General features: G+C 61.5%; 52 protein-coding genes (1 of these 52 running past the window's edge). 24 read left to right on the forward strand and 28 right to left on the reverse strand.

Annotated features, from left to right (window positions below):
• Positions 1–79: 79 nt before the first annotated feature.
• From CO670_RS19890 to CO670_RS19900, 3 genes are all read right to left on the reverse strand, one after another.
• Entirely contained in the window at positions 80–1,015 is a 936-nt protein-coding gene (locus tag CO670_RS19890; RefSeq protein ID WP_097591836.1) for a flagellin, read from the reverse strand.
• A 154-nt stretch (positions 1,016–1,169) separates the two neighbouring features.
• Positions 1,170–3,080 (reverse strand): propionyl-CoA synthetase, encoded by a 1,911-nt coding sequence (locus CO670_RS19895; protein ID WP_097591837.1) that lies wholly within the window; start codon positions 3,078–3,080, stop codon positions 1,170–1,172.
• Positions 3,081–3,276: 196 nt separating this feature from the next.
• On the reverse strand, positions 3,277–3,936 hold the full coding sequence (locus CO670_RS19900) for a YggS family pyridoxal phosphate-dependent enzyme (RefSeq protein WP_097591838.1): 660 nt from the start codon (positions 3,934–3,936) through the stop codon (positions 3,277–3,279).
• 201 nt (positions 3,937–4,137) lie between these two features.
• Between CO670_RS19900 and leuS the strand changes: the two genes are divergently transcribed.
• From leuS to holA, 3 genes are read left to right on the forward strand one after another with little or no spacing between them, the layout of a single operon-like run.
• Positions 4,138–6,768 carry a leucine--tRNA ligase gene (gene leuS, locus CO670_RS19905; RefSeq protein WP_097591839.1) on the forward strand — a complete coding sequence of 877 codons (2,631 nt, stop codon included), beginning with the start codon at positions 4,138–4,140 and terminating at the stop codon, positions 6,766–6,768.
• The gene (gene lptE, locus CO670_RS19910) at positions 6,758–7,279 is read left to right on the forward strand and encodes an LPS assembly lipoprotein LptE (protein WP_097591840.1); all 522 of its coding nucleotides are present in this window, start codon (positions 6,758–6,760) and stop codon (positions 7,277–7,279) included. The genes leuS and lptE overlap by 11 nt, the downstream gene beginning before the upstream one ends.
• Before the next feature lie 10 nt (positions 7,280–7,289).
• Positions 7,290–8,330, forward strand: coding sequence for a DNA polymerase III subunit delta (gene holA, locus CO670_RS19915; RefSeq protein WP_097591841.1), 1,041 nt, complete (start codon positions 7,290–7,292; stop codon positions 8,328–8,330).
• Here the strand turns inward: holA and CO670_RS19920 are convergent, their stop codons facing one another.
• The 9 genes from CO670_RS19920 to CO670_RS19960 form a co-directional block, all read right to left on the reverse strand.
• On the reverse strand, positions 8,331–9,212 hold the full coding sequence (locus CO670_RS19920) for a ParB/RepB/Spo0J family partition protein (protein WP_088689045.1): 882 nt from the start codon (positions 9,210–9,212) through the stop codon (positions 8,331–8,333).
• 24 nt (positions 9,213–9,236) lie between these two features.
• A complete protein-coding gene (locus CO670_RS19925; protein ID WP_088689044.1) occupies positions 9,237–10,031 on the reverse strand; it encodes a ParA family protein in 795 nt (264 codons plus the stop codon).
• Positions 10,032–10,050: 19 nt separating this feature from the next.
• Entirely contained in the window at positions 10,051–10,668 is a 618-nt protein-coding gene (rsmG, locus tag CO670_RS19930) for a 16S rRNA (guanine(527)-N(7))-methyltransferase RsmG (RefSeq protein ID WP_097591842.1), read from the reverse strand.
• Positions 10,669–10,692: 24 nt separating this feature from the next.
• Entirely contained in the window at positions 10,693–12,570 is a 1,878-nt protein-coding gene (gene mnmG / locus CO670_RS19935; protein ID WP_097591843.1) for a tRNA uridine-5-carboxymethylaminomethyl(34) synthesis enzyme MnmG, read from the reverse strand.
• 72 nt (positions 12,571–12,642) lie between these two features.
• Entirely contained in the window at positions 12,643–13,962 is a 1,320-nt protein-coding gene (gene mnmE, locus CO670_RS19940; protein WP_097591844.1) for a tRNA uridine-5-carboxymethylaminomethyl(34) synthesis GTPase MnmE, read from the reverse strand.
• Between the two features lie 101 nt (positions 13,963–14,063).
• Positions 14,064–15,329: a transcription termination factor Rho gene (gene rho / locus CO670_RS19945; RefSeq protein WP_097591845.1), complete on the reverse strand. Its 1,266-nt coding sequence runs from the start codon at positions 15,327–15,329 to the stop codon at positions 14,064–14,066.
• A gap of 199 nt (positions 15,330–15,528) precedes the next feature.
• Positions 15,529–16,065: a protoporphyrinogen oxidase HemJ gene (gene hemJ / locus CO670_RS19950; protein ID WP_097591846.1), complete on the reverse strand. Its 537-nt coding sequence runs from the start codon at positions 16,063–16,065 to the stop codon at positions 15,529–15,531.
• A gap of 2 nt (positions 16,066–16,067) precedes the next feature.
• Positions 16,068–17,099, reverse strand: coding sequence for a uroporphyrinogen decarboxylase (gene hemE, locus CO670_RS19955; RefSeq protein WP_097591847.1), 1,032 nt, complete (start codon positions 17,097–17,099; stop codon positions 16,068–16,070).
• Between the two features lie 73 nt (positions 17,100–17,172).
• Positions 17,173–17,532, reverse strand: coding sequence for a hypothetical protein (locus tag CO670_RS19960; RefSeq protein WP_245425908.1), 360 nt, complete (start codon positions 17,530–17,532; stop codon positions 17,173–17,175).
• Between CO670_RS19960 and CO670_RS19965 the strand changes: the two genes are divergently transcribed.
• The 5 genes from CO670_RS19965 to dnaQ are packed head-to-tail and all read left to right on the forward strand — an operon-like array spanning position 17,500 to position 21,133.
• Positions 17,500–18,321 (forward strand): pyruvate, water dikinase regulatory protein, encoded by an 822-nt coding sequence (locus tag CO670_RS19965; protein WP_097591848.1) that lies wholly within the window; start codon positions 17,500–17,502, stop codon positions 18,319–18,321. The genes CO670_RS19960 and CO670_RS19965 overlap by 33 nt on opposite strands.
• 33 nt (positions 18,322–18,354) lie before the next feature.
• Positions 18,355–18,954 (forward strand): Maf-like protein, encoded by a 600-nt coding sequence (locus tag CO670_RS19970; protein ID WP_097591849.1) that lies wholly within the window; start codon positions 18,355–18,357, stop codon positions 18,952–18,954.
• A complete protein-coding gene (locus CO670_RS19975) occupies positions 18,947–19,804 on the forward strand; it encodes a shikimate dehydrogenase (RefSeq protein WP_097591850.1) in 858 nt (285 codons plus the stop codon). The genes CO670_RS19970 and CO670_RS19975 overlap by 8 nt, the downstream gene beginning before the upstream one ends.
• Positions 19,804–20,415: a dephospho-CoA kinase gene (gene coaE / locus CO670_RS19980; RefSeq protein WP_097591851.1), complete on the forward strand. Its 612-nt coding sequence runs from the start codon at positions 19,804–19,806 to the stop codon at positions 20,413–20,415. The genes CO670_RS19975 and coaE overlap by 1 nt, the downstream gene beginning before the upstream one ends.
• On the forward strand, positions 20,408–21,133 hold the full coding sequence (gene dnaQ, locus CO670_RS19985) for a DNA polymerase III subunit epsilon (RefSeq protein ID WP_097591852.1): 726 nt from the start codon (positions 20,408–20,410) through the stop codon (positions 21,131–21,133). Before coaE ends, dnaQ begins: the two co-directional genes overlap by 8 nt.
• Before the next feature lie 192 nt (positions 21,134–21,325).
• Here dnaQ and secB read toward each other — a convergent pair whose 3' ends face one another.
• Together secB and CO670_RS19995 are read right to left on the reverse strand one after the other, a co-directional pair.
• Entirely contained in the window at positions 21,326–21,805 is a 480-nt protein-coding gene (gene secB, locus CO670_RS19990; protein WP_008528719.1) for a protein-export chaperone SecB, read from the reverse strand.
• A gap of 99 nt (positions 21,806–21,904) precedes the next feature.
• Positions 21,905–22,405 (reverse strand): FxsA family protein, encoded by a 501-nt coding sequence (locus tag CO670_RS19995; protein WP_097591904.1) that lies wholly within the window; start codon positions 22,403–22,405, stop codon positions 21,905–21,907.
• A 131-nt stretch (positions 22,406–22,536) separates the two neighbouring features.
• Between CO670_RS19995 and CO670_RS20000 the strand changes: the two genes are divergently transcribed.
• The 5 genes from CO670_RS20000 (at position 22,537) to gyrB (ending at position 27,867) form a co-directional block, all read left to right on the forward strand.
• Entirely contained in the window at positions 22,537–23,241 is a 705-nt protein-coding gene (locus CO670_RS20000; RefSeq protein WP_097591853.1) for a Tim44/TimA family putative adaptor protein, read from the forward strand.
• On the forward strand, positions 23,234–24,352 hold the full coding sequence (locus CO670_RS20005) for a murein transglycosylase A (RefSeq protein ID WP_097591854.1): 1,119 nt from the start codon (positions 23,234–23,236) through the stop codon (positions 24,350–24,352). Before CO670_RS20000 ends, CO670_RS20005 begins: the two co-directional genes overlap by 8 nt.
• Positions 24,352–24,921: a Smr/MutS family protein gene (locus tag CO670_RS20010; protein WP_097591855.1), complete on the forward strand. Its 570-nt coding sequence runs from the start codon at positions 24,352–24,354 to the stop codon at positions 24,919–24,921. Before CO670_RS20005 ends, CO670_RS20010 begins: the two co-directional genes overlap by 1 nt.
• A complete protein-coding gene (locus CO670_RS20015; protein ID WP_097591856.1) occupies positions 24,918–25,295 on the forward strand; it encodes a helix-turn-helix domain-containing protein in 378 nt (125 codons plus the stop codon). Before CO670_RS20010 ends, CO670_RS20015 begins: the two co-directional genes overlap by 4 nt.
• A gap of 136 nt (positions 25,296–25,431) precedes the next feature.
• The gene (gyrB, locus tag CO670_RS20020) at positions 25,432–27,867 is read left to right on the forward strand and encodes a DNA topoisomerase (ATP-hydrolyzing) subunit B (RefSeq protein ID WP_097591857.1); all 2,436 of its coding nucleotides are present in this window, start codon (positions 25,432–25,434) and stop codon (positions 27,865–27,867) included.
• A gap of 68 nt (positions 27,868–27,935) precedes the next feature.
• Here the strand turns inward: gyrB and CO670_RS20025 are convergent, their stop codons facing one another.
• Both CO670_RS20025 and CO670_RS20030 read right to left on the reverse strand, forming a co-directional pair.
• Positions 27,936–28,535, reverse strand: a complete 600-nt coding sequence (locus tag CO670_RS20025; RefSeq protein WP_097591858.1) for a nitroreductase family protein — start codon at positions 28,533–28,535, stop codon at positions 27,936–27,938.
• 147 nt (positions 28,536–28,682) lie between these two features.
• Positions 28,683–28,967, reverse strand: coding sequence for a DUF2218 domain-containing protein (locus CO670_RS20030; RefSeq protein WP_097591905.1), 285 nt, complete (start codon positions 28,965–28,967; stop codon positions 28,683–28,685).
• 171 nt (positions 28,968–29,138) lie between these two features.
• Between CO670_RS20030 and CO670_RS20035 the strand changes: the two genes are divergently transcribed.
• From CO670_RS20035 to CO670_RS20080, 10 genes are all read left to right on the forward strand, one after another.
• Entirely contained in the window at positions 29,139–30,092 is a 954-nt protein-coding gene (locus tag CO670_RS20035) for a glutathione S-transferase family protein (RefSeq protein ID WP_097591859.1), read from the forward strand.
• Between the two features lie 95 nt (positions 30,093–30,187).
• Positions 30,188–31,030, forward strand: a complete 843-nt coding sequence (locus tag CO670_RS20040) for a fumarylacetoacetate hydrolase family protein (protein ID WP_097591860.1) — start codon at positions 30,188–30,190, stop codon at positions 31,028–31,030.
• A 202-nt stretch (positions 31,031–31,232) separates the two neighbouring features.
• Positions 31,233–32,513, forward strand: a complete 1,281-nt coding sequence (phaZ, locus tag CO670_RS20045; RefSeq protein ID WP_097591861.1) for a polyhydroxyalkanoate depolymerase — start codon at positions 31,233–31,235, stop codon at positions 32,511–32,513.
• 143 nt (positions 32,514–32,656) lie between these two features.
• Positions 32,657–33,094 (forward strand): DUF2852 domain-containing protein, encoded by a 438-nt coding sequence (locus CO670_RS20050; RefSeq protein ID WP_097591906.1) that lies wholly within the window; start codon positions 32,657–32,659, stop codon positions 33,092–33,094.
• 107 nt (positions 33,095–33,201) lie between these two features.
• Complete coding sequence (locus tag CO670_RS20055; RefSeq protein WP_097591862.1) at positions 33,202–33,960, forward strand: SprT family zinc-dependent metalloprotease; 759 nt, start codon at positions 33,202–33,204, stop codon at positions 33,958–33,960.
• A gap of 75 nt (positions 33,961–34,035) precedes the next feature.
• The gene (locus CO670_RS20060; protein ID WP_097591863.1) at positions 34,036–34,704 is read left to right on the forward strand and encodes a phosphoribosylanthranilate isomerase; all 669 of its coding nucleotides are present in this window, start codon (positions 34,036–34,038) and stop codon (positions 34,702–34,704) included.
• A gap of 2 nt (positions 34,705–34,706) precedes the next feature.
• The gene (gene trpB / locus CO670_RS20065; protein WP_097591864.1) at positions 34,707–35,927 is read left to right on the forward strand and encodes a tryptophan synthase subunit beta; all 1,221 of its coding nucleotides are present in this window, start codon (positions 34,707–34,709) and stop codon (positions 35,925–35,927) included.
• Positions 35,928–35,930: 3 nt separating this feature from the next.
• Positions 35,931–36,770: a tryptophan synthase subunit alpha gene (gene trpA / locus CO670_RS20070; RefSeq protein ID WP_097591865.1), complete on the forward strand. Its 840-nt coding sequence runs from the start codon at positions 35,931–35,933 to the stop codon at positions 36,768–36,770.
• A 39-nt stretch (positions 36,771–36,809) separates the two neighbouring features.
• Positions 36,810–37,715 (forward strand): acetyl-CoA carboxylase, carboxyltransferase subunit beta, encoded by a 906-nt coding sequence (accD, locus tag CO670_RS20075; protein ID WP_097591866.1) that lies wholly within the window; start codon positions 36,810–36,812, stop codon positions 37,713–37,715.
• Positions 37,716–37,742: 27 nt separating this feature from the next.
• Positions 37,743–39,095: a folylpolyglutamate synthase/dihydrofolate synthase family protein gene (locus CO670_RS20080; protein ID WP_176538985.1), complete on the forward strand. Its 1,353-nt coding sequence runs from the start codon at positions 37,743–37,745 to the stop codon at positions 39,093–39,095.
• A gap of 74 nt (positions 39,096–39,169) precedes the next feature.
• On the opposite strand, the gene trxA is transcribed toward CO670_RS20080, so the two are convergent.
• From trxA to CO670_RS20140, 12 genes are all read right to left on the reverse strand, one after another.
• Entirely contained in the window at positions 39,170–39,490 is a 321-nt protein-coding gene (trxA, locus tag CO670_RS20085) for a thioredoxin (RefSeq protein ID WP_004672616.1), read from the reverse strand.
• A gap of 75 nt (positions 39,491–39,565) precedes the next feature.
• Positions 39,566–43,120: a double-strand break repair helicase AddA gene (addA, locus tag CO670_RS20090; RefSeq protein WP_097591868.1), complete on the reverse strand. Its 3,555-nt coding sequence runs from the start codon at positions 43,118–43,120 to the stop codon at positions 39,566–39,568.
• Positions 43,113–46,307, reverse strand: coding sequence for a double-strand break repair protein AddB (gene addB / locus CO670_RS20095; protein ID WP_097591869.1), 3,195 nt, complete (start codon positions 46,305–46,307; stop codon positions 43,113–43,115). Before addB ends, addA begins: the two co-directional genes overlap by 8 nt.
• 4 nt (positions 46,308–46,311) lie before the next feature.
• Positions 46,312–47,043: a nucleotidyltransferase family protein gene (locus CO670_RS20100; RefSeq protein ID WP_097591870.1), complete on the reverse strand. Its 732-nt coding sequence runs from the start codon at positions 47,041–47,043 to the stop codon at positions 46,312–46,314.
• 13 nt (positions 47,044–47,056) lie between these two features.
• On the reverse strand, positions 47,057–48,568 hold the full coding sequence (tsaE, locus tag CO670_RS20105; RefSeq protein WP_097591871.1) for a tRNA (adenosine(37)-N6)-threonylcarbamoyltransferase complex ATPase subunit type 1 TsaE: 1,512 nt from the start codon (positions 48,566–48,568) through the stop codon (positions 47,057–47,059).
• Positions 48,565–51,150 carry a PAS domain-containing sensor histidine kinase gene (locus CO670_RS20110; protein WP_097591872.1) on the reverse strand — a complete coding sequence of 862 codons (2,586 nt, stop codon included), beginning with the start codon at positions 51,148–51,150 and terminating at the stop codon, positions 48,565–48,567. The genes tsaE and CO670_RS20110 overlap by 4 nt, the downstream gene beginning before the upstream one ends.
• A gap of 203 nt (positions 51,151–51,353) precedes the next feature.
• Positions 51,354–52,754, reverse strand: a complete 1,401-nt coding sequence (gene ahcY / locus CO670_RS20115; RefSeq protein ID WP_097591873.1) for an adenosylhomocysteinase — start codon at positions 52,752–52,754, stop codon at positions 51,354–51,356.
• 144 nt (positions 52,755–52,898) lie between these two features.
• Entirely contained in the window at positions 52,899–53,174 is a 276-nt protein-coding gene (locus CO670_RS20120) for an HPr family phosphocarrier protein (protein WP_097591874.1), read from the reverse strand.
• A gap of 9 nt (positions 53,175–53,183) precedes the next feature.
• Positions 53,184–53,585: a PTS sugar transporter subunit IIA gene (locus CO670_RS20125; protein WP_088675366.1), complete on the reverse strand. Its 402-nt coding sequence runs from the start codon at positions 53,583–53,585 to the stop codon at positions 53,184–53,186.
• 150 nt (positions 53,586–53,735) lie between these two features.
• Positions 53,736–54,185 (reverse strand): serine/threonine protein kinase, encoded by a 450-nt coding sequence (locus tag CO670_RS20130; protein WP_097591875.1) that lies wholly within the window; start codon positions 54,183–54,185, stop codon positions 53,736–53,738.
• Positions 54,182–55,972 (reverse strand): sensor histidine kinase, encoded by a 1,791-nt coding sequence (locus tag CO670_RS20135; protein WP_097591876.1) that lies wholly within the window; start codon positions 55,970–55,972, stop codon positions 54,182–54,184. Before CO670_RS20135 ends, CO670_RS20130 begins: the two co-directional genes overlap by 4 nt.
• Positions 55,973–56,051: 79 nt before the next feature.
• On the reverse strand, positions 56,052–56,789 hold the full coding sequence (locus CO670_RS20140; protein WP_189636746.1) for a response regulator transcription factor: 738 nt from the start codon (positions 56,787–56,789) through the stop codon (positions 56,052–56,054).
• 339 nt (positions 56,790–57,128) lie between these two features.
• Between CO670_RS20140 and CO670_RS20145 the strand changes: the two genes are divergently transcribed.
• Positions 57,129–57,671, forward strand: the beginning of a protein-coding gene (locus CO670_RS20145) for a phosphoenolpyruvate carboxykinase (RefSeq protein WP_097591877.1). Its footprint extends 1,068 nt past the window's final position; the window shows 543 of its 1,611 coding nt (coding positions 1–543); its start codon is at positions 57,129–57,131; its stop codon lies beyond the right edge, outside the window.

Below are 57,671 nucleotides of genomic sequence, written 5' to 3' on the forward strand. Positions count from 1 at the left end.
CAGCCAATAAACCGTCCAACTTTACGGGGTCAGTTCAACCTCCCGGCGGGGTTTTTTATTGGGGATCGCCCGTCCCGGATCAGCTGCGGAACAGGGTGAGGATGTTCTGTGCCGAGCTATTGGCGATCGAAAGCGACTGGATGCCAAGCTGCTGCTGCGTCTGCAATGCAGAGAGCTTGCTCGATTCCTCTTCCATATCGGCATCGACCAGGCGGCCGATGCCCGAGTCGATGGAATCGTGAAGACCGCTGACGAAAGTCTCCTGCAGCTGGATACGGGTCGAGATCGAACCCAGAGCCGAGCCGGCCGCGGTCATGGCGCCGAGCACCAGTTCGATGCCGGTCAGAGCCGAATCCAGCTGACCCTGGGTGAAATTGGTGATGTCGAGCGCATAGATCGACGGCATGACGATGACCGTGCCGCCATAGGTCCCGTTGAAGGCGGTTCCGATGATGCCGCTGGTGGTCTCGATCGCACCGGTGGAGGTCATGCCGAAGAGCACGTTTCCGAGAGTGCCCGAGTTCAGCACGTAATCCGTCATCTTCACCGAAACCGCATTGCTGCCGTCGCGGACGAAGGAGGAGACGACGCTCTTCGTGCCGGAAGCACCGGCGACCCAGTTTTCACCGGAGAAGGAAGCCGACTGAGCGATGCTCAGGAGCTGCTCCTGCAGCTGGTCGAGTTCCTGCTGGATCTTGGTCTTGTCGACGCCTTTTTCTGTGGCGGCGACGATCTTCGCCTTGATTTCGCTGACGACATCGAGCGCGCTGTCCATGGCCGCATAGGCGGTATCGACCTTGGCCGCGCCAAGACCGAGGGCATCGGAGACGGCCGAAAGCGCCTTGTTGTCCGAACGCATGGTCGTTGCGATCGACCAGTAGGCGGCATTGTCGGCCGCCTTCTCCACACGATAACCCGAGGAAACGCGACCCTGGGTGTCCTTGAGGCTATCGTTTACACCACGCAAAGTCTGCAGCGCTGCCATGGCAGCGTTGTTCGTGAGGATGCTTGTCATGATCCGTTCCACAATCGTTGAGAAAGGGCATTCCGGACTAAGCCGGTAACGGCGACCGCGTCATGCAAAGCCTGCTGTGCAAGCCTTTGCCGTTAACAAATCCTTGCGCAACATGGTTAACAATTTCTCAATTAGACTTTCGGAATGCTTAATTTCACATCGGCAGGGAGCCGAAACCGCGCTTGCGCAACGCCTCGGCGATCTCCTCCAAAATCGCCGGATCATCAATGGTCGCAGGCATTTTCCACGGTATGCCGTCGGCGATTTTCTGCATCGTGCCACGCAGAATTTTTCCGGAGCGCGTCTTCGGCAATCGGTTAACGGTGATGGCCGTTTTGAAGGCCGCAACAGGCCCGATCGATTCGCGAATCATCGCCACCACCTCTGATTCGATCACCGCGGTTTCACGGGAAACATCTCGTTTCAGCACCAGGAAACCGCAGGGCGCCTGCCCCTTCAGCACGTCGTTCACGCCGATGACGGCGCATTCGGCGACATCGGGATGGCGCGCGCAGACCTCCTCCATCGCTCCGGTCGAGAGCCGATGGCCGGCGCAATTGATGATGTCGTCGGTGCGCGACATGATGAAGACATAGCCGTCCTCATCGACATAGCCGGCATCGGCCGTCTTGTAGGAACCCGGAAACTCGTCGAGATAGGCCGACCGAAAACGGTCGTCGGCCTTCCACAGGGTCGGCAGGCAGCCCGGTGGCAAGGGAAGCTTTATGACGATGTTGCCGAGCGTTCCCGCCTCGACCGGATGGCCGGCATCGTCGAGCACCGCGATGTCGTAGCCGGGCATCGGCAGCGTCGGCGAGCCGTGTTTGACGGGGAGGGCGCCGAGACCGAGCGGGTTCGCGGCGATCGGCCAGCCGGTCTCCGTCTGCCACCAGTGATCGATCACGGGCACGCCGAGCATGCGCTCCGCCCATTTCAGCGTCTCCGGATCCGCCCTCTCGCCGGCGAGAAACAGCGCCCGGAAATCCGGCATGGAATATTTCCGCAGCAGTTCGCCCGCGCCATCCTCCCGCCGGATGGCCCGGAATGCGGTCGGCGCTGTAAAGAGAACGCGCACCTTGTATTCCGAGACGATCCGCCAGAATGCGCCGGCATCCGGAGTCCCCACAGGCTTTCCCTCGAAGATCAGCGCCGTCACGCCCGCAATCAGCGGGGCATAGACGATATAGGAATGCCCGACGACCCAGCCGATATCGGAAGCCGTCCAGAAGACTTCGCCCGGCCTCAAGCCGTAGATATTCCGCATCGACCAGCTGAGTGCGACCATATGGCCGCCATTGTCGCGCACGACGCCCTTCGGCTGCCCCGTCGTACCCGACGTGTAGAGAATGTAGAGCGGGTCGGTCGCCTTGACGGAAACGCAGGCAATCTCGGCGCCGCGGTGGCGCGCCACCGCTGCCTCGAAATCCTGATCGCGGCCGCTGACGAGATCTGCCCGAAGCTCGGGCCGCTGCAGCACCAGGCAGTGCCCGGGCTTCGCTTGCGCGATCTCGATTGCCTGATCGACCAGGGGCTTGTAGGCAACGATGCGGCCGGGCTCGAGCCCGCAGCTCGCGGTGATCACCAGCTTGGCTCCGCTGTCGTCGATGCGCGCCGCAAGCTCGCTGGCGGCGAAGCCGCCGAAAACGACGGAATGGACAGCGCCGATGCGGGCGCAGGCGAGCATGGAAAACACCGCCTGCGGCACCATCGGCATATAGAGGATCACACGGTCGCCCTTGCCGATGCCGAACTCGAGCAGCGTCGCTGCGATCGCCTTCACCTCGGCAAGCGCCTCGTCATAGGTGAAACGGCGTTTCTCGCCGGTCATCGCGCTGTCGAAGAGGATCGCCGTCTCGCTGCCGCGTCCGGCGGCCACGTGCCGGTCCAGACAATTATGGCAGGTATTGGTTTCGGCCCCCGAAAACCAGCGGCCATAGACGCCGTCATCCGGCGAAAATATGCGCTCCGGCGGCTTGAACCAGTCGATATCGGCGGCGGCTTCCCGCCAGAAGGCTTCGGGATCGCGTTTCCAGGCCGCATAGACCTGATGATAGCCGTTCTGCATCTGCTCCTCCCCAGGATATGCAAAGCCTCGATATCAATCTAGAGCATGATGCCGAAAAGTGTGAGCGGTTTTCGGACGACATCATGCTCTAACTCTTTAATTTAGAACGGGATTCAGATTTTAGGCCGACTCGGCCTAAAATCATCCCGTTCTAGGCAGCGGCGAGGGGAACGGGAAGCCCGACCAAAGCAGAGTATCAGCGCGCGCCGAAAATCGCCGATCCGACACGCACGCTGGTGGCGCCGAAGGCGATCGCCGTCTCGTAGTCGCCGGACATGCCCATGGAGAGTTTTTCAAAGCCGCATTTCAGGGCGAGCTTCGCCAGAAGCGCAAAATGCGGCCCCGGATTTTCCTCGGCCGGCGGAATGCACATCAACCCCTCGATGGACAGGCCGAGTTCATCGCGGCAGAGCGTGACGAAGGCCGGCGTCTCCTCCGGAGCGATGCCCGCCTTCTGCGGTTCGAGGCCGGTATTGACCTGAATATAGAGCCGGGGCGTCTTGCCTTGGCGCTTCATTTCCTCGGCCAGGGCGCGGGCGATCTTTTCCCGGTCGACGGTCTCGATGACATCGAAAAGCGCCACGGCATCCGCCGCCTTGTTCGATTGCAGCGGCCCGATCAGATGCAGTTCGATATCGGGATGCTCGGCCTTCAGCGCTGGCCACTTGCCCTGGCTTTCCTGCACCCGGTTTTCGCCGAAGACCCGCTGCCCGGCGTCGATCGCCGGGCGGATCGCCTCCGCCTCGAATGTCTTCGACACGGCGACGAGCTGAACGGAACCAGCGGGGCGGCCTGCCTGGCGTTCTCCGGCCGCGATCCGCGAGCGCACGTCGTTCAACCGCTCTTGAAGTTCCATCGTTCTGCCTCGACACATCTCAGTGAAAAGAATGGCAATGAACTAGCCAGCCATTCTGTGCTTGCCAAGACCCGCTTTCGCGAAATCGCTTGCGCCTCATGAAGATCGGACGCTTGCAGCGCCTGCAAAACTTGACGCTACCGTGGTTTCATGGTGAAGGTCTCGACCAACCTCCCCTGATTTTCCGGAATTTCGAATACGATGGCCACCGAACGTTATAATCCGCGCGATGCCGAGCCCCGCTGGCAGCAGAAATGGAACGAAGACAAGGTCTTCGAAACCGACAATTCAGATCCGCGCGAAAAATATTACGTCCTCGAAATGTTCCCCTATCCCTCGGGGCGCATTCACATGGGCCATGTCCGCAATTACGCCATGGGCGATGTCGTCGCCCGCTACAAGCGCGCCCGCGGCTATAACGTCCTGCATCCGATGGGCTGGGACGCCTTCGGCATGCCGGCCGAAAACGCCGCCATGGAACGCGGCGTCCATCCGGCCTCCTGGACCTACCAGAACATCGCCTCGATGAAGGCGCAGCTGAAGGCCATGGGACTTTCGCTGGACTGGAGCCGCGAATTCGCCACCTGCGACGTCGAATATTACCAGCACCAGCAGCATCTGTTCGTGGATTTCCTGGAGAAGGGTCTGGTCTACCGCAAGCAGTCGAAGGTGAACTGGGATCCGGTCGACAATACCGTGCTCGCCAACGAACAGGTGATCGACGGCCGCGGCTGGCGGTCCGGCGCGCTGGTCGAACAGCGTGAGCTGACGCAGTGGTTCTTCAAGATCACCGATTTCAGCCAGGACCTGCTGGACGCGCTGGATACGCTCGACCAGTGGCCGGAAAAAGTCCGCCTGATGCAGAAGAACTGGATCGGCCGTTCGGAAGGTCTGACGATCCGCTGGGAGATCGTGCCGGAAACGGCGCCGGCCGGGGAGACGGAGATTACCGTCTATACGACCCGTCCGGACACGCTCTTCGGCGCTTCCTTCCTGGCGATCGCCGCCGATCATCCGCTGGCCAAGGATGCCGCCGCCAAGAACGCCGAGATCGAGGCCTTCTGCGAGGAATGCCGCCGCGCCGGCACCTCGCTCGCTGCGCTCGAGACCGCCGAAAAGAAGGGCCTCGACACCGGCATCCGCGTCCGCCATCCGCTCGATCCCTCTTGGGAGCTGCCCGTCTATATCGCCAATTTCGTGCTGATGGATTACGGCACGGGGGCGATCTTCGGCTGCCCCTCCGGCGATCAGCGCGACCTCGATTTCGCCCGGAAATACGGCCTGCCGGTTGTAACAGTCGTCATGCCGAGCGACGGCGACGCTGCGAGCTTTTCCGTCGGCGATACCGCCTATGACGGCGATGGCGTGATGATCAATTCGCGCTTCCTCGACGGCAAGACGACGGAAGAGGCCTTCAATATCGTTGCCGACCGGCTGTCGGCCGCTTCCCTCGGCAACACGCCGCAGGGCGAACGCAAGATCAATTTCCGCCTGCGCGACTGGGGCATTTCGCGTCAGCGCTATTGGGGCTGCCCGATCCCGGTCATCCATTGCGATGCCTGCGGCGTCGTGCCGGTGCCGAAGAAGGACCTGCCGGTTAAGCTACCGGAGGACGTCACCTTCGACCAGCCCGGCAACCCGCTCGACCGTCATCCGACGTGGCGCCACGTCGCCTGCCCGCATTGCGGCAAGGACGCGCGCCGCGAGACGGATACGATGGATACCTTCGTCGATTCGAGCTGGTATTTCACCCGCTTCACCGCGCCGTGGGAAGGCAAGCCCACAGATCCTGAGGCGGCTAACCGTTGGCTGCCGGTCGATCAGTATATCGGAGGCATCGAGCATGCGATCCTGCATCTGCTCTATTCCCGCTTCTTCACCCGCGCCATGCGCGAGACCGGCCATGTCGCGGCGAGTGAGCCTTTCAAAGGACTCTTCACCCAGGGCATGGTGGTCCACGAGACCTATAGCCGTGGCGCCGGCGCCGGCCGCGAGTGGGTGGCCCCCGCCGATATCCGCATCGAGGAGCTCGACGGCAAACGCCGCGCCTTCCTGCTGACCTCAGGCGAGGAGATCGCCATCGGCTCGATCGAGAAAATGTCGAAGTCGAAGAAGAACGTTGTCGATCCGGACGATATCATTGCCTCTTACGGGGCCGATACCGCCCGTTTCTTCGTGCTGTCCGACTCTCCGCCGGAGCGCGACGTCATCTGGTCGGAAGCCGGCGTCGAAGGCGCTCATCGCTTCACCCAGCGCCTGTGGCGGCTGATTTCCGAAGCCGCGGAAGCCTTGTCGGCCGTGACACCCGTGCCGGCAACCGAAGGCGAGGCGCTGGCGATCTCACAGGCGGCCCACAAGACGCTGAAGGCCGTTCAGAACGACTATGACAAGCTCTGGTTCAACAAGGCCGTCGCCCGCATCTATGAGCTCGTCAATGCGCTCGCTGCGCCGCTGACGAGGGTTGCGGCAGGCGAGGGCGATGCCGCCTATCGCGCGGCCGTGCGTGACGCCGCCGAAATCCTGATCCAGATCGTCGCGCCGATGACGCCGCATCTGGCCGAAGAATGCTGGGCCGCGCTCGGCAATGATGGGCTTCTCGCCCGTACGGACTGGCCGCGTTACGACGAAACGCTGGTGATGGAAAACGACGTCGTTCTGCCCGTGCAGATCAACGGCAAGAAGCGCGCTGAATTGACAATTTCTCGCGACGCAGATCAGAATGCCGTCACCAACGCCGTGCTGGATCTGGATGCGGTGAAGAATGCGCTGAACGGGCAGGCACCGAAGAAGATCATCGTGGTTCCCCAAAGGATTGTGAACATTGTCGTCTGATATCGCTTGCAAGCTGGCCCGCAATGCCGGCATCGCCATGATCCTTGCCGCCTCGGCTTTTCTTTCGGCCTGCCAAGTCCGGCCGCTTTATTCCGAGCAGTCCGGCGTGGTCGAAAAGCTGTCTTCGGTCGGCTTTTCCGAGGCGGGCAGCCGGGTCGAGCAGCAGGTGCGCAACCGCCTGATCTTCCTGGCGTCACGCGGTGCCGGCGAAGCGGCCAATCCACAATATGAAGTCGAGATGCACGCCACCTCGGCCGTTGCCGATACGCTGCTCGTCGAATCCTCCGACACGTCGCGAGCCGGCCGCGTGACCGTCAACGTCACCTATACGCTGCGTGCGACCTCCGACAATCATGTCATCAAGGCCGGCAGCCGCCAGGCAACCGCGCTGGTGGACTTCTCCGAGCAGGAATTCGCCAAGCAACGGGCGATTCGTGACGCCGAAAACCGCGCGGCGGATCAGGCGGCAGAATTCGTAGGAGCCGATATCGCCGCCGCCCTCAGCCGTTGAGGGCGGAGATGTGGCTGAGATAAAGTCCCACGAATTCGAAAACTTTCTGCAGAAATCGGCGCGGAACTACCGGATCTTCGTCATTTACGGGCCGGACCGCGGTCTCGTCTCCGAACGCGCAAGCCAGCTCGCCGGCAAGACCGGTGTTGCCCTCGACGATCCTTTCTCGCTGACGAAGCTCGATATCGGCGATCTACAGAAGGATCCCGGCAGGTTGGTTGACGAAGCCCAGTCCATCGGCCTGTTCGGCGGCGAGAAACTGATCTGGATTCGCGGCGCCGCCAACGAAAAATACCTGGTCGATTCATTGGCGCTGCTGGCCGAAAAGCCGCTCGAAGCCGCCCATCTGATCGTCGAAGCCGGCGATCTCAAGAAGGGATCACTGCTTCGCAAGGCGGCGGAAGCCGCCCGAGCGATCATGACGATCCCCTCCTATGCCGACGACAGCCGCGCTCTCAACGGATTAATCGATGCAGAACTCGGCGCGGAAAAGGTCGGCATTACGCCAGCCGCGCGCCAGGCGTTGGTCGCGTTGATCGGCGGCGATCGCATCGCCTCCCGCAACGAAGTGCGCAAGCTTGCGCTCTACTGCCGCGGTCTAGATACCATTGAAGAACATCACGTTACCGAAATAATCGGCGATGCCAGTGCCATCTCGGTTGACGACGCGGTGGACGCAATCCTTAGCGGCGATCTGAACGCCTTTTTGCACGCTATGCAGAAGATCAGCAGCTCGAAGACAGCGATTTTCCTCGTACTTCAGGCATGCCTGAAGCAATTTCAGCTTCTCGATACGATGCGCGCCGAAATGGAAGAGAAACGAATTCAAGCGCCTCAGATCATGCAGACAATGGGCCGCCATTTGCATTTCCGCCGCAAGCCGATCATCGAGCAGGCGCTGCGTCACTGGAGCGCGGAAAGCATTGCCCGTGAATCGAACCGCTTGCAGGCCGCTATCCTGCAGAGCCGGCGGCGCCAAGTGCTGGAAGACAGCGTCGCCATGCAGACGCTTCTCTCCACCACCCTGCAATCGGGCCGTAAGTCAGCTTGATTAGCGCCGCTCGAGCAGGCGGCAGATCTCTTCGAGCTGCTCCAGCGATTTGTAGGAAATCTTGATCTGGCCACCGCTGGTCTTGTGATTGATCGAAACCTCAAGACCAAGCGCATCGGACAATGTTCTTTCCAGGGCCAGCGTGTCGGAATCCTTCTGATCCCGCCGCAAGGCCGGCTGCTGCGGCTCCGACTGCGCCTTGATGTTATTCTGCGCCAGTTTTTCCGCATCGCGCACCGACATGCCCTTGGCGACGATGGTTCGGGCAAGGCTGGCGGGATCCGGCGTCGAAACAAGCGCACGCGCATGCCCGGCCGACAGGCTACCGGCGGCAAGCAGATCGCGCACCGGATCCGGCAGCTTCAAAAGCCGCAATGAATTGGCAACGTGGCTGCGGCTCTTGCCGATGATTTCGCCGAGGTCGTTCTGGGTATAGCCATATTCAGCGATGAGCTGCTCGTAGCCCAAAGCCTCTTCGAGCGGATTGAGATCCGCCCGCTGGACATTTTCGACGATCGCGATTTCCAGCGCGGTCTTGTCATCGACGTCACGGATAATGACCGGAATCTCGATCAGCCCGGCAAGCTGGGCGGCGCGCCAGCGCCGCTCGCCGGCAATGATTTCATACTGATCCCGACCCATCGTCCGCACGACGATGGGCTGCACGATGCCATGCTGGCGAATCGAACTGGCGAGATCGTGCAGCTCGGTATCGTCGAAGAAACGGCGAGGGTTGCGCGGGTTACGGCTGACGAACTCGATCGGGATCATCCTATCGGCACTGACAGCCCGGTCAGCTTCGACTGGAACAGGCTGATCCATTTCGCCGATCAGCGCCGCAAGGCCGCGGCCCAAACGTCTTTTCGATACATCGTCATTCATGACTTAGATCCTTATGCAATAATATCAGGCAGCCAGTCTTTGGCGTTCGCGCTGGATAACCTCCGAGGCCAGCTGCAGATAGGCCTGGCTGCCCGCACATTTCAGATCATAGAGAATAGCAGGCTTGCCGTAGGACGGCGCCTCCGAAACCCGCACATTGCGCGGGATGAGCGTATGATAAACCTTCTCGCCGAGATGCGTGCGCACGTCATTGACGACCTGCTGGGCGAGGTTGTTGCGCGCGTCGAACATCGTCAGCACGATGCCCTGGATATCCAGTCGCGGATTGACGGTTCGGCGAACCTGGCTGACGGTCTCAAGCAACTGGCTCAATCCTTCCAGCGCGAAAAACTCGCATTGCAGCGGCACCAACACCGAATGGGCGGCCGCCATGGCATTCATGGTCAGCAGATTGAACGATGGCGGGCAATCCAGAAGAATATAGGAAAAGGCCATCGCTTCCGGCGACGATAGCGCCTTACGCAATTTGAAGACACGATCGCTTTCCTGCGCGATCTCCATTTCGACCCCGAGCAGATCCATCGTCGAGGGAACGATGAACAGGTTGGGCACAGCGGTTTCCAGCGTTACTTCACTGATACCGTGATCGCCGATCATCAGGTCATAGGAGGAAAGTTTGCGGTTGCGGCGATCAATGCCGAGGCCGGTGCTGGCATTGCCCTGCGGGTCGAGATCGACGATCAAGACCCGTTCGCCAATGGCGGCAAGCGCAGTTGCCAGGTTGATTGCAGTGGTCGTCTTGCCGACACCACCCTTCTGATTTGCGATGGTGATTATCCGATGTCGTTCGCCAGCCATTGCCGCAATATCCGATTTGTTAAACCAAGCGCCGGAGATTCGATACTTCCAAAATAACAGATCCCTGCTCAACGGCGCTCTTATGTTCTAGCAGATCGAATTCCCAGCGACCACGCGCTTTCTCGATTTCCCTCAGGTAATCCCGGCCTTTGTGAAAAAAGCCGTGACAATTTTCTTGCGACAGCATCCAGGGCGCGGAATAGCCGATCAGCCCGTCGAGATCGGTCAGCGCGCGTGCGGAGATCGCTCCGCATTCGCCTATTTCCGCAGGGGCATCCTCGATTCGAATGGCGTGAACGGCTCCCCGCGCCTCCGTTTCCCGCAGCGCCGTCCGCAGAAAGGCCGCCTTCTTGTGGTTGCTTTCCACCAAATGGACCCATCCGTCCTGCAGCTCTGCCAGAAAGATCGCGGTAATGACGCCGGGGAAACCGCCGCCGCTTCCTAGATCAACCCAGGTGATCGGCTTCGGATGGATCTGAAAGATCTGGCTGCTATCGGCGATATGCCGGTGCCACAGATCGTCAAGGGTTGATGGCGCCACCAGATTGATGGTTTTTGCCCACTTCTGGAACAGCGTGGCGAAGTGTCGAAGCCGCTCCTGTGTTTCACGTGAAACACGCAAACCGTTTAATTCCATTCTGAGGGACTCTCAACTTTTGTGTCAGGCGTTTTGCCGCGCTGGGGAATTGAGTCGACGGAGATGCACCAACAGCAGCGCGATGGCCGCCGGCGTCATTCCTTCAACAACAGACGCCTGGGCAATATTCACGGGACGGGCCGCATTCAGCTTGACCTTCAGTTCGTTTGAAAGTCCAGAAAGACCGCTGTAGTCGAAATCATGCGGGATCTGCCGCTGCTCATCTCGTTGTTGATCGGCAATCGCCGTGGCTTGCCGATCCAGGTAAACCGAATAACCCGCTTCGATCTCCAGCGCCTCCGCGACCTTGGGTGCGATTGCCCCGAGAGTCTCGGGCCACACACGCTGAAGTTCGGCGAAATCGTAATTCGGATAGGACAAGAGATCATAGGCAGTGCGGCGCTGTCCATCGAGGTTGATGTTTAAGCCCGCCCGCCGCGCTTCGTTCGGCGTCACGGCCAGCGATTTGAGTAAAGCTCGGCCGCGCTCGATTTCCCGCTGGTAGGCGGTGAATCGCTCCCCACGCTCCCCGCTCGCACAGCCAAGCTGCATCGCCAGGGGCGTCAATCGCATATCTGCATTGTCCGCGCGCAATGTCAGCCTATATTCGGCGCGCGACGTAAACATTCGATACGGTTCCGTAACGCCGCGCGAGGTGAGGTCATCGATCATCACACCGATATAGGAGTTCGTCCGGCTGAATTGGAACGGATCCGAATCGCTGCTGTGCAATGCAGCATTTAAACCGGCCGCCAGGCCTTGAGCGGCCGCCTCCTCATAACCGGTGGTGCCGTTGATCTGGCCGGCGAGGAACAATCCCTTCAGCCGCTTGACCTCCAGCGACGGCGTCAGCTCCCGCGGATCGACATGGTCATATTCGATGGCATAACCCGGCTGCAGGATTCTCACCGCTTCGAGACCGGGAAGGGTCTTGATGAATTCTGCCTGAACCTCCGCCGGCAGGGAGGTTGAAATCCCATTCGGATAAACGGTGTCGTCATCCAGACCCTCCGGCTCGAGAAAGACCTGATGTCCATCCCGCTCGCCGAATTTCACCAGCTTGTCTTCGATAGAGGGGCAGTAGCGCGGGCCAACGCCCTCGATCTGGCCGGAATACATCGCCGACCGCATGATGTTGTCGACGATAATCCTGTGTGTCGCTTCGGTGGTCCTCGTCACCCCGCAGTCGATCTGCGGCGTCGCAATCCGATCGGTCATGAACGAGAAGGGGACAAGCTCCTCGTCGGCGCCCTGCCGGCCCACGGATTGCCAGTCGATCGTCTTTCCGTCCAGCCGCGCCGGCGTTCCCGTCTTCAAGCGCCCCAACCGCAAGCCGAGCCGCGCCAGCGTGGCGGATAGTCCGATCGAAGGCGCTTCGCCGACCCGACCGGCCGGGGTCTTTTCCGAACCGATATGGATAAGGCCGCGAAGAAAGGTGCCCGTCGTCAAAACCACCGCAGGTGTTTTGAAGGTTCGACCATCCTTCATGATGACACCCGCCACGCGGCCATCGACGATATCCAGATCGAACGCATCGCCTTCGATAATGTCGAGACCCGGCGTCGCTTCGATGGCGGCCAGCATCGCCAGCCGGTAAAGCTTTCGATCCGCCTGCGTCCGCGGTCCGCGAACGGCCGCACCCTTCTTCTTGTTCAGCATTCTGAACTGAATGCCGGCCGCATCGGCGATCCGGCCCATCAGGCCATCCATCGCGTCGATCTCGCGCACGAGATGACCCTTTCCAAGTCCGCCAATGGCCGGATTGCACGACATGACGCCGATCGTGTCGCGCCTGTGGGTAACAAGCGCGGTCTTCGCGCCAAGCCGCGCAGCCGCGCTCGCCGCCTCCGACCCCGCATGGCCGCCGCCGATAACGATCACATCATAGACATCTACGGTCATTCCAAGACTCCAATCCGGCGGTAGCTTCATCTGAAACCTGCCAGCCGTCCAGGCTGAAAGGTTTCACGTGAATCATTTGCCGATACAAAACTCCGAGAAGATCACCCCAAGCAGCTGCTCGACATCCACCCGCCCGGTAATCCTGCCCAGATAGTCGGCGGCAACTCGAAGCTGCTCGGTGCGCAGTTCCAGATCCACATCGACCTGCGAAATCGCCTCGTCGAGCGCCGACAAACATTTCGCCAGCGAATCCTTATGCCTTTGCCGGCTGGGAATCGCCATGGACAGGCCACCGAAACGATCTGCGACGATCCCGCCGATCAGCTGCCGCAGCTCCGGCAAACCATCGCCTGTCATCGTGGAGATCTGCAGATCATACCGGCCAGGGGCGATATCGATGAGGTCCTTCTTCGTGCCGACAGTAACATGCGGAAAAGTCGGCTCCAAGTCATCAGGTATCTCGGGACTGGTCATGTCGACCAGCAGCAGCACGAGATCGGCGTCACGGAGAGCAACACGCGCCCGCCGCACGCCTTCCATTTCCACCCTGTCCTCCGTCTCCCGGAGGCCGGCCGTATCGTAGAGTTTCACCAGATAGCCATCGATATCGATATCGAGATGCAGCACATCGCGCGTCGTTCCGGCGATGTCGGTGACGATCGCGACGTCACGGCGCGCCAGGGCATTCAGCAGGCTCGACTTGCCGGCATTCGGCGCGCCGGCAATCACCACCTTGAAGCCGTCCCTGATGATTTCCCCAGCCGAAGCAGCGCCCAGATGTTCAGCGATATCGCTGCGAAGCTTCTCCATATCGGACCAGACCATGTCCGAGACCGACCCCGGCACGTCGTCTTCGTCGGGAAAATCCAGTTCCGCTTCGATCAGTGCCCGCGCACGGGTTAATCGTTCCGCCCACGAATCGTAAATCGCCGAAAGGCCGCCGGCACTATGTTCGACGGCGAGGCGGCGCTGCATTTCCGTTTCAGCGCCGATCAGATCGGCCAATCCCTCAACTTCGACAAGATCGAGCTTGCCGTTTTCGAAGGCTCGTCTTGAAAATTCACCTTCGACGGCCATCCGCACATTGGGAAATTCACCGAGCGTCTGAAACAACGCAGCCAGGACCGCTTTACTGCCGTGGATCTGCAACTCCGCAACGTCCTCGCCCGTAAACGAGTTGGGCGCGGGAAAAAACAGCGCCAGTCCGCGATCGATCGGCTCATTGTTACGAGTCCGAATCGTTCGATAGGCTGCCGCCCGATCGGCGGGAACCGAGCCGATGAGGCTCACAAGCACGTCCCTGGTCGCCGGCCCGCTGATGCGAACCACCGAGACACCCGAAGGCGGCGCCCCACTCGAGAGGGCATATATGGTGTCATGCGATATGGCCATGCTTCTGTCTATCGGTTCGAATCCGAATCGGCTCTCTAAATAGAAAAGCTGGCGGCATCACGACGATGCCACCAGCTCTCGTAGGTGAATCCGGCTAAGGATTACGTATTCATCGAATCGAAGAAGTCGGAATTGTTCTTCGTCTGCTTGAGCTTGTCGATGAGGAATTCGATCGCGTCGGTCGTGCCCATCGGCGCCAAGATACGGCGTAGCACGAAGATCTTCTGCAGATCCTGGCGCGGAACCAGCAGGTCTTCCTTACGCGTGCCGGACTTGAGGATGTCCATTGCGGGGAAGATGCGCTTGTCGGCGACCTTGCGGTCGAGCACGATTTCGGAGTTGCCGGTGCCCTTGAACTCTTCGAAAATGACTTCGTCCATGCGGCTGCCGGTATCGATCAGCGCCGTGGCGATGATTGTCAGCGAACCGCCTTCCTCAATATTGCGAGCGGCACCGAAGAAGCGCTTCGGGCGCTGAAGCGCGTTGGCGTCGACGCCGCCGGTCAGAACCTTGCCGGAAGAAGGAACGACGGTGTTGTAAGCGCGGCCGAGACGGGTGATCGAATCGAGCAGGATGACGACGTCGCGTCCATGCTCGACCAGACGCTTCGCCTTTTCGATGACCATTTCGGCCACCTGAACGTGACGCACCGCCGGCTCGTCGAAAGTCGAGGAAATGACCTCACCGCGAACGGAACGCTGCATGTCGGTCACTTCCTCAGGGCGTTCGTCGATCAGCAGAACGATGAGATAGCATTCCGGATGGTTTGCCGTGATCGAATGCGCGATATTCTGCAGCAGCACGGTCTTACCGGTACGCGGCGGTGCGACGATCAGGCCGCGCTGGCCCTTGCCGAGCGGCGCCACCAGATCGATCACGCGCGGCGACAGATCCTTGGAGGTCGGAACATCCAGTTCCATCTTGAAGCGCTCGTTCGGATAGAGCGGCGTCAGATTGTCGAAATGGACCTTGTGACGGATCTTTTCCGGATCGTCGAAATTGATGGTGTTGACCTTCAGCAGCGCGAAATAGCGTTCGCCTTCCTTCGGTCCGCGGATGGGCCCTTCGACCGTATCGCCTGTCTTCAGCGAGAACCGGCGGATCTGCGACGGAGAAATATAAATGTCGTCGGGACCCGGCAGGTAATTGGCATTGGCGGAACGCAGGAAGCCGAAACCGTCCTGCAGCACTTCGACGACCCCTTCGCCGATGATTTCCACATCCTGGCTGGCAAGCATCTTGAGAATCGCAAACATCAGTTCCTGCTTGCGCATCGTGCTTGCATTCTCGACCTCGAGCGACTCGGCGAAAGCCAGAAGATCCGTCGGGGATTTACTCTTAAGTTCCTGAAGCTTCATTTCAGCCATGAAGTGACCAATGCTCTTTTCAATTTTGAAGGGGAAAGGCGATGTTGGGTCGTATTCGGTACTGCGAAAGGGGCTCGCAGACGACTGAACTCTACACACATGCCACGTAGATGAGATGCGCGGAAAATAGCGACTCGTTATCGCCGCCGCAAGGGGGCTGCTTAAAATGAAGCAAATTTAACCTGAGGGATGATTTGCCTCAAAATGGCTTCACCACGACGAGGATCACGATCAGGATCATCAGCAGCGTCGGCGCCTCGTTCATGAACCGCCAATAGCGGGCGGAACGGCGATTTTCATCCCGCTCGAAAGCCCTTACGGCGCGGCTGAAGAACATATGGACACCGGTCAGAAGCACGACCAGACCGATCTTCGCGTGCAGCCAGCCGCCCTGAAAACCATAAACCGACCAGGCGAGATAGAGACCAAAAATCCAGGTCAGCATCATTGCCGGCGTCATGATGATCCGAAGCAGCCGGCGCTCCATCACCTTGAAGGTTTCCGACTGCACCGAACCCGGTTCGGCATCTGTATGGTAGATGAACAGCCGCGGCATATAAAACAATCCGGCCATCCAGGAGATCACCGCGATGATGTGGAGCGCCTTGATCCAGAGATAGAGATTGTCCGGGTTCCAGGCGAAGAGCCCGATCGCCAGCAGCGCGAAGAAGGCCAGCGCAAAATGCGCGCGGCGCCGGGCATAGGCGCCCGGCCTCCGATCCGTCTGCTTCTCCATCGTCACGTCAGACCTCGCACGCGGTCGACCAGCACGCGCACATGTTCGGGGTCGGCCTGCGGTGTGATGCCGTGACCCAGATTGAAGATCAGCGGCCCATTGCCGAGATGCTGGAGAATATCGTCTATGCCTTCTTCCAAAGCCTTGCCGCCGGCAACGACTCGCATCGGATCGAGATTGCCCTGAACCGGCCCATCCTTCTGAAGTTCGGCGGCAAAGGCCAATGGCACCGACCAATCGAGGCCGATCGCATCCGCACCCGTCTTCTGACGATAGGTCTTCAGCTGGTAGCCTGCGCCTTTGGCAAAGGCGATGATGCGGGCATGCGGCCGCCGCGACCTTATCGAAGCGATCATCCGGGCGATAGGCCGGATCGCGAAAGCCTCGAATTCCTTTTCGCCGAGAACGCCGGCCCAGGAATCGAAGATCTGCACGGCATCGGCGCCGGCATCGATCTGCGCGACGAGATAACCGGCCGACACATCCGCCAGCAGCATCAGCAGATGCTCGAAAGCGCGCGGATGCTTGTAGGCGAAGAGACGGGCAGGGGCTTGATCGGGCGTTCCATGACCCGCGATCATATAGGTCGCAACAGTCCAGGGCGCGCCGCAGAAGCCAAGCAGGGTCGTCTCATCGGGCAGCTCGCTGCGCAGCCGCCGCACCGTCTCCAGAACCGGGTGGAGATAATCGACAACCTCTTCGCCGTTCAGCCTGCCGATGCCCGCTTCATCGATCGGATCCATCTCAGGACCATGCCCCTCGGTGAAGCGAACGTTTCGTTTCATCGCATCGGGAATGACGAGAATGTCGGAAAACAGGATGGCCGCATCGAAGCCATAGCGGCGGATCGGCTGCAATGTCACTTCAACGGCATAATCGGGCGTGTAGCAGAGATCGAGAAAGCTCCCGGCCTTTGCCCGCGTCTCTCTATATTCCGGAAGGTAACGTCCGGCCTGCCGCATCAGCCAGAGAGGAGGAGGGGAGAGGCTTTCGCCATCGAGAACCCTCATGATCTTTCGGCGCGTTTCGCTCAAGCGCTTCTTCCCTATAAAAAATCAAAGATATTTTAAAAGGTTTCTATTTCTTAGAGTCGGTGTCTATCAAGGATTAAAATCCATCCACCGCCGATGCCATTTGTCGCGCACCGGCAAAGAACATGGCAAGGATTTTCCGGCTGCGCTCAAATTTCGAGGAGAAGCCGAATCCGAAAGTGATTCCAGTCGCTTCCGAATGAATGATTTTCTGCTGGCTTGTGGATAAGCTGTGGACCTGCTCTAAGGAAGTCGTGTTCCTCCCCATCGTCCACAGGGTCCGATGAAACCGGTTTGCAAAATTCGTAGTGTGGATAAGGAGGCATGTTTTCCCGAAGCCGAGGCCGCCCCGGCGCCTTAGCTCCCCATCATCCAGTCTTTTCAACAGGCAGCGGAAAATAGCGTGGAGAACAGAACGAACTTCTTTCATCTGCATCTGATTTCTGACTCAACCGGGGAGACTCTCATCTCCGCCGGCCGCGCCGCATCGGCCCAGTTCAGATCCGCTCAGCCGATCGAACACGTCTATCCCCTGATCCGCAATCGCAAGCAGCTGTTGCCGGTTCTGCAGGCGATCGACGAAACCCCCGGCATCGTGCTTTACACGATCGTCGACCGCGAGCTCGCGAGCCTCATCGACGAGCGCTGCGCCGAAATGGGCGTTGCCTCGGTCAATGTGCTGGAGCCGGTGATGAATGCGTTCCAGATCTATCTCGGCGCGCCGTCGCGCCGCCGGGTCGGAGCCCAGCACGTCATGAACGCCGGCTATTTCGCGCGTATCGAGGCGCTGAATTTCACCATGGACCATGACGACGGCCAGATGCCGGATGACTATAATGACGCCGACGTGGTCATCATCGGGATCAGCCGCACTTCGAAAACGCCGACCAGCATCTATCTCGCCAACAGAGGCATCAAGACGGCGAACATCCCGATCGTCTATGGCGTGCCCTTGCCGGAGAGCCTCTTTGCCGCAACGAAACCGGTGATCGTCTGCCTCATCGCCACCACCGACCGCATTTCCCAGGTGCGGGAAAACCGCATCCTCGGGACGACGCAGGGTTTCGACCGGGAACACTATACTGATCGCGCCGCGATCTCCGAGGAATTGAAATATGCCCGCTCGCTCTGCGCCCGCCACGGCTGGCCGCTGATCGACGTGACGCGCCGCTCGATCGAGGAAACGGCGGCGGCCATTGTTGCCCTGCGCCCGAAGCTGCGCTAAGCGCTGACGAAACGCTGGCACGTCGAGGAACGCATGACAGTAAAACTCATCCTTGCATCGTCGAGCCCTTTTCGACGGGCGCTGATGGAAAATGCCGGCCTGTGCTTCGAGGCGCATGCCGCAAGGATCGACGAAAGGGCCGTCGAAGTCCCGTTGGAAAAAGCCGGCGCGGCGCCCGATGCCGTGGCGCTCGTCCTGGCCAGGGCCAAGGCCGAAGAGGTCAGCCGCCGTTTTCCCGATAGCCTGGTCATCGGTTCGGATCAGACGATGTCGCTCGGTGAACGCGTCTTTCATAAGCCGAGAGACATGGCCGATGCGGCGAATCACCTTCAGACCCTGTCTGGAGCGAACCATCGATTGAACAGTGCCGTCGCGATCGTCCGTGGCGGCGTGGTCTTGTGGGAACATCTCGCCCATGCGGAACTGACGATGCGGCCGTTGACGGCGGATTTCATCACCCGGCACCTGGCGCGGGTCGGCGAACGGGCACTTTCCAGCGTCGGCGCCTATCAATTGGAAGGGGAGGGCATTCAGCTCTTCGAAAAGATCGAGGGTGATTATTTCACCATTCTCGGTCTGCCGATGCTGCCGCTTCTCGAAAAACTGCGAGAACTCGGAGCGATCGATGGATGATTCACGTGAAACATTGGGGCCGAAAGCGTTTGTCACGGGCTTTCCGGTCAAGCACTCGCGCTCGCCGCTCATCCACGGATATTGGCTGAAGACGCTCGGCCTGCCCGGCAGCTACCGCGCCCATGAAGTGGCACCCGATGCCTTTGCGGATTTCATCGCCTCGCTGAAGAACGGCAGCTCCGGCTTTGCCGGCGGCAATGTCACCATCCCCCACAAGGAAATGGCCTTCTGCCTCGCCGACAGACCGGACGAGCTGTCGCAGGAGCTCGGCGCATCGAATACGCTCTGGCTGGAAGATGGCGTCCTGCATGCGACGAACACCGACGGCCGCGGCTTCACTGCCAATCTCGACGAGCGCCATCCAGGCTGGGACCGGCACGAGACGGCCATCATCTTCGGCGCCGGCGGCGCCAGCCGCGCAATCATCCAGGCGGTCCGCGACCGCGGTTTCAGAGAGATCCATGTCGTCAACCGCACGGTCGAACGCGCGCGTGAACTGGCCGATCGCTTTGGTCCGAAAGTCCATGCCCACCCGGCCGGTGCCCTTGCCGAAGTCATGAAAGGGGCCGGCCTCTTCATCAACACCACCTCGCTCGGCATGGACGGCGAAGCGGCGCCGCAGCTTGATTTCACCGTGCTTGCGGCCGATGCTGTCGTCACCGATATCGTCTACATTCCCTTGAAGACGCCGATCCTGGCACAGGCGGAAGAGCAGGGATATTCCATCGTCGACGGTCTCGGCATGCTGCTGCATCAGGCCGTGCCCGGTTTCGAGAAATGGTTCGGCAAACGCCCCGCCGTCGATGCGGCATTGCGCGCGCTGATCGTTGCGGACATGGAAGCGCATTGATGCTGAAGATCGGCCTCACCGGCTCCATCGGAATGGGAAAATCGACGGTCGGCAAGTTGTTCGCCGACGCCGGGATACCGCTGAATGATTCCGATGCCGTGGTCCATGATCTCTATGCCGGCGAGGCTGGGCCTCTGGTGGACGCCGCCTTTCCCGGTTCGATGAAGGACGGGGCGGTCGACCGGCATGAGCTCGGCCGTCAGCTCGCTCTCGATCCCACCGGTTTCAAACGCCTGGAAGCGATCGTTCATCCGCTGGTCCGCAAACGCGAGAACGAATTTCTGGCGCAGCAGCAGGCGGCCGGCGCCGAGATGGTCCTGCTCGACATTCCCCTGCTTTTCGAAACAAGCGCCTGGGAAAGGGTGGACGTGATCGTCGTCGTTAGCACCGATCCACAGATTCAGCGTCAGCGGGTGCTTGCGCGGGAAGACATGACCGAGGAAAAATTCGACATGATTCTCTCCCGCCAGACGCCGGATGCGGAAAAACGCCGCCGCGCCGATTATCTGGTCGATACCAGCGGCAGCATCGCGGAGACGGGAGAACGGGTGCGTGAGATCGTCGCCGATCTGAAAATGCGAATTGCCAGGGGAGATTTCCGGAATGCGTGAGATCATTTTCGATACGGAAACCACCGGCCTCGACAACCGGACGGACCGCATCATCGAAATCGGCGGCATCGAGCTCTTCAATCATTTCCCGACCGGCAACACGATCCATATCTTCATCAATCCCGGTGATCAGAAGGTTCATCCGGATGCGCTCGCCGTCCACGGCATCACCGACGAATTCCTGAAGGACAAGCAGCCCTTTGCCGAAGTGGCCGAGGAAATCCTTGCCTTCTTCGGCGACGCCAAGTGGATCGCCCACAACGCCACCTTCGATATGGGCTTCATCAACGCCGAACTGGCGCGGCTCGGTCTGCCGCCGATCCTGCCGGAACGGGTGGTCGATACGCTGTCCATGGCGCGCCGCAAGCACCCGATGGGACCGAATTCGCTCGACGCGCTCTGCCGGCGTTACGGCATCGACAATTCGCACCGCACGAAACACGGCGCGCTGCTCGACTCCGAACTGCTCGCCGAAGTCTATATCGAGATGATCGGCGGCAGGCAGGCAGCCCTTGGCCTCGGCATGTCGGGTCAATCCGGCCAGGCGGCGCGCGGCGACATGGCGATGGAAGACGATGTGGTGGTATCGGCGGCGCTTGAACGGCCCCGTCCGCTTGCGGCCCGCCTCAGCCAGGCCGAGGCGCAGGCGCATGAGGCGTTGGTCGCCAAACTCGGCGAAAAAGGCATCTGGGCGAAATACGGCAGCCCAAACGCATAATTCCCTAAAGCGCGTCGCGATCTTTCAAAATCGCTCCTCGCGCTTTAGCTCTTTGTTTTGCGCATGTCGTTGCCGCAAAACCGCTGCACACTTTTGCGCGACATGTTTTAAAATCGAAATCGATTTGGCGCTGCAATGAAAAATGCCCGGGACTTGCCCGAACATCTTGATTTCCAAAGCGGAAATGTCCGATCAGTTCGGAACGGCCTGAACCTTGGCGCGGGCCTGTTCTTCGGCAACCCGCTGGGCGAACATCTGCGTGAAGTCGATCGGGTCGATCATCAGCGGCGGGAAGCCGCCATTGCGGGTGACGTCGGCGATGATCTGTCGGGCGAAGGGGAAGAGCATGCGCGGGCACTCGATGAAGAGAACCGGCAGCATGTGCTCCTGCGGGAAGCCGGCAACGCGGAAGACGCCGCCATAGACGAGCTCGGTATGGAAGACCGTCTTGTCGCCGTCCTTGGCTTCGGCATTCAGCGACAGCACGACGTCGAAATCCGTGTCGGAAAGCGGGTTGGCGTTGACGTTCACATTGATGTTGATCGTCGGCGCCTTGTCGCGGGCCTGCAGCGAACGCGGCGCGCCCGGATTTTCGAAGGAGAGGTCCTTGGTGTATTGCGCAAGGATCGAAAGGGTGGGGCTGGTCGCACCGTTGTTGTTATCGTCTGCCATTGGCTTTTCCTCGAAGGGCATGAATGGTGCCGCCATCTAACATTTCAGACAGGGGCTTACAACCCTGGGCGCTGGACGCGGCTGATCGGCCGCCGGACCTCAATCGCCAAGATGTTTGCCGGACCACGGCGAGCTCGGCTCCCTATGATAGTCCTCCTCGTCGAGATCGACCACCTTCGAATTCGGGTTGCGATCCCGGACATCGGGTTGCGGGCCGGAAGAATAGCCGCCCTTGGCGTTGACGACGACGAAGCGTCTGGCGATCGCCCGCCAGACGAAATCGCGCACCGGCGGAATGAGAATGAGGATGGCGATGAGATCGGAGAGGAAGCCGGGAACGATCAGCAGCAGCGCGGCGATGACGTTCATCGCCGGCCGCAGCAGCTCGCGCCCCGGCATCATTCCGTTTCGCCCTTCGCTTGACATGCGCCGCAGAATGCCGATGCCCTGACGGCGCAGCAGGATTACGCCGGCGACGAAGCTGAGCATCACGAGCGCCAGCGTCAGCGCCAATCCGAGCGCCCGGCCAACGACGACGAAACCGGCAATTTCGGCGAGCGGCAGCAGCAGAATGAAAGCTGGCAGGATCGAAAAACGCATGGTCGTCATGTCCCGGCCTTGCCGGTCTCCTCTGGACGCTGGCGAAGATGCCAGCCATCATTTGAATCATCTGTATAGGCGGACTATATGGGAGTACAAATCAGAGATGTTAACGGCGGTTGCGATACGATATGAGTTCGAACGACTTCATCACATTATTCTTCCTGGTGGCGGCGGTGCTGATTTTCTTTCAGCTGCGCTCCGTGCTCGGCCGCCGCACGGGAAATGAGAAGCCGCCGCGTGATCTCTATACGCCGCGGGATGCGGCGTCGGCCGAAACAGCTGATGGCGGCAAGGTCGTGACGCTGCCGCGCCGCGACGCCGCGAGCGAGGATGAGGATCGCTTCTCCGCCATCGATGCCGTTGCAGCTCCGGGAACCCCGCTCAACGAATCGCTGCGCGCCTTGAACAAGGCCGATCCTTCCTTCACCCCGAAGGAATTTCTGAATGGCGCCCGCATGGCCTACGAAATGATCGTCATGGCCTATGCCGACGGCGACCGGAAAACCCTGAAGAACCTTTTGTCCCGCGAAGTCTATGACGGCTTCGATGCCGCGATCGGTGAGCGTGAAAGCCGGGGCGAGAAGGTGAAATCCACCTTCGTCGGCATCGACAAGGCCGAAATCACCCATGCCGAGACGAAGGGCAGCGAGGCGCAGATCACCGTCCGCATCGTCAGCCAGCTGATATCGGCGACCTACGACAAGGCGGATGCGCTGATCGAGGGCGACGCCGAAAACGTCGCCGAGGTCAACGATCTCTGGACCTTCGCCCGCGACACCCGCTCGCGCGATCCGAACTGGAAACTTGTGGCGACCGAATCGGAACATGAGTGACCAGGCATCGGACTTCGTCCTGCAGGCTGTGAGTTTCGATCATTTGGAAGGCTGGAAGGATGACGATCCCTCCGGCCTTTTTGAAGTCATGCGGCGCTGCCGCCGGCAGATCACCGAGGTCAAGCCCTACCGCACCGGCTCGCTCGGCCTGACTTCGGACGATCTGCTTCCGCTTCTAACTGCCGCCGAAGATTTCACGCCGTCCTCTCCGGCATCGGCGCGCGCTTTCTTCGAAAGGCACTGTCGGCCTTTTATGATCCGCCGCAAGGACGGCAATCCGGGCTTCGTCACCGCTTTTTACGAGCCCGAGATCGACGTGTCGGACCATCAGGACGAGATTTTCCGCTTTCCCTTCTACCGCCGCCCGGACGATCTGATTGATCTCGATGAGACCAATCGCCCTGCCGGAATGGACGCGGCTTATGTGTTCGGCCGCCTGCAGGACGGCCGCATCGGCGCCTACCCGGATCGCCGTCAAATCGACCAGGGCTTCCTCGAAGGCCGCGGCCTTGAAATCGCCTGGGCGAAGTCGAAGGTCGACGTCTTCTTCGTGCATGTGCAGGGCGCCGCCCGGCTGCGCTACAGGGATGGCCGTATCGGCCGCATCACCTACGCGGCGAAGGCCGGCCATCCTTTCTCGGCGATCGGCAAGCTGCTGATCGAACGCGGCGAGATCGACCGTGCCGAGATTTCGATGCAGTCGATCCGCGCCTGGCTGGCGCGCAATCCCGAACGGGTGGACGAGGTGCTATGGCACAACCGCTCCTATATTTTCTTCCGGGACGCGGCGGTCGCCGATCTTGAGGCCGGTCCGATCGCCGCCGCCAAGGTGCCGCTTCTGCCCGGGCGCTCGCTCGCCGTCGACCGCATGATCCACACCTTCGGTTTCCCCTTTTTCATTCGTGCCGAAAGCCTCAGCCATCTCGATCACGGCCGGCCCTTCTGTCGACTGATGCTGGCGCTCGATACCGGCTCGGCGATCGTCGGGCCGGCCCGCGGCGACATCTTCACCGGTTCCGGGGATATAGCGGGAGAAAGTGCCGGCACGGTCCGCAACGACGCCGATTTCGCCATCCTCATTCCCAATGCCGCCGCCGGACGCTTCGACTGATGGCCAGGGATCGTAAGCTCAGCGCGGATGAGAGGATCCTCTGGGGCAAGGTGGCCCGCAGCACCCGGCCGATGCCCGGCAAGGCGGGTGAACTCAGTGAACTTGATGCCTTTCTCACCGAGACGGAGACGGCGGTCGAACGGGAGAAGGCCGAAAAGCAGATGCCCGCCTCGTCTGCGCCGGAACAGCCGGCGGCACCCTCGGCATCGAAGCGGCCGGCCGGCATGCATCATCCGCTGGAAAGGCCGGTCAAGCGCAAGATTGCCAAAGGCCGGCTGGCGCTCGAGGCGCGCATCGATCTGCATGGGCTGGTGCAGAGCGAGGCCCATGCCATCCTTCTCGATTTCCTGATCCGCGCCCATGAGCGCGGCATGCGCCATGTCCTCGTCATAACAGGCAAAGGCAGTTCACTCGGCAGCGACGGCGCGCTGAAACGCGCCGTGCCCCTCTGGTTTTCCAAACCCGAATTCCGCTATCTGATCTCGTCTTACGAATCCGCCGCCCAGCATCACGGCGGCGAGGGCGCGCTTTATATCCGATTGTCGCGGCGGCATGGGGAAAGGCCATGACGCCCTTCGGCGAGGCGGTTCGCAGGCTGAGAGCGCGCAAAGGCGTCTCGCAAAAGGAAATGGCGGAAGCGCTGAACGTCTCCCCCGCCTATCTCTCAGCGCTTGAGCACGGAAAGCGCGGCCTGCCGACCTTCGATCTGCTCCAGCGCATCGCCGGCTATTTCAACATCATCTGGGACGAGGCCGAGGAATTGTTCCTGCTCGCCCGTTCTTCCGACCCGCGCGTCGTGATCGACACGTCGGGCCTGCCGCCGGAATATACCGAATTTGCCAACCGGCTGGCGCGGCGGATCCGCGAACTTGACAGCGCCGAGATCGCCCGGTTATCGGCTCTTCTCGAAAATGGCGGCAAAGACGACGGAAAAGCGTCATAATCCCCTGCTTTATGCCTTGTTCCGGGGGGCTCGCCATTGGGAACTGGCCTCAAAAAACCTATATACGAGAGTAAAGAAAGCCGGTGATTCGCAAGGCCCGCCGCCGCTTTACGACAACAGGGAAAATCTCGACAGAATGAGCGATACATCCGCGACGGAAAACGGCGTAAGCAGCGAATATGGCGCAGATTCGATCAAGGTCCTGAAAGGCCTCGATGCCGTACGCAAACGCCCCGGCATGTATATCGGCGATACCGACGACGGCTCCGGTCTTCATCACATGGTCTATGAAGTCGTCGACAACGCGATCGATGAAGCGCTTGCCGGTCATGCCGATATCGTCACCGTCACCCTCAATCCGGATGGATCGGTCACCGTTACCGACAACGGCCGCGGCATCCCGACCGACATCCATACCGGCGAAGGCGTATCGGCCGCCGAAGTCATCATGACGCAGCTCCATGCCGGCGGTAAGTTCGACCAGAATTCCTACAAGGTTTCCGGCGGTCTGCACGGTGTCGGCGTTTCCGTCGTCAATGCGCTTTCCGTCTGGCTGAAGCTGAAGATCCGCCGCCACGGCAAGATCCATGAAATGAGCTTCACCCACGGCGTGGCCGACGCTCCGCTGAAGGTCACGGGCGATGCGCCCGATACGACCGGCACGGAAGTGAGCTTCATGCCGAGCAGCGAAACCTTCACGATGACGGAGTTCGATTACAGCACGCTGGAGCACCGCCTGCGCGAACTCGCCTTCCTGAATTCCGGGGTCCGCATCCTGCTGGCCGACAAGCGCCATTCCGACATCAAGCAGGAAGAGATGCGCTACGAGGGCGGCCTCGAAGCCTTCGTCGCCTATCTCGACCGCGCCAAGAAGCCGCTCGTCGACAAGCCGGTCGCCATCCGCGGCGAAAAGGACGGCATCACCGTCGAAGTGGCGATGTGGTGGAACGACAGCTACCACGAGAACGTGCTCTGCTTCACCAACAACATTCCCCAGCGCGACGGCGGCACCCATATGGCCGGCTTCCGCGCGGCGCTGACGCGCCAGGTGGTGTCCTATGCCGATAATTCCGGCATCACCAAGAAGGAAAAGGTGACGCTGCAGGGTGAGGATTGTCGTGAAGGCCTGACCGCGGTCCTGTCGGTCAAGGTGCCGGATCCGAAATTCTCCTCGCAGACCAAGGACAAGCTCGTCTCTTCGGAGGTCCGTCCTGTCGTCGAAAGCCTCGTCAACGAGGCGCTGAACACCTGGTTCGAAGAACATCCGAGCGAAGCCAAGATCCTGGTCGGCAAGGTCGTCGAAGCCGCCGCGGCGCGCGAGGCGGCCCGCAAGGCCCGCGAATTGACCCGCCGCAAGGGCGCGCTCGATATCGCCTCGCTGCCGGGCAAGCTTGCCGACTGCTCCGAGCGCGATCCGGCCAAATCCGAAGTTTTCCTGGTCGAGGGCGATTCCGCCGGCGGCTCGGCCAAGCAGGGCCGCTCGCGCGAAAACCAGGCGATCCTGCCGCTGCGCGGCAAGATCCTCAACGTCGAACGGGCCCGCTTCGACAAGATGCTGTCGAGCCAGGAAATCGGCACGCTGATCACGGCACTCGGCACCGGCATCGGCAAGGACGAGTTCAATGCCGAAAAGCTGCGCTATCACAAGATCATCATCATGACGGACGCCGATGTCGACGGCGCCCATATCCGCACGCTGCTGCTCACCTTCTTCTTCCGCCAGATGCCGGAGCTGATCGAGCGCGGCCACCTCTACATCGCCCAGCCGCCGCTCTATAAGGTCGCGCGCGGCAAATCGGTGCAGTATCTGAAGGATGAGAAGGCGCTCGAGGAATATCTCATCGCCCAGGGTCTTGAGGACGCGGCTTTGAGGCTCGGCAGCGGTGAGGTCCGCACCGGCCAGGATCTGCGCGAAGTCATTCTCGACGCGCTGCGCATGCGCGCTTTGCTCGACAATCTCCATTCGCGCTACAACCGCGCCGTCGTCGAACAGGCGGCGATCGCCGGCGCGCTCAATGCCGAACTTGTCAGCGACACCGCAAGAGCCGGGGCGCTGGCAACCGAGGTCGCAAGCCGTCTCGACATCATCGCCGAGGAAACCGAGCGCGGCTGGCAGGGCGATCTGACCAGCGATGGCGGCCTGCGCCTCGAGCGCATGGTCCGCGGCGTCAAGGAAGTAGTCGTGCTCGACATGGCGCTGATCGGTTCCTCGGATGCGCGGCACATCGATCAGCTGACATCGCGTCTCAAGGAAATCTACCAGGCGCCGCCGTCGCTGCATCGACGCGAGGGCGACATCGAGATTTCAGGACCGCGCGCCCTGCTCGACGCGATTTTCGCCAGCGGCCGCAAGGGCCTCAGCATGCAGCGTTACAAGGGCCTCGGCGAGATGAACGCCGAACAGCTCTGGGAAACGACGCTCGATCCGAATGTGCGTTCGCTCTTGCAGGTCAAGGTCGCGGACGCCACCGATGCCGACGGCCTCTTTGCCCGCCTGATGGGTGACGAAGTCGAGCCGCGGCGCGAATTCATCCAGGACAACGCGCTCAGCGTCGCCAATCTCGATATCTGATTGATATTTTTCCAATAAAAAGCCCCGCCGTTCCCTGGACGGCGGGGCTTTTGTCATTCAGGCATGGCTCAGTTCGCGACGAAACGGCCGTTGAAGGCGACCTCGGAGAGCGGCTTGCGCTGGCTGGGGAATTCCCGCGCCTGGTTGCGTTCGGAAAGCACGCTCTTGTCGGCCAGACGGCCGACGGCAAGGCCGGCCTCGACGCGGAAACTCTCGGGAATGCCGAAGGTCTTCATGATGTCCTCGTGTTTGATGCCGCCCATGCCATGGGCGTAGAAGCCGGAGAGGCGCGCCTGCAGCGCCAGATGGCCCCAGGCGGCACCGGCGTCGAAGGAATGCGTGTAGCTCGGCTTCTCCTCGCCGGAACCGGCCACCCCGGTGAAGGCGCGCGACACCACGAAGATCAGCGCCGACGCGTTCCTTGCCCATTCCTGATTGGCATCGACGAGCAACGCGACGAATTTCTCCCAATGCTCCGAGCCCTTGAGGGCATAGATGAAGCGCCAGGGCTGCTGGTTGGAAGACGACGGCGCCCAATGGGCGGCGTCGAGCAGGCTGAGCAGCTGTGCTTCCTCGATGATTTCGCCGGTAAAGGCGCGGGGCGACCAGCGGTCGAGAAACATCGGATCGATCGGATATTGGGATTCGCGGTTATTGCTTTTCGTCATGCTTGTTCCCTGGGGACATGAAATCGGGGTGAGGCTAGAGCAAGATGCCGAAAAGTGTGAGCGGTTTTCGGACGACATCTTGCTCTAACTCTTTAATTTAGAACAGGATTCAGATTTTAGACCAACCGGGCCTAAAATCATCCTGTTCTAGTCGGTCCAGACGATGTGGAGTTCCTCGCGGAAGGCGAAGCGCTTCAGATGATCGTCGATGACGCCCTGCATCCTTGCCTGCTGCGCGGGATCGGCGACGGATAGCGTCATGGTCAGGGCCGCATCGTCGGCGGCAAAAGTCACCTCCGCCGTATCGCTGAACGGCACCCGGCCCTTGTGCGGATCGAAATCGACGCTGAACTTGTGGCTCCAGTGCTTGCAGAGCTGCTGAAGATAGCGGCTTGCATGCTCGGTGCGCACGACGGCCTTGGAGAGGTGCATGTCGAACTCCATCTCATCTTGAACTGCAGCCAAGTCATATTTCCTGGCTTGCCGGCTTGGCAAGCGCGGCGTCGTCGCAGCTGCGTGGACGGACTGTCTTCAGAAAACTGGCCTTACGCCGGTGCTGAGGCAGGATAATGAACCGCTTCGGATATGGATCGGAGAGTTGGCATGCTCGTGAACGGAAAATGGACGGAAGACTGGCAGCCTGTTCAGGCGAAGGATGAAAAGGGCGGCTTCGTCAGGCAGATCTCGAGTTTCCGCAGCTGGGTGACGCCGGACGGCAGCGCCGGGCCGACGGGCGAGGGCGGTTTTAAAGCTGTCGCCGGCCGTTACCATCTCTATGTCGCCTATATCTGCCCCTGGGCCTCACGCACCCTGATCGGCCGCAAGCTCAAGGGCCTGGAAGATGTCATCTCCGTTTCCGTGGTCGAGCCGGTGCTGACGAAACAGGGCTGGCGCTTCGGCGATTATCCCGGTGCGACGCCGGATCATGTCAACGGCACGACCTACATCCATGAAATCTACACGAGGGCAGCGCCTGACTTTACCGGCCGGGCCACCGTGCCGGTTCTCTGGGACAAGCAGAGGAAGACCATCGTCAACAATGAATCCGCCGATATTCTGCGCATGCTGAACAGCGGCTTCGGCGATCTGGCAAAAGACCCGATCGATCTCTACCCGGCCGAGAAACGCGCCGAGATCGACGCATTCAACGACCGGATCTATCCCGCGCTTAACAACGGCGTCTACCGCGCCGGTTTCGCCACCACCCAGATCGCCTATGAGGAGGCCTTCGCCGATGTCTTCTCCTGCCTCGATTGGGTCGAGCCGCAGTTCGAAGGCAAGCCTTTCCTCTTCGCCGATCATCCGACGGAAAGCGATATCCGCCTGTTCGTGACGCTGGTGCGCTTCGATGTCGCCTATCACGGCATCTTCAAATGCAATCTGCGCCGGCTTTCCGATTACGCCAACCTGCGCGCCTTCTGCCGGCGCATGCTGAATTGGCCGGGCATTGCCGAAACCGTGAATCTCGACCACATCAAGCGTGGCTACTACTCGGTGGAAAGCCTCAACCCGACGAAAATCGTCCCCGCCGGGCCTGATCTCTCTGAAATTTTCTAAGAGGCCGTACCGCTTCACGTCAAAGCCGTAATGACACCGATGAATAATTCGTTCATAGGTGGTTGCAAATCCCGTTTTCGATGAGGAGGCATTCCATGAAGCTGATGCGTGTTGGCGAAGCAGGCCGTGAAAAACCGGCGCTTCTCGATTCCGATGGCAAGATCCGCGATCTTTCCGGCCACGTCGCCGATATTGGCGGTGAGGCGATCTCGCCGGCCGGCCTTGCCAGAATAGCGGCGATCGATCCGAAGAGCCTTCCGGAACTTGCTCCGGGCCGCATCGGCGCCTGCGTGGCCGGCACCGGCAAATTCATCTGCATCGGCCTCAATTTCTCCGACCATGCCGCCGAAACCGGCGCCACCGTGCCGCCGGAGCCGGTGATCTTCATGAAGGCGACGTCGGCGATCGTTGGTCCGAACGATAACGTTCTCATCCCGCGCGGTTCGGAAAAGACCGATTGGGAAGTCGAGCTCGGCGTCGTCATCGGCAAGACGGCGAAATATGTCAGCGAAGCCGACGCGCTCGATTACGTCGCCGGTTACTGCGTCTCGCACGACGTTTCCGAACGCGCCTTCCAGACCGAGCGCGCCGGCCAGTGGACCAAGGGCAAGTCCTGCGACACTTTCGGGCCGATCGGCCCGTGGCTGGTCACCAAGGATGAGATCGCCGATCCGCAGAACCTTGCCATGTGGCTGAAGGTCAACGGCCAGACGATGCAGAACGGCTCTTCCAAGACCATGGTCTATGGCGTCGCCCACGTCGTTTCCTATCTCAGCCAGTTCATGTCGCTGCATCCGGGCGACGTCATCTCGACGGGAACGCCTCCTGGTGTCGGCATGGGCATGAAACCGCCACATTATCTCAAGGCCGGCGATGTCGTCGAACTTGGCATCGAGGGTCTCGGCACGCAGAAGCAGAGCTTCGTAGCGGATCATTAACGACGCTTTCTGCTGAGAAACTTAAGTTTTCCAGTCGATACTGATGCCGGAGAGTCACTTCTCCGGCATTTCTTGTGCGGGTCTGGTTCGTCCATGTTGCTGTGCAACAAAAAACTGTTAGTCTGAGTAACGTGCCCGCGTAACGGAAAGATTCGATGCCTTTCAATCGGCGTCATCTTTTCGATAGAGAAAGGTGGCGCCTTTGTTTTATCAGCTTTATGAATTGAACCATGCCGCTATGGCGCCGTTTCGCGCCGCGGCCGATATCATGCGGTTTGCCTATGCCAATCCGCTCAATCCGTTTTCGCATACGCCCCTCGGCCGGACGATGGCGGCCAGTCTCGAAATGTTCGAACGCACGACGCGACGCTACGGCAAGCCGGAATTCGGGCTGAAACAGACGGCGGTCGGCGGTCAGTCGGTTTCCGTCCGCGAAGAGATCGTCTGGTCGCGGCCCTTCTGCAATCTGCTGCATTTCGCCCGCAATGTTCCAGCCGCTGCCCGCGGCAACGATCCGCGCATCCTGATCGTCGCGCCGATGTCCGGCCATTATGCGACGCTGTTGCGCGGCACCGTCGAGGCGCTGCTGCCGAGCGCCGATGTTTACATCACCGACTGGATCGATGCCCGCATGGTGCCGATGACGGAAGGCACCTTCGATTTCGACGATTATGTCGATTACGTCATCGAGATGCTGCATTTCCTCGGCCACGACACGCATGTGATCGCCGTCTGCCAGCCCTCCGTTCCGGTGCTTGCCGCAGCCGCGGTGATGGAGGAAGCCAACGATCCGCTTTCGCCGTCCTCGATGACGCTGATGGGCGGCCCGATCGATACGCGCATCAACCCGACGGCGGTCAACAAGCTTGCTCACGAACGCTCGCTGCAGTGGTTTTCCGATAATGTCATCATGAACGTGCCCTGGCCGCAGCCGGGTTTCATGCGTCCTGTCTATCCCGGCTTCCTGCAGCTTTCCGGCTTCATGTCGATGAACCTGGACCGCCATCTCGTCGCCCACAAGGAATTCTTCATGCATCTCGTGAAGAACGACGGCGAGCCGGAAAAACATCGCGATTTCTACGACGAATATCTCGCCGTCATGGATCTCACCGCCGAATTCTATCTGCAGACGGTGGAGGAGGTCTTCATAAAGCACTCCCTGCCGAAGGGCGAATTGATGCATCGCGGCAAACGCGTTGATCCTGCAGCGATTCGCAAGGTGGCGCTTCTGACCGTCGAAGGCGAGAACGACGATATTTCGGGCGTCGGCCAGACGAAGGCGGCGCAGACCATCTGCGTGAACATTCCTGAAGATATGCGCATGCATTATCTCCAGCCGGATGTCGGCCATTACGGCGTTTTCAACGGTTCGCGGTTCCGCCGCGAGATTGCGCCGCGCATCGTCAATTTCGTCCGCCAGCATTCCCGTTCAGGGATCAAGCGCCCGGTTCAGCGCGTCATCAAGGGCGGCCGAACCGGCTAATTCAGCGGCAGCTGAATTAGGAGAACCGATTCAAGACCTTGTCCGATTTCGCGGGCAATCGTCTTGAAGGCACCTATTGCGGTAACCACATCGATTTCAGCGTTCGGTATCTTGCCGGGCGCGGAAAGCAAGGATACCGCACGATGAACCAGTCAGCATTGCTTCGACCGGATTGGACTCCGGCTACCATTGCCCTGATGATTCTCGGCTTCATGGTTTTCTGGCCTCTGGGTCTGGCCATGCTTGCCTATATCATCTTCGGCGAGCGTCTGCGCGGCTTCAAGCGCGACGTCAATCAGGCGACCGATGGCATCTTCGCCTCCTGCCGCCGTTCGCATGGCCGTTACCGCCCGCATTTCTCGACCGGCAACGTCGCCTTCGACGATTGGCGCAAGACTGAGCTCGACCGGATCGAGGAAGAGCGCCGCAAGCTCGACGAAATGCGCGAGGAATTCGACGCTTATCTCAGGGAACTCCGCCGCGCCAAGGACCAGGAAGAATTCGACCGCTTCATGCGCGAGCGCAGGAATGCCAAGCGCGACGACAATGGCGGCCCGGTCGCCGAATTTCAGACGCCGTGAATGGTCTAGCAATGAACAGATGCCGGCATCTCGCGATGCCGGTTTTTCCATGTCCGCCCGGGCCGCAAATCGTTTAGATTCGCCGGCGAATCGTATAGAAAACACCCATGTTTCCGCTTCTGAAGACACGGCCAAAGGCGCGAAAGCCGGCTCCGCCCGAAACACGGACGCTCGATGTCGCCGGCCGGCTCATGCCTCTCACCATCAAGCAGCATGACCAGGCAACGCGCATCACGCTGCGCATCGAGCCCGGCGGCCGCGCCTTGAAGATGACGGTGCCGAGAGGCCTTGCGGCGCGCGAGGTCAATGCCTTCCTCGATCGGCACCAGGGATGGCTGCTTACCAAGCTTGCGAAGTTTTCGACCGACACCGGGCTGCGCGACGGCGGCAAGATCCTCCTGCGCGGAGTTTCCCACCACATCGTGCATACCGGCAGCCTGCGTGGTTTGACGGAGGTGGTCTCGTTGGATGGCAGCCCGGTGCTGCGCGTCAGCGGTATGCCGGAACATGTGGGACGGCGCATTGCGGCCTTCCTCAAGAAGGAGGCGCGCGCCGATCTCGAGAGGCTGGCGGCGGCGCATGCCGCAACGATCCGGGCGCCGATCCGCTCGATCTCGATGAAGGATACCCGCAGCCGCTGGGGCTCCTGTTCGTCGGAGGGAAATCTGAGTTTCTCCTGGCGCATCGTCATGGCGCCGCCATCGGTGATCGATTATCTCGCCGCCCACGAAGTTGCCCATCTCAAGGAGATGAACCACGGGCCGCGCTTCTGGGCGCTGTGCAAGAAGCTCTGCCCCGGCATGGAGGAAGCGAAATCCTGGCTGAAGCGGCACGGCAGCCAGCTGCACGCCATCGATTTCGACTGACGCAAGACCGCCCTAAATGCAGCGTTCCATGCAAATTGGCTCGACTCTTGCTGCATTTCGTGTCACTTCGCTGCCATGAAACCGGATATCAAGATCTGTGGCTTGAAGACGCCCGAAGCGATCGATCGTGCGCTGAAACGCGGCGCGACCCATATCGGTTTTATCTTCTTCGAAAAGAGCCCGCGTTACATCGAGCCGGACCTGGCGGCAAAACTTGCCGAACCTGCCCGCGGCAAGGCGAAGATCGTTGCCGTCGTCGTCGATCCCACAAATGACGAGCTGGATGAGATCGTATCGCTGTTGAAGCCGGATATTCTGCAGCTCCACGGCAATGAGAGCCCCGAACATGTGCTGACCATCAAGGCGCTCTATGGTCTGCCTGTGATGAAGGTCTTTTCGGTGCGCACGGCCGACGATCTGAAACGGGTCGAGGCCTATATCGGCATTGCCGACCGTTTCCTGTTCGATGCGAAAGCGCCGAAAGGCTCGGAACTGCCTGGCGGCAACGGCATTTCCTTCGACTGGAGCCTTCTCAGCTGGCTCGACGGCAGCATCGACTACATGCTGTCCGGCGGACTGAACAAGAACAATGTCGCGGATGCGCTGGCGAATACCAGGGCGCGTGGTATCGACGTCTCCTCGGGTGTCGAAACCGAGCCTGGCGTCAAAAGCGTCGCAATGATCGATGAATTTTTCGATGCGGTCGAAACGGCGGATGCGCCTGTCATGGCCCCAGGGAGTTGAGAGTGAACGAAACGCCTAAACCGAATTCCTTCCGTTCCGGACCTGACGAAGATGGCCGTTTCGGCATCTACGGTGGTCGTTTCGTTGCCGAAACGTTGATGCCGCTGATCCTCGATCTGCAGGACGAGTGGAACAAGGCGAAGACCGATCCGGCATTCCAGGCGGAATTGAAGCATCTCGGCGCCCATTATATTGGCCGCCCGAGCCCGCTCTATTTCGCCGAGCGGCTGACGGCCGAACTCGGCGGCGCGAAGATCTATTTCAAGCGCGAGGAGTTGAACCACACCGGCTCGCACAAGATCAACAACTGCATCGGCCAGATCCTGCTCGCCAAGCGCATGGGCAAGACCCGCATCATCGCCGAAACCGGCGCCGGTCAGCACGGTGTCGCCTCCGCCACCGTTGCCGCCCGCTTCGGCCTTCCCTGCGTCGTCTATATGGGCGCGACCGACGTCGAGCGTCAGGCCCCGAACGTTTTCCGCATGAAGCTGCTCGGCGCGGAAGTCAAACCGGTGACGGCAGGCAGCGGCACGCTGAAAGACGCGATGAACGAGGCGCTCCGCGACTGGGTCACCAATGTCGAGGACACCTATTACCTGATCGGCACGGCGGCCGGCCCGCACCCCTATCCGGAGATGGTTCGCGATTTCCAGTCGGTGATCGGCACGGAAGCGAAAGAGCAGATGCTGGCGGCCGAAGGCCGTCTGCCGGATCTCGTCGTCGCGGCCGTCGGCGGCGGCTCGAATGCGATCGGCATCTTCCACCCCTTCCTCGACGATTCCTCGGTGAAGATCGTCGGCGTCGAAGCCGGCGGCAAGGGCCTGCAGGGCGATGAACATTGCGCGTCGATCACCGCCGGTTCGCCGGGCGTGCTGCACGGCAACCGCACCTATCTGCTGCAGGATGGCGACGGCCAGATCAAGGAAGGCCATTCGATTTCGGCCGGTCTCGACTATCCCGGCATCGGCCCCGAACATTCCTGGCTGAGCGATATCGGCAGGGTCGATTACGTGCCGATCATGGATCACGAAGCGCTCGAAGCCTTCCAGACGCTGACCCGCCTCGAAGGCATCATCCCGGCGCTCGAGGCCGCGCATGCGATTGCCGAGGTCATCAAGCGCGCGCCAAAGATGGGCAAGGACGAGATCATCCTGATGAACCTCTCCGGCCGCGGCGACAAGGATATCTTCACCGTCGGCAAGCTTCTGGGAATGGGACTGTAAGACATGACCGCACGCATGGACAAACGCTTTGCCGAGCTGAAGGCCGAAGGCCGTCCGGCGCTTGTGACCTATTTCATGGGCGGCGATCCTGATTACGATACCTCTCTCGGCATCATGAAGGCGCTGCCGGAGGCCGGTTCCGACATCATCGAGCTCGGCATGCCCTTTTCCGATCCGATGGCCGATGGCCCGGCGATCCAGCTGGCCGGCCAGCGCGCGCTGAAAGGCGGCCAGACGCTGAAGAAGACGCTGCAGCTGGCGGCCGATTTCCGCAAGGCCGACGATGCGACTCCGATCGTGATGATGGGCTACTACAATCCGATCTACATCTACGGCGTCGAGAAATTCCTCGACGATGCGCTCGCCGCCGGGATCGACGGCCTGATCGTCGTCGACCTGCCGCCGGAGATGGATGACGAGCTCTGCATTCCGGCGATCCGCAAGGGCATCAACTTCATCCGCCTGGCGACGCCGACCACCGACGGGAAGCGCCTGCCCGCCGTGCTGAAGAATACCTCCGGTTTCGTCTACTACGTGTCGATGAACGGCATTACCGGCTCGGCGCTGCCCGATCCGTCGCTGGTTTCGGGCGCCGTCCAGCGCATCAAGCAGCACACGGAATTGCCGGTCTGCGTCGGCTTCGGCGTCAAGACGGCGGAACATGCCAAGGTCATCGGCGGCTCGGCCGATGGCGTCGTCGTCGGCACAGCCATCGTCAATCAGGTCGCCACCAGCTTGACCAAGGATGGAAAAGCGACGGCGGATACGGTTCAGGCAGTCGCAACGCTGGTGCGCGGCCTTTCCTCGGGAACACGTTCGGCGCGCCTTGTTGCTGCCGAATAGTTTTCCCACATTGGCGCTATTCAGTTAGGAGAAATCGAGTTGAACTGGATCACCAACTACGTTCGCCCGCGGATCAATTCCATGCTGGGCCGTCGCGAAGTGCCGGAGAACCTCTGGATCAAGTGCCCGGAAACGGGTGAAATGGTCTTCCACAAGGATCTGGAATCCAATAAATGGGTCATTCCGGCGTCCGGCTATCACATGAAGATGCCGGCCAAGGCGCGTCTTGCCGATCTTTTCGACAACGGTGAATATGAATCGCTGCCGCAGCCGAAGGTCGCCCAGGACCCGCTGAAGTTCCGCGATTCCAAGAAATATATCGATCGTCTCCGCGACAGCCGCCTGAAGACCGAACAGGAGGACACGATCCTCGCCGGCCTCGGAAAGGTGCAGGGTCTGAAGCTCGTGGCCGTCGTGCACGAGTTCAACTTCATCGGCGGTTCGCTCGGCATTGCCGCCGGCGAGGCGATCGTCAAGGCGTTCGAACGCGCCACCTCCGAAAAGTGCCCGCTGGTGATGTTCCCCGCTTCCGGCGGCGCGCGCATGCAGGAAGGCATTCTCTCGCTGATGCAGCTGCCGCGCACGACGGTTGCCGTCGATTTGCTCAAGGAATCCGGCCAGCCCTATGTCGTCGTGCTGACCAACCCGACGACCGGCGGCGTTACGGCCTCTTACGCCATGCTCGGTGATATTCATCTGGCCGAGCCCGGCGCCGAAATCGGCTTTGCCGGCAAGCGCGTCATTGAGCAGACGCTGCGTGAAAAGCTCCCGGAGGGCTTCCAGACCTCCGAATACCTGCTGGAACATGGTATGGTCGATATGGTCGTCAAACGTCACGACATTCCGGAAACGCTGGCGCGTCTCCTGAAGATCCTGACGAAAAAGCCCGTCTCGGCGGCCAACGATATGAGTGGCGGCGCGATCGCCCTGGCGGCGAGCGCCTGATAACTGACAAGCAGGCGGGGTGCCGAATTGATACCCAGAGGCCAAACCGCGGTGAGTGAGGCAGCGCAAGAGATCGAAAAACTCATGGGATTGCATCCCAAGGGGTTCGATCTGTCGCTCGATCGCATCACCCGTCTTCTCGATGTGCTCGGCAATCCGCACAGGAAACTGCCGCCGGTGATCCATGTCGCCGGCACCAACGGCAAGGGCTCGGTCACCGCTTTCTGCCGCGCCTTGCTCGAGGCCGGCGGTTATAGCGCCCATGTCCACACCTCGCCGCATCTCGTCAATTGGCACGAACGCTATCGCATCGGTGTGGCGGGCGGGCGCGGGCAGCTCGTCGATGACGCCGTTTTCGCCGATGCTCTCCGCCGCGTGGCCGATGCCAATGCCGGACAGCATATTACCGTCTTTGAAATCCTGACGGCGGTCACCTTCATCCTGTTTTCCGAACATCCGGCCGATGCCGCGATCATCGAAGTCGGTCTCGGCGGCCGCTTCGACGCCACCAATGTCATTTCCGATCCGGCCGTTTCGGTCATCATGCCGATCTCGCTTGATCACCAGCCCTATCTCGGCGACAGGGTCGAACTGATTGCGGCTGAAAAGGCCGGCATCATGAAGCCGGGATTGCCCGTCGTTATCGGCCACCAGGAATATGATGCCGCACTCGACGTCCTGATGTCGACGGCCGAGCGGCTGCATTGCCCGAGCGCCGTTTTCGGGCAGGATTTCATGGCGCATGAGGAATATGGCCGGCTCGTCTATCAGGACGAATACGGGCTTGCCGACCTGCCGCTGCCGCGCCTTCCCGGCCGCCATCAATATGCCAATGCCGCCGCCGCCATCCGCGCAGTCAAGGCCGCGGGCTTCACCGTCACCGAGACGATGATGGAAAAGGCGATGAATCTCGTGGAGTGGCCGGGCCGGCTGCAGCGTCTGAGCGAAGGCCGGCTGCTGTCGCATGCACCCGCCGGCACCGAGATCTGGGTCGATGGCGGGCACAATCCCGGCGCCGGCGAAGTCATCGCCGAAGCCATGGCCAATTTCGAGGAGCGTCAGCCGCGCCCGCTGTTCCTGATCATCGGCATGATCAACACCAAGGACCCGGTCGGTTACTTCAAGGCTTTCGCAGGTCTGGTCGAAAAGGTGTTCTGCGTGCCGATCCGCGGCAGCGATGCGATGATCGACCCGGTGATACTGTCGAACGCCGCCTATGATGCCGGCCTCGTCGCCGAGCCGATGTCGACGGTCGCCGATGCGCTGGATGCGATAAAGGCCGCGCTCGATCCGGAGGCTTTGCCGCCGCGCATCCTGGTCGGCGGCTCTCTTTATCTGGTGGGCGATGTGCTTGCCGATAACGGCACGCCTCCCAAGTGAGGGGCGAAATGAAGAGCCTAAAATGAAAAAAGCCCGGTCAAGCCGGGCTTTTTCGTCAATGTGACATCAATCGATCAGGCAGCGTTCGAAATCCAGTTCGACAGAGCCGTCTTCGGCTTGGCGCCGACCGAGATATCGGCCACTTCGCCGCCCTTGAAGATCGCAAGGGTCGGAATGGAGCGCACGCCGAACTGTGCGGCGAGTTCCGGGTTCTCGTCGATATTGAGCTTGGCAACCTTGACCTTGCCTTCCATTTCGACGGAGATTTCTTCGAGGCTCGGAGCAATCATCTTGCACGGGCCGCACCATTCAGCCCAGAAATCAACGACGACGGGTTCTGCGGATTCCAGAACTTCCGACTGGAAGTTATTGATATCGACTTTCACGGTAGCCATAGGCTGCTCCTTTGACGGAATTGGATGTTGAACCACATGTGATGCTGCGGTGCCGAATTTTCAATGTCCGGTATTTCACTTTGTCTTGAGTCCTGCAAGCGCCAAACCGAGCGCCGTTTCGCTGAGCATATAGAGCGACGCATTCTCCGTGTAGACGAGCATGCACTCGATGCGCTTGCCGGGATAGAGCGGCGACAGGATCTCACGATAGATCGCAAGCTGCGCCTTATGCGCAAAGGGGATCGCCTCTTCGCTCGCCGGCGGCACCCGGTTGGTCTTGTAGTCGAGAATGACGACGCGGTCGGCAAGCACGGCAAGCCGGTCGATGCGGCCGGAAACCGCATAGCGCCTGCCGTCCAGCGTCAGCGTTCCCATGATCGAGACTTCGGGTCGCGCCTGCTCGCCGAGCACGGGCCGCAGATCTTCCTCATCCAATAGTTTCAGAACCGAATCAACCAGTTTGCGCCGTTCGGCGTCCGGCCAGAACCGGGCCGCCCGCTCGGCATAGCGCTCCGCCGCGTCGGGCCGTTCCGCAGCCGCAATGTCGGGAAGCGCCTGCAGCATGCGATGGATCAGTCTGCCTTTCTCCAGCGACCGATCGCTGCGCGCCTTCTCGCCGAACAGCGGCGAGGTGACGAGCAGGCTGCCTTCGTCTTCATCGACGATCGTGCCGGCCCCGGAAGGGCTGAGCGGCCGCGGCAGCTCGGCCTGCGGCGGCAGAGGCCGCAACAGGTCCTCCGGCAGGGTTTCCTCGTTTTCGTGGTGCTGGCTGCGGTCGAGACGTTCGAAGCTCAGTTCGACGCGCGGCACGCGCCATCTGGTGCCCTGCCACTCGCCGTCCGGGCCGGAGAATGCGGCGTTTTCCACATAGGGATGATCTTCGTGCAGCGCCGCCGAAATCATCATATGCCAGGTGTCGTTATTGGCGCGCACACCGCGATAGCCGCAGACGACGAGGCGATCGGCAGCGCGCGTCATGGCGACATAGAGCAGCCGGCGATATTCTTCTTCCGCCAGCTTCTGAATACGCGCCGCATCGCTCTGCGTCAGCGAGTTGGCGAGGTCGGAAGCAGGAACCCAGACCGGCATCGGCGGCTCGCCGGACTTCGATTCGATCAGCCGAAGCTTCGGCAGATGGGTATGCGTAAAGGCTTTCGAACCGCCGTCGACGAGAAAGACGATCGGCGCTTCCAGACCCTTGGACGCATGCACGGTCATGATCCTGACCTCGTTGCGCCCCTTGTCCTGCTCGCGCTTCACCTCCGGCGCCTCGAGTTCCAGGGTCGAGATGAAGGATTGCAGGCCGGGAAGGCCGGATGTTTCGTGGTCGAGGGTAAACGTCAGAAACTCGTCGAGAATATCGCTGACCTCGGTGCCGAGACGTGCCAGGAATTGCCGCCGCCCGCCATGGCTGCTCAGCACACGCGCATAGAAATCATGCACCGACAGGCTTTTCGACTGGCGCAGGAAGAGCTCCAGCTTCTCGAACGCGGTACGGAAACGTTCCGTGCCATCAGTGGCGAATTTCTTGAGATGGTTCCAGACGCTCTCATTGTCGCTCCGCAGGGCGGCGAGCGCGAAGATATCGTCCTCCGAGAGATCGAAAAGCGGGCTCTTGAGCACGGCGGCAAGCGAGAGATCGTCCTCAGGCAGAAGCAGGAAGCGGCCGAGCGCCAGCAGATCCTGCACGGCGATATGGCTGGTCAGCACCAGCCTGTCGGCGCCGGCGACGGGGATATCGCCGCGGCGTTTCAGCGCGCGCGTCAGCGCATTGACGAAGGCGTCGCGCTTGCGCACCAGCACGAGGATGTCGCCGGCTTCGATGAGGCGCTCCCTGCCTTTTTCGACGATCGTCTCGCGGCCGACGAGCGCGCCGATCGAATGGGCGATCCGCCGCGCCAGGATTGCGGCGGGCGCGCTTTCCGGCGTCGCGTCGAAGGGCGCCGTCCAGTCCTCTTCCTTCACAACGACTTCAGGGGCGACCATTTCCCAGAGATCGACGGCACCGGGATGGCCGATGCGGCTGGAACGATGCACGACCGGTTCGCCGACCGCGCTGAGGCCGCGGGCATTGTCGGGCGACGTGAAGATCTGGTCGACGGCTTCGAGCACGTCGGCGGTCGAGCGGAAGGAAAGCGGCAGCCGGATCGAGGAAAAGCTCTGGCCGCTGTCGGAAACGCGCCGGCGCGTCCGGTCGCTCTCTTCCGAGAACCGTTCGGGCCGCGCGCCCTGGAAGGAATAGATCGACTGTTTCTCGTCGCCGACGGCAAAGAGCGTGCGCACGACCGGCCGGGCGCTTTCGCCGGAGAAGAAATCCTCGGCGAGCGACTGGATGACGCTCCATTGGATCGGGCTGGTATCCTGCGCCTCGTCGACCAGGATATGGTCGATACCCCGGTCGAGTTTGTAATGGATCCAGGGACCGACGCCGCTTTTCGTCAACAGGTCGGCGGTCCTGGTGATCAGGTCCTCGAAATCGAGCTGGCTGCGCTGCTTCTTGAGTTCCTCGTAGTCATGATTCAGCCGGTCGGCGAGCACAAGTGCGGCATGGGTGGCGCCGTACATCCGCATCATTTTCAGCCGGTCACGGCTTGCCGCGACATGCGCGCGGGCAGCAGCAATGGCATCGGCCAGCTGCGGCGCTTCGGCAAGCATGGCCTTGACGAAGAATTGCGAATCCGCCTTTGGCTCGCCCTTTGCCGCCGTCAGGAAGATCTTTTCGAGCATCTCCGCGCGTTTCGTGTCGTCGCGCTCACGTCCGGCCAGCCTGAGGCCGTAAGCAACCTCCTGCGCCTTCGCACCGCCCTTCTGGTCGGCAAGCGAGAGATAAAGCTCCAGCGTGCCGCCCGAAAGCTCCGGCAGCGGCCAATATTGCGCCGCGATCCCTCTTTCCGTGTCGTCGGCGGCAAGGCCAAGCCTCTCGCGCAGCACCATCTCCACGCCGCCTTGCTGTTCGGCCGTCGCGGTGAAACGGCGGATGGCATTACGGTTGGCGACGATGTCGCCGAGCAGATTCTCAAGGCCGGATTCGTCGCCGAGATTGAGCACATAGGCAAATGCCTCGGCAAGCGTGCTGTCTCCCGCCGGCGCGGTCGCCGTCAGCAAGGCGCGGCGCGCATCGGAAAGCAGTGCCGCCGCCGCGCGATCGTCGAGAACCGAGAAATGCCCGGCGACATTGGCCTCCAGCGGGAACTGATGCAGCAGCGCCTCGCAAAAGGCGTGGATCGTCTGGATCTTCAGCCCGCCCGGCGTCTCCAGCGCCTTGGCAAACAGCCGCCGGGCCTCGGCGAGCTTGATCCTGTCGGGTGCTGCACCCTCGATCTGGCTGATCCGCCGGCTGAGGTCTTCATCGTCGAGCACCACCCATTCCGCCAGCCGCTCGAAGACGCGGTTCGACATTTCCGACGCCGCCGCCTTCGTATAGGTGAGGCAGAGAATGGCCGAAGGCCGCGCCCCGGCAAGCAGAAGCCGGATGACGCGCTGCGTCAGAACGTGGGTTTTGCCGGATCCGGCATTGGCCGAGACCCAGGCCGAACGCGCCGGGTCGGAGGCGATCGCCTGCTGGATCGTCGTCCAGCCGATCCAGGCGCCCGGTTCGTCGCTGTCGGGAAGGTCGGTCGTTTCATTCATCGCCGCCGCCTTCCTCGTTTTCGGCCGTCGACCATTCGGAGACGCGGGCGAGATGATCGTAGTCTCCGCCGAAATCGAATTGCTGCGCCGGAATGAGCCGCGAGGTGAAGCCTTTTTCGCCGGATTGCAGCAACCCCACGAATTTGACCAGCTGATCGATCGATTCCTCGGCCAGATCCATTGCCGATTTTGCCTTGTCGCTGCGCGCCGAGCTCTCGTTATTGACGGTATCGACCAGAAAACGCCGTCCCGGCCGCAGGCGGACATAGAGCAGATCCTGCGGCACGAGGCTGCCGGCATCGCGGAAGGCGCCTGCGCTGAGCGCTGCCGCCTCGAGAGCAAGCTGTGGATCGAGAAGCGCGCGCGCCTGCGCCGGCGAAGGATTGTAGCCGGTCTTGTAGTCGATGATATCGGCGCCGTTCGGTCCCACTATGTCGATACGGTCCGCAACACCGTTGAGCCGGATATTGATCGGCTCCAGCTCGACGCCGCCCCGCACCTCCGTCAGCGTCTTGCGAATGCCCGGCCGCCGGTCGGCTTCCCATGCGAGGAAGGCGCGGGCCACCTCACGGAAGCGTGGCCGCCACACGGCGTCGATATGCGGCGGCAGCCTCTCCATGTCGAAAAGCTCGGAAAGGATGCGCTCCATCGCCGCAACCGCCTCCGGCGTGCCGGCGGCATGCGCCTCGCGGATGAACCGGTCGATGATCTTGTGATAGAGCGTGCCGCGTTCGGCCGCTCCCGGCTCGCGATTGAACGCATCGACGGGGTCGAGCCGCAGGACACGGCGGGCATAGATCGCATAGGGATCGCGGCGCAGCCGGCCGACTTCGCTGAAGGAATAGGATTTCGGCTGCAGCGCCAGCGGCGGTTTCGGCGAGGGCCGCTGCGCGGGTGCTTGCACTTCGCCCCGGTCGATGAGGCCCGCCCATTGCAGGAACCGGTTGCCGCGGCCTTTCAATTCCGCTTCGAACGGCTCTCCGCCGAGCGCCAATAACCGCTGCAGCCAGCGCGAGGCGACTGTCGGCGTCGAACCCTGGCGCAGCGCTCTCGAATAGATCAGGTGCCGCGTGCCGTTCGCCATCTCGAAATCATGCGCCAGCTGACCGATGCGCCGTTCCGGTGGCTCCAGGCCGATTTCCGTCTTCATCATGCGTGGGATGAAGGGATTGTTGGCGGTCTGCCCGGGCCAGGAGCCTTCATTGAGGCCACCCAGGATCATCGTGTCGACGCTCTGCAGGCGGGCTTCCAGCGTGCCGAAGACGAAGAGCCGGGGATGGCTGAGCGCCCGTGGCTTCACCGCATGGCCGGCGGCAAGGGCCGCCATGATGTCGATCCATTGCGGTCCGTCGGCTTCCATCTGGCCGTCGGTGTCGATGACCTCACCGAGCAAGGCGGCGAGCGCATCGCCCGCTTCGTTGGACCAGAGATCGGCGAGATTGCCTTTCGGATCCACCGCGACGGATTCGAGGCAACGGCCGGTGCGCTCCGCCCAGTCGGACAAGGTGAAGCTTGCCGTCCGGCCGCGATCTTCCGGCCGGTGCCGCATCAGCGCCGAAGCCAGAGGTTCCGTTGCCCTTTGAACCCGGCGCGCGAGCTCGTATGCGGCGTCGGCTGCTTCGGGCGGAAGCGTCTTTCGCCATTGCGGCGCGTGCCTGTCCAGGGCCTGTTCGGCAAGCTGATGGGCGAGCAGTGGTTCGAGCGCACCGATATCTACCTCGGCCACGCCGCCGCGCAGCGCCAGCAGCTCGAGCGCCTCGGTGGCCGAAATCAACGCGTCGCGCTCAAGCCCGAAACGGGCGAGGGGGTGTTTGAGCAGCGAGACGATCGCCACCGGATCGCCCGGCCGCAGCGACGCCTCCAGCAGCAATTGCAGCAGGGTGCCCTGCGGCGTGGCGGAAAGCGGCGTGCCGGCCGAATCGTCGGCCAGGATGCCGAAGCGGGAAAGCTCCGCCATTACCCGGCGGGCGAGATTGCGGTCCGGCGTGATGAGTGCCGCCCGGCTTTCACCGTCCTGCCCAGGCCTTTCCAGCGCCAGCCGGAGCGCAATGGCAATCGCGGTCGCTTCCTCGCGCTCGTTGGCGGCTTCGATCAGCGACACATCGGCGAAGGCCGAGGACAGGGCGCCGTCAGGCAGATCGTTTTTCCATGCCCCCCAGTCGCTGGTCGCCTCGGCTGGGCTGAGCGCACGTGACAGGATTTCTGCGCGCCGGTCGAGATCGGCTTCCGGCCTGTCGAGAAGCGCGATGTCGGCGCGCGTGAGCTTCAGCCGCTTCAGCAGCGACGACAGGCCATATTGCGGATGGCTGCGGCTTGCGGGGTTGGCATGTTGTCCGGGCGCCGGTTCCGGCGCGACCATCGGCCAGTGGCGATCCGGCATGGAGAGATCGAGGCCCGGCAGCACGATCACGCCTTCGGGCAGATTGGCGACGGCGGCGATGAGATCGGCGGTGGCGGGAACGGAGCCCGTCGAACCCGCGATGATGATTGGCCCGGCAGGCGTCATCGTCGAAATCCTGTTCGCTTCGGCTCGGAGGATGGCGTTCCTGTGCCGTGCCGGCGAGGATTTGCCGAGCTCGGAAAGCCGCTCCGGCCAGAATGCGCTGGCGATCTGCAGGAATTCCGCCGTCAGCTGCCACCAGGCCGCATAGTCGCCGGTGTCGAGCTTCGACAGTTCCGACCAGTCGAGGTCCTCGGTCTCGATGGAATCGATCAGCTCCGCGAGATTGCGGGCAAGCCAGATCGCATCCGCCGGGCTTGCCGGCGCAACGAGCGGCGAATCCGAATGAATGTGGCGGACGATCTCCGGCAGCTTGTTTCGCCAGGCAAGGATGAGGCGGGCAAGCTCCAGCAGGCGGGCGGTGTTCGACAGCGGCTGGGCGAGGTCGATGGTCGCCGGCAGCGCTTCGTCGAAATAACCGCTATCGTCATCGGTTTCGCCGAGCGGACGGATGACGGGAAGGATCGCCGAGCGGCCGCCGAGCAGATCGACGAATTCCGAGCGCAGCACGCGGACCGCGCGCCGGGTCGGCAGGTAGATCGTCACCCCCGCGAGCGACAGCGGATCGTCGGCGTCGTGCCGGAAGAGAGGCGTCAGCCGGCCGTCGCACAGTGTCGCCGCCAGGGTTTTCAGGAAGGAAAGGCCCGCCGGGATCGTCAGAATGCGTGGCTGGTGCCGCTCCGCCATGAGCTCACGCGAACGCCCGCAACCTGCGGATCGTTTCCTCCGCTTCGCCGATCGCCTCCGGTGTTCCCACAGTCAGCCAATGGCCTTCGAGAACCATGCCGAACAGCCGGCCGCGCGCGATCGCCTTGTCGAAATAGATATTGAGGTTGAAGGCATCCTTCGGCGCGTCGTCGAACAGCGCCGGGTTCATGACGATCGCCCCGGCATAGACGACGGGATTGGACGGATCGTCGCGATACCGGGTCAGCTGGCCGTCCGCGGCAAGGCTGAAATCGTTCTTGCCGTTATGACCGGTCGTATCCTCGATCCTGACGCAGAGCAGCGCCATGTCCATGCGCGCGGCATCGAAGAATCCGGCTAAACGCTGCAGATTCGTCGGCCGCCCTGGCTTTTCGCCGATCCAGAAGAGATCGGCATTCATGACGAAGAGGTTGTCACGGCCAAGCAGCGTCAGGCCCTTGGCCAGCCCGCCGCCGGAATTCATCAGCGCTTCCCGCTCGTCGGATATGACGATGTCGAGGCCGCGATATTTCCCGAGATGATCGAGCATCTGGCCGGCATGGTGGTGGACGTTGACGACGGCCCGTTCGACGCCGGCAGCAACCAGCGAATCCAGCGCATAGTCGATCATCGGCTTGCCGTCGATCTTCACCAGCGGCTTCGGGATCGTGTCGGTGATCGGGCGCATGCGGGTCCCGAGACCCGCGGCCAGTACCATGGCTTGTCTGATCGTCATGCTGATCCGGAACTTATGATTCGCTCTCGCCTATTCCAGCCCTTGCGCACCAATCGCGCAAGGGGGCAAGCGCCTCATGCTCGAGCGCGACCCGGAGATAGGCAAGTGTTCGCGGCATGTGCTTGAGATAGCCGGATTTGCCGTCACGCTGCAAGAGCCGCACCCAGAGACCGGCAAGCTTGCAATTGCGCTGCGCCGACATGATGGCCCAGGCCTTCATGAATCCCGCTTCGTCGAAGCCCGCCTGCGCGCGGCGGATCTTGAGGTAGTCGTCCATCAGCTGCCTGAAAAGATCCGGCTCGATGGTAACGCGGGCATCCTGGACGATGGAGGCAAGGTCATAGGCGGTCGGCCCGATCATCGAATCCTGGAAGTCGATGATGCCGATCCTGCGGATGCCGCTCTCATGCTCGCGCCAGATGATATTCGGCGAATGGAAGTCGCGAAGCAGCAGATTGGTCTCAGCCGATTTCAGCTCGTCGATCAGATCGTCCCAGATCGCAAGATATTCCTCGCGCTCGGCATCCGTCGGCGGCGTGCCGCGCTTCCAGGCAATATGCCAGTCGAGCACCAGCCGCACTTCCATCTTCATCGCCGTGCGGTCGAAATCGGGAATGTGGTGCGTATGTGTGGCCGAAACCGGGATATCCCTCGGAATCTGCATGGAATGAAGATGCGCGAGGCAGGCGACGCTTTGCCGGTAACGCTCGGCGATCGGCCGCCCCGCATCATCGAGCACGCCCTCGCTGCCGAGGTCCTCGATCAGCAGGATGCCCTTGTTATAATCGACCTTGTAGATCTCCGGCGCGGCAAAGCCGCGTTCGCGCAATGCATTGGCGATCGCCACGAAAGGATAGGCGTTTTCCGCGAGATGGGCGACTTTGGGGTAAGGCTTGCCGTCCAGAACCGGCGGCCCGTCCGGAAGCGGCGGCCAGTCCATCAGGATCTTGCGTTCGCCCTTCTTGGGGTAGACGGATTCATAGGCGCGCAGCGACGCATCGCCGATCAGAAACCGCCGCCTGGCCTCGCCATAGCCGGCATCGGCAAGGAAGCTGCGGATATCAAGCACGCGGCGGATGCGGGCCGCGGTTTTCTCAGCCGCCGTAATCGTCGCGCGGCGGCCGGCGCCTTCATGGTCGAGCCGCAGCGAGATGCGCGTTTCAGGCAATTCGCCCTCGGCCATCTCGGGCCATTCGACCAGGCAGATGCCGTTCTGCAGCGCTTCGTCGAAGCCGAGTTCCGTCAGTTCGGCCGGATCGCCCAGCCGGTAGAGATCGAAGTGCGAAACGGGGATTCGGAGATCGTAGGATTGCACCAGCGTGAAGGTCGGGCTTGGAACTTCCAGACCCTCGTCATCGGCCATGGCGCGCAGGATGGCGCGTGCGAGCGAGGATTTTCCGGCGCCGAGATCGCCCGAGAGCGCCAGGCAATCGCCGGCCTTCAGGGCGAGCGCCAGATCTTCGCCGAAGCGAATGGTGGCCGCCTCGTCCTTCAGGAAAAGCGAGATGGCGTCCCCGGTCGTCATTCGGCGGCGGCGGAATGCGGGATATCGACCGAGGGGATGCGGCAGACGACGGTTGTGCCCTTGCCCGGCTCGCTGTCGATCGTCACGTCGCCATGATGCAGGCTAACGAAACTGTCGACGATCGAGAGGCCGAGGCCGGCGCCGCCGCGTTTGCCGCTTTTTGCTCCCGTCGCAAAGCGGTCGAAGACGGTCGCGATCATGTCGGGCGAAATGCCGGGGCCGTGATCCCTGACGGAGAAGACGAAATCCGTGCCTTCGCGGCGGCATTCCAGCGAGATCGAAGTGCCCTCGGGCGAGAAATTAGCGGCATTGGAAAGCAGCTTCAGCAGAATCTGTTTCAGCCGCTGCGGATCGGCGACGATCGAACCGAGATAGGCCGGCGCGGTGATTTCGAGCGCCACGCCGCTCTCGTGAAGGCGATCGGCGATCTGCATCGACACGTCGTCGAGCAGGTCGTTGAGATCGATCTCCGCGTAGTTCAGCCGCATGATGCCGGCATCGACGGTCGCCAGGTCGAGAATATCGTTGACGAGTGTCAGGAGAACCGAGGACGAGGTCGAGATGTGGTCGATATATTCGGCCTGCCGGTCGTTCAGCGGCCCGACGCCCTGCGTGCGCAGCAGGTCGGTAAAGCCGATGATATTCGTCAGCGGCGAGCGCAGCTCGTAGGACACGTGCTGCACGAAGTCGTTCTTCAGCTCGTCGGCCTTGCGCAGCGCTTCGTTCTTCTCGGTCAGCGCCCTCTCGGCGCGCACGCTGTCCGTCATGTTGACGAAGGTCAGCATGGTCTGCGCATTCGGCAGCGGGATGACGGCGTAATCGAGCACGAGACCGGAGAAGAGTTCCAGCGTGCCCTGGCCCGAGCGGCGTTCGTCGTCGAAACTGGTGATCAGTTCGGCAAAGGTCTTCCAGCCGTCCGGCCGGTCGTAGGATGGCGCGCAGGCTTCGCCGAGCGCGCGGATATGGGTACCGGGCTTGGCCTCGGCTTCGGTGATCCCCCAGAGCGCCCGGAAGGCCGGGTTCGACAAGCGGATGCGACCATCGGGGCCGAACACCGCCACACCTTCGGAGAGGTGGTCGATGGTTTCGCCCTGCACCTTGACCAGCGTGTTGTAGCGGGTTTCGAGGTCGACCTGTTCGGTCAGGTTTTCGAACACCCAGGTGGCGCCGCCCTGCGGATGGGCGGTCGCAAAGACGCGCAGCGTCTGCCCGTTCGGCAGGTGCCAGAGATCGGATTGCGTATCGAGCGCACGGTAGACGGAAAGGGCTGCTTCCTTCCAGCTTTTCCAATTGAGCTGGTCCGGCAGCTTCTTGGCCGCGCGCAGCCGCTCGAGCAGCTCGCTATTGTCGGGCCGGCCTTCGAGGAAGGCGATATCCAGCTCCCAGAGGGCGACGAAGGCCTGGTTGTAGAATTGCAGCCTGCGGTCGCCGTCGAAAATGGCGACCGGGGTCGCCAGATGGTCGAGCGTTTCGGCGTGGCTCTTCAGCGTCCGTTCCAGCTCGGCGCGCACCGCTTCTATGTCGGAAACGTCGACTGCGATGCCGGCCGAGCCGCCGGGAACCTTGACGTCGACGACGTCGAAGAATGTGCGGTTGCCGTGCACCACCGTCGAGATCGTGTCGTGGAAGGGCGATTCCGGCGTCGTCGTCGCGCGGATGCGTTCACGCGCCACGGTCGTCAGCATCTCGCGGCCTTCATTGATCGCCTGCTGTGGCGTGCGTGCCTCGACCGCCTCGCCGTAAGCCTGGTTGACCCAGGTCAGCCGGCCCGCCGGGTCGCGCTGCCAGGCCGGCATGTCGATTGCGTCGAGCATCGTCTGGAAGGCCGAGATCGAGGTCATCAGCCGGTCGCGCTCGATCCTGAGCTCTGCGAGCTCGGCGCGCAGATTGTTGAGCGCCACGAAGCGAACGAAGGCGCGCCCGCCGGAAACCCGGCCCTGCGCCTCGAGGACTTCGTCGCGAATGGTTTCGACCACCATGTCGAAGCTCTGCGCGCCGTCACGGAGCCGATCGATCGCCTTTTCCAGGTCGGAGGCCGAGCGTGATTTCAGCCACAGGCCGAAGGCCAGGAACTCGCCGTCCTGCGGCGCGCCGGTCTCCGGCGGAAGCTGGCCGAGAAGCTCAGGGCGCGTATTGCCGTCCCAGATGACGATCCGCCGGTTCTTGTCGGCAATCAGCGCCTGGTATTGCGAAATGCGCTGCTGTGCATCGGAAAGCGCCGAGCGGATTTCCCGGCTCTCGCTTTCCAGATTGCCGCGCTGGCGCACGAGCCACAGCGTCGAAAGCAGCGCTGCCGATATGACGCCGATGACGACGGAAACGCCGACCACCTGCGAGGATGTGAAGAGGTGAGCCGAGGCCGCCGCCTGCTGCTCGGTCTGTGCCAGAACCGGCCGCGCCAGCGCGGCAAGCGCCGTGCCGGCCGCGCAGGTTTTCAGGAAGCGCGCCAATGATCCATGCTCTTGCTTTGCGGCCTCGTGTGCCGTCGCAGATTTATATCCTTGGCCTGCCGTGAGCGGGCGGCGACCGACGCGAGCGCCGTCATCCGCCTGACCGGGCAGGCTGTTTTTCATTTCCGACATCCGCGGTATGTCTCCGTCCTTCAATGTGCCGCATTACGACAAGACATCCCATTTTCGGGGCGGACGGATCGGGTCCGGCGCCACGAATCAAGTCTTAAAACAATACTTCGGAAGGGAATCGGCGGGAAGGGAGCGTCCAAAAAATAAGCCGCGGCATTTGTCAATGCCGCGGCTTCTACATCTTGTGGATATTGATGATGAGATCAATATCTGTAGTGGTCGGACTTGAACGGGCCCTGCGGCTTCACGCCGATATAGGCAGCCTGCTCTTCGCTGAGCTGGGTAAGCTTCACGCCGAGCTTGTCGAGATGCAGGCGCGCGACCTTCTCGTCGAGATGCTTCGGCAGGATGTAGACCTTGTTCTCGTACTGGCCGGGCTTGGTGAAAAGCTCGATCTGCGCCAGCGTCTGGTTGGTGAAGGACGCCGACATGACGAAGGAGGGATGGCCCGTCGCATTGCCGAGGTTGAGCAGGCGGCCTTCGGAGAGAAGGATGATGCGGTTGCCCTTGGGGAATTCGATCAGGTCGACCTGCGGCTTGACGTTCGTCCACTTGAGATTACGCAGCGCAGCAACTTCGATTTCATTGTCGAAGTGGCCGATATTGCCGACGATCGCCATGTCCTTCATCTCCCGCATGTGGTCGATGCGGATGACGTCCTTGTTGCCTGTCGTGGTGATGAAGATATCGGCCGAGGAAACGACGTCCTCGAGCAGAACCACTTCGTAACCGTCCATGGCAGCCTGCAGGGCGCAGATCGGATCGGCTTCGGTGACCTTGACGCGGGCGCCGGCGCCGGAGAGCGAAGCGGCAGAACCCTTGCCGACGTCGCCGTAACCGCAGACGACGGCGACCTTGCCGGCCATCATGACGTCGGTGCCGCGGCGGATACCGTCGACCAGCGATTCCTTGCAGCCGTACTTGTTGTCGAACTTCGACTTGGTGACGGAATCGTTGACGTTGATTGCCGGGAAGGGCAGCAGGCCCTTCTGGCTGAGCTGATAGAGGCGGTTGACGCCGGTCGTGGTTTCCTCGGTGACGCCCTTGATGGCGTCGCGCTGCTTGGTGAACCAGCCCGGAGAAGCGGCAAGGCGCTTCTTGATCTGGGCGAAGAGGATTTCCTCTTCTTCGGAATGCGGGTTGGAGAGCACGTCCTCGCCGGCTTCGGCGCGGGCGCCGAGCAGGATGTACATGGTGGCGTCGCCGCCATCATCGAGGATCATGTTGGAAAGGCCGCCATCGGCCCACTGGAAGATCTTGTCGGTATAGACCCAGTAATCCTCGAGCGACTCGCCCTTGATGGCGAAGACCGGAACGCCGGCAGCGGCGATCGCGGCAGCGGCATGATCCTGCGTCGAGAAGATGTTGCAGGAAGCCCAGCGGACTTCGGCGCCGAGCGCCACCAGCGTCTCGATCAGCACGGCCGTCTGAATGGTCATGTGGAGCGAGCCGGTGATGCGCGCGCCCTTCAGCGGCTTTGCCTGGCCGAATTCGGCGCGGCAGGACATCAGGCCCGGCATTTCGGTTTCGGCGATCGTAATTTCCTTGCGGCCGAAATCCGCAAGCCCGATATCGGCGACGACATAATCTTTTTCAGTGCTCATAGAGGTCTCCAGGCTGAAAAACGTCTCAAAAATTGGCGCAGGCGCACGCAAGCGCACGGCATGCCCGCCGTTTATCAGGCTTCGCACGGGATGGCAATAAGGATATAAAGAAGTCTTTATATGTTTATATGAACTCGGTGGAGTTCACATTTCTTCGCCGAACTTGTTCTGGATCAGCTGATCCAGCGCCTCCAGCGCTTCGGCGGCCTGGCTGCCGCTCGCCGAGACGACGACGCTTGAGCCGGGGCTGGCCGCAAGCATCATGAGGCCCATGATCGACGTGCCGCCGACCGTCATTCCATCCTTGGAAACGGTGATGGCGGCATCGAAATTCTCGACCATCTGCACGAATTTGGCGGAGGCGCGCGCGTGAAGACCGCGCTTGTTGATGATGAGGAGTTCCCGGGAAAGCGACGTCATGAAGGCCCGTTATTTTCCGCTGAGCACACGGCTCGCGACATTGATATATTTCCGCCCGGCTTCGGAAGCCTCCACCAGCGCCTTCTCCATGTTGTTCTCGCCGCGCACGCCGGCGAGCTTGATGAGCATCGGCAGGTTCACGCCGGCAATGACCTCGGTATGGCCGCTGCTCATGACCGATATGGCGAGATTGGACGGCGTACCGCCGAACATGTCGGTCAGGATGACGACGCCATGGCCGTCGTCTGCACCGGAAACGGCTGCCAGAATGTCCTGCCGCCTCTGGTCCATGTCGTCTTCGGGGCCAATACAGACCGTCTCGATGAATTTCTGAGGACCGACGACGTGCTCGACAGCATGACGAAACTCTTCAGCCAGCTTGCCATGAGTGACAAGCACAAGTCCGATCATGATATTACTGCTCCCATATCCGCAAACGGTGGCTGAGATATCGCAATGCAGCAATTACGTCCACCGGTGGCGGCACATCTTGGCTATGAAAAGCCGAAGTGCAAGATAAAAATGCAAATATATAAGGCGGATTGATCAATCCGGAAGCCTTCAGCCCCCGATATCCGGCGCTTTCGCCATCAGGACCGCGAGCGGCGAGGGAACGTTTGTGAGCAACCGCAATGCGGGAAACGAAAAACCGGGGGCGAGACTGACGATTTCGCCCTCGGGAGGGACGCGGTTTTCACCTGACGCGCTGCCGGGCAGGACGGCATAATGCATGATTGCCTGCGGGACGTGATCCTGCCGGACGATGCCGGTGCCGCGAAGCTCGATCAGCCCGGCGATCGACGGCGGGCATGAGGCAATTACCGAGCCGGTCTCTTCCGAGAGAAGGACCTGGTCGTCTGCGACCAGCGCCGTGAAGAGGCCGAGCCGGCGGGCCTCGGTCATGCAGGTAAAGGCCAGCATCGATTTCCCCCAGCCGGAAGGCCCGCTGAACAGGAGCCCCGTCCTGCCCACGACGATCGCCGTCGCATGGATGTTGGGAGCCTCGCTCATGCGGCGGCGTCGAGCGGCAGGGCGAGGATGAAGCGCGCGCCGAGGATGCGTCCGTTCTCGCCGTCGGTGATGTTTTCCGCTCGCAGCGAACCGCCATGGGCTTCGGCGATCTGCCGGCTGATCGATAGGCCCAGGCCGGAATTCTGGCCAAAACCCTCCGATTCCGGGCGGTCCGTATAAAAGCGCTCGAAGATGCGGTCGATATTCTCGGCCTGGATCCCGGGGCCGTTGTCCTCGATGGTGGTGACGCAGCGCGAGCGTGTCCGCACCAGCCGCACGGTGATCTTGCCGCCCTTCTCAGGCACGAAGGAGCGGGCATTTTCGATCAGGTTCGTTATGATCTGGCCGATGCGCAGGTCGTGGCCGTTGACGACGAAGCGCGTCTTGATGTTCGGCTTGCGCTCGATCGCATATTCGATCTCCACCTGCTTCTTGCTACCCCTGATCTGGCGGGACACGTCGATCAGGTCGCGCAGCAGCACCTCCATGTCGACGGAGCCGGCATCGACGCGCGCAAGTTCGGCATCGAGGCGCGAGGCGTCGGAAATATCGCTGATCAGGCGGTCGAGACGGCGCACATCGTGCTGGATGACGTCGAGCAGCCGTTTCTTGGAATCTTCGGATTTGGCGAGCGGCAGCGTTTCGACGGCGCTGCGCAGCGAGGTCAGCGGGTTCTTGAGCTCGTGGCTGACATCGGCCGCAAAGCTCTCGATCGCGTCGATGCGGTCGTAGAGAGCCGTCGTCATCTCGCGCAGGGCGATGGAAAGATTGCCGATTTCATCCTGGCGGGCGGAGAAGTCAGGGATCTCCTCGCGCGTTTTGGCGCCGCGGCGCACCCGGATGGCCGCCGCCGAAAGGCGGCGCAGCGGATTGGCGATGGTCGACGACAGCACCAGCGAAAGCAGCACGTTGACGAGCGTCGCCACGCCGAACACCCGCATGATGGCGAGCCGTTCGGCATGGACGATATTGTCGATGTCGCCAGCCTGCGTCGACAACAGCAGCACGCCGAGCACGGCGCGGAAGCGCTGGATCGGCACGGCGACGGAAACGATGAGCTCGCCTTTTTCCGTGGTGCGCACGACCGCGCCGCGCACGCCGGTCAGGGCGTTCATCACCTCGGGATAGATCGAACCGTCGCCGCCCGGCGCTTCCTTATAGAGCGGCAGATTTCCGGGCTGCAGCGCCTTGTTGAACAGCGTCGCGAACCAATCGCTCCAGGTCTGCTTCTCTTCCTCGACCGGCGGTAGGTCGAAGCGCAGCACCTGGCCGCGCGAATAGAGGTGACGCGAATCGAGCAGCAGATTGGCGTCGGCATCGAAGATGCGCGCGCGCGTGCGCGTCGGAGAGATCAGCCGGCGCAGGACCGGGGCGACCTTCTCCGGATCGATCGGGAATTCGAGATCCTCGTCGTTCGGCACCGGCGTGATGCTCTGGCCGGCCTGCAGCTCCAGCAGCTTCTGCGGATCGATGGTGATCGAGTTCGTATCGACCGACGCGGAGGCGGAGACGGCGCCGGCGATGATCTCGCCCTGCGTCAGCAGGCTTTCGGCGCGGGCGTCGATCAAGCCTTCGCGAAACTGGTTGAGATAGAGGATGCCGCCGACGAGCACCACCAGCGCGACCAGATTGAAGAACAGGATGCGCCGCGTCAGGCTCGAAAACACGGCGTTGCCGAAGATGCGGCGGATCAGCGTGAAGGGATGCGACCAACGGCGGCCACGGACGCGACGGGTGCTCACGCCCTCCGCATCGTCCAGATCCCTTTCCTGCACCAACTGTGCCAATGACAGGCCCTTTCAAAGGGCGGGGCCGGATGAACCGGCCCGCAGCCCTGAACTTTCTCTCGCGCCGCGCCGGCTGGGCTCAGGCTGCTTCGCGGAAGCGATATCCCACTCCGTAGAGCGTTTCAATCATATCAAAATCGGTATCGACCATCTTGAATTTCTTGCGCAGCCTCTTGATGTGGCTGTCGATGGTCCGGTCGTCGACATAAACCTGTTCGTCATAGGCGGCATCCATCAGCGCATCGCGGCTTTTCACGACGCCCGGGCGCTGCGCCAGCGAATGCAAAATCAGGAACTCGGTCACCGTCAGCGTCACGGCCTCACCCTTCCAGGTGCAGGTATGGCGCTCCTGGTCCATGACCAACTGCCCACGCTCCAGCGAGCGGGCCTGCTGCACGGCGCCGGCCTTCGGTGCGCCGCTCGGGCTCGTGCCGCCGGCAGCCGCGGCTTCGCGGCTCGAGGCGCGGCGCAGGACGGCGCGCACGCGCTCCACCAGAAGGCGCTGCGAGAAAGGTTTGGTGATGAAATCGTCCGCGCCCATCTTCAGGCCGAAGAGTTCGTCGATCTCCTCATCCTTGGACGTGAGGAAGATGACCGGAATATCCGATTTCTGCCGCAGACGGCGCAACAGTTCCATGCCGTCCATGCGCGGCATCTTGATATCGAAGATCGCAAGCTGCGGCGGACGCGCCAGAAGGCCGTCGAGCGCCGAGGCACCGTCCGTATAGGTCTCGACCTTATATCCTTCGGCCTCCAGTGCGATCGACACCGAGGTGAGGATGTTGCGGTCGTCGTCAACGAGCGCGATTGTCGGCATGGTGTTGGTCTCCATCATCGGTGCGCAATCTCCCGGATTTTCGTCGTCCCCAGGCGGTCTCAGTGACCGGATGCGCTTATGGAGGATAAAGGTGGAACAAATTGTGGCAAAGATAAAGGGGAGGATTGTCTTAAAATTCGCCGGCAACCCCAAGTCGTGCATACAAATGTTGCAACGCGGTGCATTCAAACGATTTAAAAATAACGGCGGAAATTTAAATCGATTAATTATTTGATATTACTGAATTTTCTCAATTTTGGTCTCTTGTCTTTTAAAATTTCTCCCCGTATTTTCGCGCTTAGTTTTAACGGCAACGAGCCTGAGCAAAGGGAACTAGCCATGGAAAAGTTCGGAGTTCATAACCCGGCAACGGAGCTTGCAACGGTTGGATTGGGCGGCGCAGCCAGCGTTCGCTATAACTTTTCCGCCGCCGCGCTCTATGAGGAATCGATCCGCCGGGGTGAAGCCGAACTGACCGCTCAGGGCGCGCTCCGGGCTCTCACCGGCCAGCACACCGGCCGTTCGCCGCGCGACAAGTTCGTCGTTCGCGACGCCAATACCGATGGCGAAATCTGGTGGGACAACAACAAGCCGCTCTCGCCGGAGCATTTCGCCTTGCTGCGCGCCGATATGCTGGCGCATGCCGCGGGCAAGGACCTTTTCGTTCAGGACCTCGTCGGCGGCGCCGAGGAAGGCCATGCCCTGCCGACCCGTGTCGTCACCGAGTTCGCCTGGCATTCGCTGTTCATCCGCAATCTGCTGATCCGCCCGGAGACGGCGGCGCTCGCCACCTTCGTGCCGAAGCTGACGATCATCGACCTGCCGAGCTTCAAGGCCGATCCGGCCCGCCACGGCTGCCGCACGGAAACCGTGATCGCCTGC

Origin of the sequence: Rhizobium sp. J15, assembly GCF_002531825.1 — a bacterium.
Taxonomy (GTDB): Bacteria; Pseudomonadota; Alphaproteobacteria; order Rhizobiales; family Rhizobiaceae; genus Rhizobium.

Coding starts and splice junctions, on each gene's coding strand:
- CO670_RS19890 (WP_097591836.1), bottom strand. CDS start 1,015: ATGACAAGCATCCTCACGAACAACGCTGCCATGGCAGCGCTGCAGACT.
- CO670_RS19895 (WP_097591837.1), bottom strand. CDS start 3,080: ATGCAGAACGGCTATCATCAGGTCTATGCGGCCTGGAAACGCGATCCC.
- CO670_RS19900 (WP_097591838.1), bottom strand. CDS start 3,936: ATGGAACTTCAAGAGCGGTTGAACGACGTGCGCTCGCGGATCGCGGCC.
- leuS (WP_097591839.1), top strand. CDS start 4,138: ATGGCCACCGAACGTTATAATCCGCGCGATGCCGAGCCCCGCTGGCAG.
- CO670_RS19920 (WP_088689045.1), bottom strand. CDS start 9,212: ATGAATGACGATGTATCGAAAAGACGTTTGGGCCGCGGCCTTGCGGCG.
- CO670_RS19925 (WP_088689044.1), bottom strand. CDS start 10,031: ATGGCTGGCGAACGACATCGGATAATCACCATCGCAAATCAGAAGGGT.
- rsmG (WP_097591842.1), bottom strand. CDS start 10,668: ATGGAATTAAACGGTTTGCGTGTTTCACGTGAAACACAGGAGCGGCTT.
- mnmG (WP_097591843.1), bottom strand. CDS start 12,570: ATGACCGTAGATGTCTATGATGTGATCGTTATCGGCGGCGGCCATGCG.
- mnmE (WP_097591844.1), bottom strand. CDS start 13,962: ATGGCCATATCGCATGACACCATATATGCCCTCTCGAGTGGGGCGCCG.
- rho (WP_097591845.1), bottom strand. CDS start 15,329: ATGGCTGAAATGAAGCTTCAGGAACTTAAGAGTAAATCCCCGACGGAT.
- hemJ (WP_097591846.1), bottom strand. CDS start 16,065: ATGGAGAAGCAGACGGATCGGAGGCCGGGCGCCTATGCCCGGCGCCGC.
- CO670_RS19960 (WP_245425908.1), bottom strand. CDS start 17,532: ATGCAGATGAAAGAAGTTCGTTCTGTTCTCCACGCTATTTTCCGCTGC.
- CO670_RS19970 (WP_097591849.1), top strand. CDS start 18,355: ATGACAGTAAAACTCATCCTTGCATCGTCGAGCCCTTTTCGACGGGCG.
- CO670_RS19975 (WP_097591850.1), top strand. CDS start 18,947: ATGGATGATTCACGTGAAACATTGGGGCCGAAAGCGTTTGTCACGGGC.
- coaE (WP_097591851.1), top strand. CDS start 19,804: ATGCTGAAGATCGGCCTCACCGGCTCCATCGGAATGGGAAAATCGACG.
- dnaQ (WP_097591852.1), top strand. CDS start 20,408: ATGCGTGAGATCATTTTCGATACGGAAACCACCGGCCTCGACAACCGG.
- secB (WP_008528719.1), bottom strand. CDS start 21,805: ATGGCAGACGATAACAACAACGGTGCGACCAGCCCCACCCTTTCGATC.
- CO670_RS19995 (WP_097591904.1), bottom strand. CDS start 22,405: ATGCGTTTTTCGATCCTGCCAGCTTTCATTCTGCTGCTGCCGCTCGCC.
- CO670_RS20000 (WP_097591853.1), top strand. CDS start 22,537: ATGAGTTCGAACGACTTCATCACATTATTCTTCCTGGTGGCGGCGGTG.
- CO670_RS20005 (WP_097591854.1), top strand. CDS start 23,234: ATGAGTGACCAGGCATCGGACTTCGTCCTGCAGGCTGTGAGTTTCGAT.
- CO670_RS20010 (WP_097591855.1), top strand. CDS start 24,352: ATGGCCAGGGATCGTAAGCTCAGCGCGGATGAGAGGATCCTCTGGGGC.
- CO670_RS20015 (WP_097591856.1), top strand. CDS start 24,918: ATGACGCCCTTCGGCGAGGCGGTTCGCAGGCTGAGAGCGCGCAAAGGC.
- gyrB (WP_097591857.1), top strand. CDS start 25,432: ATGAGCGATACATCCGCGACGGAAAACGGCGTAAGCAGCGAATATGGC.
- CO670_RS20025 (WP_097591858.1), bottom strand. CDS start 28,535: ATGACGAAAAGCAATAACCGCGAATCCCAATATCCGATCGATCCGATG.
- CO670_RS20030 (WP_097591905.1), bottom strand. CDS start 28,967: ATGCACCTCTCCAAGGCCGTCGTGCGCACCGAGCATGCAAGCCGCTAT.
- CO670_RS20035 (WP_097591859.1), top strand. CDS start 29,139: ATGCTCGTGAACGGAAAATGGACGGAAGACTGGCAGCCTGTTCAGGCG.
- CO670_RS20040 (WP_097591860.1), top strand. CDS start 30,188: ATGAAGCTGATGCGTGTTGGCGAAGCAGGCCGTGAAAAACCGGCGCTT.
- CO670_RS20050 (WP_097591906.1), top strand. CDS start 32,657: ATGAACCAGTCAGCATTGCTTCGACCGGATTGGACTCCGGCTACCATT.
- CO670_RS20055 (WP_097591862.1), top strand. CDS start 33,202: ATGTTTCCGCTTCTGAAGACACGGCCAAAGGCGCGAAAGCCGGCTCCG.
- CO670_RS20060 (WP_097591863.1), top strand. CDS start 34,036: ATGAAACCGGATATCAAGATCTGTGGCTTGAAGACGCCCGAAGCGATC.
- trpA (WP_097591865.1), top strand. CDS start 35,931: ATGACCGCACGCATGGACAAACGCTTTGCCGAGCTGAAGGCCGAAGGC.
- trxA (WP_004672616.1), bottom strand. CDS start 39,490: ATGGCTACCGTGAAAGTCGATATCAATAACTTCCAGTCGGAAGTTCTG.
- addA (WP_097591868.1), bottom strand. CDS start 43,120: ATGAATGAAACGACCGACCTTCCCGACAGCGACGAACCGGGCGCCTGG.
- addB (WP_097591869.1), bottom strand. CDS start 46,307: ATGGCGGAGCGGCACCAGCCACGCATTCTGACGATCCCGGCGGGCCTT.
- CO670_RS20100 (WP_097591870.1), bottom strand. CDS start 47,043: ATGACGATCAGACAAGCCATGGTACTGGCCGCGGGTCTCGGGACCCGC.
- tsaE (WP_097591871.1), bottom strand. CDS start 48,568: ATGACGACCGGGGACGCCATCTCGCTTTTCCTGAAGGACGAGGCGGCC.
- CO670_RS20110 (WP_097591872.1), bottom strand. CDS start 51,150: ATGTCGGAAATGAAAAACAGCCTGCCCGGTCAGGCGGATGACGGCGCT.
- ahcY (WP_097591873.1), bottom strand. CDS start 52,754: ATGAGCACTGAAAAAGATTATGTCGTCGCCGATATCGGGCTTGCGGAT.
- CO670_RS20120 (WP_097591874.1), bottom strand. CDS start 53,174: ATGACGTCGCTTTCCCGGGAACTCCTCATCATCAACAAGCGCGGTCTT.
- CO670_RS20125 (WP_088675366.1), bottom strand. CDS start 53,585: ATGATCGGACTTGTGCTTGTCACTCATGGCAAGCTGGCTGAAGAGTTT.
- CO670_RS20130 (WP_097591875.1), bottom strand. CDS start 54,185: ATGAGCGAGGCTCCCAACATCCATGCGACGGCGATCGTCGTGGGCAGG.
- CO670_RS20140 (WP_189636746.1), bottom strand. CDS start 56,789: ATGCCGACAATCGCGCTCGTTGACGACGACCGCAACATCCTCACCTCG.